Below are 47649 nucleotides of genomic sequence, written 5' to 3' on the forward strand. Positions count from 1 at the left end.
CTCCGATAAAGAGTAAGATTAGCTCATTGCTAAACTCTAGCTTTTGTTACTTGTTTTGTTTCTATAACGAAAGTTATAAAAACGATTATTGTTGACGTTTGTTTGTTCAGTTTTCAAAGAGCAATTTAAAATCACTGTTATAAGCGACTTTTTAAATAATAACAGCACTTTCTATTAAAGTCAATATTTTATTTTCCATAATAAAACTCGCTTCAATTAGGCTGTTTTCATATAATATCACCTATCACCACAATAGTCAACATATACTTATAAAAAATTTATACTCAAATCACTTTCTTCTATTATATAAAAAAAGAACCTGACTTATAAAGTCAGGTTCTCTAATAGCTTATTTCACGATAGAAATAATTTCTTCTTCTTTCAAGTCAACATTGCCTGGTTTGTTAATCTGTACAGATTCACCTTCAGCTAAATTAGTAAAGATGATTGGCGTTGTTGTTGAAGTTGCGTTTTCTTTAATGTAATCCAGGTCCACTTTCAATAGAGGCTGACCTTTTTTAACAACGTCATTTTCCCCTACTAGAGTTTCGAATCCTTCCCCTTTCAATTTCACTGTATCAATACCGAAATGGATAAGGATTTCACGACCTGAATCTGCCATAATGCCGATTGCATGTTTAGTTGGGAACAGGTTTACGATTTTTCCATCAACAGGAGATACAACAGTACCTTCAGATGGAATAATCGCGAAGCCGTCACCCATCATTTTTCCAGCAAAGACTGGATCTGGAACTTCTGTGATTGGAACAAGTTGTCCTTTAATAGGTGAAACCATTGAATCATCACCATCAAAATCACCTTTAAGTGCATTTGGATTCACATCTTCAATTTGCTGCTGTACTTCTTTATCCATAGAAGGCGTTGCAGCTGGACGTGGTCTCTTACCACTCATAATATCTCTCATTTGCCCTTTAATTGTTTCAGAGCGAGGACCAAAGATTGCTTGGATGTTGTTGCCGACTTCTAAGACTCCAGCAGCACCAAGTTTTTTCAAACGATCTTTATCAACATCTTTAATGTCATTAACTGATACACGAAGTCTTGTAATACACGCATCAAGGTGAGCGATGTTTTCTTGTCCACCCATAGCTTCTAATACTTCGTATGGAAGGTCGCTAGTTGCTCCACCCGTTGTTTCCTCTTCTTGTGTTTCATCTTCACGACCAGGAGTTTTCAAGTTAAACTTGCGAATCGCGAAACGGAAACCGAAGTAGTAGATAACAGCAAATACTAAACCAACCGGAATAATAATCCAAGCATTTGTTTGTGGATTGATTAATCCGAATAATACATAGTCAATCAAACCACCAGAGAAAGTCATACCAACCTTAACATTCAATAGTTGCATTGTCATGAATGATAGACCTGCAAATACTGCGTGAATACCGAAAAGAACTGGTGCCACGAATAAGAATGAGAATTCTAACGGCTCAGTAATACCTGTTAAGAAAGAAGTCAACGCAGCTGATGCCATTAAACCACCGACAACCGCTTTTCTTTCTGGACGAGCTTCATGATAAATCGCAAGTGCTGCAGCTGGTAAACCGAACATCATGAATGGGAATTTACCTGTCATGAAAGTACCAGCAGTCAAGTTTTGTACACCGTCTTTAATTTCTGCCATGAAGATACGTTGGTCACCACGTACTACATCACCTGCAGCAGTTGTATATTGTCCAAACTCATACCAGAATGGAGAATAGAAGATATGGTGAAGACCAAATGGAATCAATGAACGTTCAATAATACCAAAGATAAGTGCTGAAACAGTTAAGTTTGCATTAACCATGTTTTGTGAGAAGGCATTAAGACCCGATTGAATTGGAGGCCAGATTAATACCATTAACAAACCAAGAATAACTGCAGATGCCGCTGTAATAATCGGCACAAAACGTTTACCAGCAAAGAATCCTAAATATGATGGCAATTCAATTTCGTAAAATTTATTGTAAAGCATGGAAGCGAGTATACCTACGATAATACCACCGAACACCCCAGTTTGAAGTGTTGGAATACCAAGTACGTTAGCAATGTCGATACCGTTAACAGATTCAGCTGTATAGCCTTTAACAGTACCCATTGTTACGTTCATGATTAAGTAACCAATAATAGCAGCAAGCCCGGCAACACCTTCACCACCAGATAATCCTACTGCAACACCTACTGCAAACAACAGCGGCAGGTTACTGAATACGATATTACCCGCATTTTCCATAACGGATGCTACCATAGATACTCCACTATTATCTAAAAACGGAGCAATATCTAACAACGCTTCATTATGAAGCGCATTACCTAGCGCAAGTAAGATACCAGCAGCTGGTAACAATGCAACCGGAAGCATAAGTGCTTTTCCGACTTTTTGCAAAACACCGAAAATCTGTTTAAACATTTCGTTCCCCCTACTTCCTTTAATTTCCTTAGCCCATAAAACGTTATCATAAAAACAAAAAAGGCATGAATAAAAAAGTAACTGAAAAAGTTATTCAGGGATAGACTTCCCTAAAAAACTATTATCAATCATCTTTTTCACTCATGCCTGATCGAATCAGTAACACGTTTATAAGATAATAACTATTTAACCTTTTTTTGAAGACGCTGCAAATGCATTGTTAAATACACAGCTTCTGCATCAAATACTGGTTTTCTTAATGTTTGTTGCATAACCTTAATGAGCTTCCATGAGAGATTATAGCACAGTGGATATTCGGCTTTCAATAGGGAAGTTATTTTTTCTGGCTCATCTACTTTTTCCCCATGATGAACTCTTTCAATTGTAAATCGGAGATGGCGCACAAGTCTCATATAATCTATGCTATCCTTATCGATTTGCACATCAAGCTGTTCCTCAATTAAATTAACTAAGTGTGTCACCAACTGAGAATGCTGATTAACTTCCGAGAGATTTCTATTCATCATAGCACTGTGTATATGAAGAGCGATGAAACCGATTTCACCTACTGGCAAATTAATCTCTGTCTGTTCACCAATAAGCTTCACCACATCCTCGGCAATTTTGTATTCATAAGGATAAAGCGCCTTCGTTTCTATTAAAAACGGATTATTCAACACCAGTCCATTTGACAATCTTGAAACCGCGAACATGATATGATCTGTTAATGCAACATGAATATGCTCATTAAGCTTTGCATTTGTTTTGCTTTTAATAAGCTCAATTGAGGAGATAATAACGTCTAGCAAATCGTTGTCTACTTGAGGAAGTAGTTTCAGGTAGTTCATCTGTTCCTTCTCATTTCGAAGTACAAACAGCTTCTCAACTACATCTGCATCAATAGTATCACCGTTTTTCCGATTGAAGCCTATTCCTTTTCCAATTAGTACAACTTCTCCATATGAAGGATGCTCACCAATTAGCACATTATTATTAAGCGCTTTTTTCACTAGCAAATTCGGCATGTCTTTTTCCTCACTTCGAAAGACTTCTAGGTAATTCAATGTTATTAAAGTAAAACTTGTAAGTCAACGAAAAAATACAAAAGGCTGCTAAAAATAGCAGCCTTAAAAACTAATATCCTATTGCAGGAATACGAAGTATAGCGCAAAGATTACAAAGAAAATGTACATAATCGGGTTGATTTCTTTTCCACGGCCGCTCAATAGCATCGTGATTGGGTAGAAAATGAATCCAACAGCAATACCTGTTGCAATGCTGTATGTTAATGGCATTGACACAACTACTAAGAAAGAAGGCACTGCGATTTCAAACTTAGTCCAATCAATTTTTCCTAATGAAGATACCATCAAGATTCCGACTACAACAAGTGCTGGTGTAGTGACAGCTGATGTTACGACCTCCAACAATGGGAAGAAGAACAAGGAAAGCAAGAAGAATCCTGCTGTAACAATAGATGCAAATCCTGAACGAGCCCCTGCTGCAACACCGGCAGATGATTCAACAAAAGAAGTTGTTGTTGATGTACCGAAGATAGAACCTACCATAGAAGCAATAGAATCTGCAAACAATGCTTTACCTGCTCTTGGCAATTTATTGTCTTTCATTAATCCTGCTTGGTTTGCTACAGCTACCAATGTACCTGCATTGTCAAAGAAATCTACGAATAAGAATGTCAAAATTACAACAAGCATGCTTTGTGTGTAGAAAGCACCGTCTCCGAAAGCAGAGAACAATTTACCGAAAGTCGGCTCTAAGCTTGGTACTGCAGAGACAACACCTGATGGAGCATCAATAACACCAAAAATCATACCGACAACAGCAGTGATGACCATTCCGTAGAATACACCGCCATGAATTTTTCTAACCATAAGAATGATCGTTACGAAAATCCCGAAGATTGCAAGTAACGTGCTAGGCTGTGACAAATCACCGATATGAACCAATGTTGCAGGATTGTCGATGATAATATCAGCGTTTTGCAAGCCAATAAATGTAATGAATAAACCGATACCCGCTCCAACTGCGAGCTTTAATTCAACTGGTATTGCATTTATTAATTTTTCACGAAGCCCAGTAATCGTTAACAGCAGGAAGAAGAAACTTGAAATAAATACTGCTGCTAATGCGTATTCCCAAGGCTCACCTTGTGTTAAAACAACTGTATAAGCAAAAAATGCATTTAACCCTAAACCTGGTGCAAGTGCGATTGGATAATTAGCAAACAGCCCCATAATAAGTGAACCGATAGCTGCTGCCAATGCTGTTGCTACGAAAACAGCACCATAATCCATACGAAGTGCTGCTGGCAGGTCCGCTACATCACCTAAAGTCAATGTAAATGGATTAACCGCCAAAATATATGCCATTGCTAGGAAAGTAGTGAATCCACCGACAAATTCCTTACGGTAGTTCGTTCCTAGTTCCTCAAATTTGAAAAACTTCTTCATTCTTTTTTCCCCTTTCATGTTCCAATTCAATAAGAACAAAAAAACACTCCATTATCGTAGGAGCGTTGACTAGGGTTTGTGAAATATAGCAGGGATTAGATAAAAAAGAATAAGAGTTCTAATACGCATCCCTTTATATACACTTACCTCGTAGTCAAGCTATTTACGGTAGCTCGGTAGAAACTTTTGGGCCATATCCCCCATAATTATACGAGTATTTCTTTAGTTGCAAACTTAGTTTATCAGCACAGTAGCTTTTCGTCAATACAAAAATACGAACATTAAGTGGATATCTTTTTGTAAACGTTCGCTTGTTTTCTGAAGGTTAATGTTCGTGTTCTCTTATACATTTCGATAATTTTAGCTTAAGATATATATGGTTGTAAAGGAAAAAAACATAAAAATTTTAGCTTAAACAACTAGACGCTTACGTATCTTTATCATTTATATAAACAAAAAAGCCGCTAGATGTCCTTCCACATTTTCGCAGCTTTATTAAACAATATATTTATCGTTTCTTTATTATGCTCAATTAAATCACGATATTCCTCATTTATTGCCTGTCTATCTATATTTATCATAACGGAGTGCATCTCATTCTTTTCATCTACAAGCTGCAATCCATATTCTGTTTTGCCGAAAAAAGATGGCCAAATTAATAACGCATGTTTCTCATCGTCTGTTGCAACCCCTAAATTTCCCGTAAATGACAAGTAATCGGGATATTTTACATTATACAAATAACCGTCCTCTTGTTTTACATACGTGCGATTAGCCATAATCTCTTGCATATCATTAGAAAACTGATTATATTTTGTTCGTGTGAGATACAACCAGGATAAATTATACAAGGCAAACAGTACAATACAGGTGGATATTATAATCATGATTAGCTTCCTTTTTTTATTCATAGTTCAACTATCCTCTTACCACTCCTTTTAATTTCTTCATCATGAGAAACCACAATAACAGTTTTTCCTTCTTTGTTCATACTGGCTAGAATATCCATAACAATCTCAGCATTTCTTTTATCAAGAGATCCAGTTGGTTCATCAGCCAGGATGATATCACATTTTTTTATCATCAATCTTGCTAACGCAATCCTCTGCTGTTCCCCTCCTGAAAGTGTATATATTTTATTGTTTAATTTATGAAGTAACCCAACTTTGCTTAATGCTTGTTTGACGGAAACGCCTGACTGATTTTTCCTTTTTATCAACTTCAAATTTTCACTAACCGTTTTATCTTCAATCAAAGCAAAATTTTGAAATAAAAACCCTACTTTACTACTAAAATAACGGAGTTGGTTTTTGCGTTTGCTGATATCAACACCATCCACCAATACTTGACCCTTTTCTATTTTTTCCAAGGCACCAATCGTATTTAACAAGGTAGTTTTTCCGCATCCGCTAGCTCCAGAAAAGACTACAAACTCGCCTGCTTGTATGTTTAAATTAAAATCAGCAAACAATATCCTCTCTCCATAAGCCTTGTACAAATTTAAAATCTCAATCATAATGTACCTCCCTTCAATATTTCCTGCATACATCTTTTTTCAGTTTTCATTACATATACAGTCATGAAGGCAAGCTCCACTATTATCAACAGTGATCCTCCTAACGCCATATAAAAAGCTGCCGATAGTTCTAAAAAATAATCTAATAATATAGAGCTACCTACTCCTAATAACCCAAAACCAATCGTCGATAAAAACAACTGTTTATATCTGCTAAACAGATTGAACCCGCTTATTTTTTTCAATGTTAGTTCCACAGCATTTACATTATACTCATATCTACAAATGGTCTTGATTAGGATAACTTCTAGAAGCATCAAAATTCCAGATAGGATAACACCAGTCAGAATACCTCTTTTAAATGTTTGCCATTGGAAATTAAAATGGTCAAAGGCATTTGTTTTATGCGCTACTTCATTCTCTAATGAGTTGCTTTTAACATATTCCTGCCACTCATTTTCCTTTACCTGATACATGGCTGTGCCAATTATATAATCATTCCAATACTTTTTTATCACCGTTGGATTCATGTTATTAAAGATAATAATGGGATTCTTTTTAATGCTGCTAGAAATGCGCGAGGACTTCACCATCGAAAGGATATTAATTTCGTCTTGATAAACAAACTCAACATAATCGTATGGATGAGGATAGTAAGATTCCCACACTTCCTTTATTTCTGCATAAATATCACTCTGCACTAGTTGCTTAGGAATTAAAAAATAAACTTTATTTTCTATTTTCTTCTGCCGCAGTTCAGAAATATTTTCTAGTAAATAATCCATTGTGCCACTATCAGCAAATAAGTACTCTCTTTCTGAATCACTCCATACGGATAAATTAACTAAGGATACTGCTCTGTTTTCTGATAAATATTTTTTATAAAAAGCAAATCTCATCTTATCTGTCACATCGGAATCATCAACACTCAGTTCCACATATGAATAATCTTTATACTTCTCAAAAAAACCTTTTTGCTTATAAAAGATGATACCTTCATATATCATGCCAAGACTGCTTGACAATACCAAGGCTGTAATGGAAACGGCAACTACTTTATATAAATAGGCTATTTTCAACACATGCTTTGCATTACTTCTCGACCCCATGTCACGCTTAAACTTACAGAAATAAAGTGTTAAATAGAGAATCGAATTTATCGTTAAGAATATTAACATACTGAAAACAGAGATGAACCAACAATAGCTTACTTGCGAAAATAGGCTTAAAATGGCCATTATAAAACCAAATGTCATGGCGTAAAAACTTGCATCCAATATTATATTTTTTAAAACAATAAACTGGATTCTTTCACCGCATATTATTCTCACAACCACTTCTTTTCTCATTTGCGCAACTTCATAAAGTGTCATTAAAAGAAAAAAGAATAGAACAATTATCCAAACAATTGCGATGTTCAAGCTATCATAGGACTTGTAACCCGCTTGCGGAAACTTCCCTCCATATTTATCTATTAATCTTTGTTTAAAGCCAAGAATATCTTCCTCTGCCCCAATCATGTAATAGACTTCTACTTGTTTGACATCTGGAATTTCAGCTAAATTACGTATTTCTACTTTAACATCACCTAAAAACACACTTTGAAATTCGCCAGAAGCTATCCTTGACCTTTTATCCAATGTTTTTTGTGCCCCAGGAGTCATATAAACTGTAACGCTTTCGGAAAACAGACTGTTTATCTTTCGCTCAATTGCAAATACTTCCACGTTCTGCTCTTTTGCTGTTTCTACTATATCTGACAGCATTTCAGGTTGCGTTTGCTCTTTACCTAAATACATTGTGACATAACTGTACTCTGCTTCGAAGCCGTCCAAATGCCATAAATATGCTTCCCCAATAAACAAAAATACAAGCCCTATCATCAAAGAACTGATAATGTACTTTGTCTTTTTCAATTCCTCCCTCCTTATAAATTGCATTCTTTATTCTATTTATCTCACTAATAATTATTTCGATAATATACAGTGCCTCCACTATGTATCACTTCAATCTTCGAAATTGCCTTTCCCTTCTTACTCGGACCTTTATACCAAGTATTTTTGCCGTTTTTCAAACTAGCATAGTGACTTTTCGAAGAGTGATTTGCCCATGCATAGTCCTCATTAATAGCGGTTGTATTGTAACCATATGTTAAAGCCGCTTTATTATTATCTCCCGAACTATATCGTTCCCAAGCTTTTGTAAACCCGACCGGATTCTTTTTTTCTAATACAGCAGCAGAAGCTGGACTATGTGTTGAAACTAACAAACTTCCTCCTAAAACTAAAACAGACAACCACTTACCAATACTTTTCGTCATAATATTTTACTCCTCTCATTATTATTTGTTATTTCATTTCAATCCTAACAAAAAGTAGTCGTTTACACAATAAAGTTCACAATATTGTAAAAATTCACAATTGTTTTTGATATACATGTTAAAAATATCACTTTAATCGTAGATATAACTGGAGATACATTTTAGGATTCTAATTCCAAATCCATCCATAATTTAGTTGGTATGCTTGTTAGCAACTCTTTTTTCTTTGAATAGACGTTGTATTTGTCGCTATTTTTTATGGCAATCCATTCACCATCCTCACTTTCATTTTTAGATAAAATATCCATTTTTTTCTTTTTCATTTCTATTTCAGCAATTTTATTACCAATTAGAGTAATATCCTTAACCGAACCTACTAAAAAGTAATCATTATGATGGACAGAAAGAGTATTCTCTTCCGTAAAAATGAAACTAGGCATAAGTTGTATAGGTATGCTCTTGAGGTCTGCATTAACATAAAGACTTGTAATATTTTCCATGATTGGATAAGCAGTAATAACTAAATAGTCTTTTTCGTCATCTCTTTTAACCTGAATGCTTCATCATTGACAGAAAGCCAGTTGAATACATCAAAATTACTCGTCTTATCCTTATAGTCAGATTCATAGACAACTAGTCCTAACTTCTCACCAATCTCCGCTTCAACACTAGAAGTAATATACAAATACTCTCTATCATTAAAGAAAAAGGTTCCATCATCATCCTCCATATAATATCCAGTTGGTTTAGGATTATGGAGAGCTATATATAGGTAACTGGAAAAAGCAATAATGAGAATTAGCAATGAACTAACTATAATCTTTTTTTTATTCATTTGATGTACTTCCTTTTTTAAAAAGCACTTACATAGCATAATAGTTTTTTCCTATTAAAAAGAATAACTGTTAACAGGCTACCCCATACATTTCATTATAAAGAAACGCACTTTCAAAATGGGTAGGTAATTAGGTATAACCAAATAGAATTAGTTAGTTCCGATAGCCCCCTTGTCTCCTGTTTTAAAAGAAAAAAATCATGCAGCTTAGGCTTCCCCAGCTTTAGCAATGAAATGTCCACTCCCTATTTACAATCGGGAACGTTTGTAAACATTTCTTTTTTCAAAGAATAGATTTTATAGTTATCCTTTTCCTTTACAGAAACCCATTCGTCATTCGAACTATTGGCATGTGATGTTTAAAGGTCTCTTATCATCGTGAACTTTTAACTTCTGCCTCAATTTCTTCCATGGTAAAATCACTATTTCCGTGTTTTGATTTTATTTCCAAAGATTGTGGTTCGATATAATCATCACTTTCAACAATAAATTTACCCTGGTAATCTCCCACTGCCGCATATAAATCACTTCCTAGTGGGTCATCTTCAGATTTCTCTAAAAAGAGAACAACAGTATTATTTTTTTTTATTACTGGCGCATCATTTAGAGTCACCTCAATTGTTTTTCCTTCCATTTTTTCAGACTCCTTTTTTTCTTCTTCCGTTGTAAATATTTTTTCATCTCCACCTACATCATGTTGGACATATAAACCGCCAGTTTGTACTACTTTTATAGTATCTCCAATTACAAAATCTTCTTCAGTTTTACCAATGATATCAATAATCTTTACTTTTGAAATTGTAAAGGGAATATCATCATAGGTAACATATTCATTAGAAATAACTTGTCCTTCAATATTTAAGTCAGAACGTTGATCCAATTGTTCGACAGATTCAAAACTATCAACCATTGAAGCTTCGGCAGAGCTTACTTGATAGCCATCTTTATTTGTAATATCTATTCTAGTTGATCTAGGTTCTCTTTTTTTGAAACTAAGATTAGATTTTTCGCTTTGCTCTACTTTAATATCTTTATCTTCTCTTATATCAGTTGCTTGATTACTAGAACAAGCTGTAACACCTAGAAGAAAAAAAGAGGAGGTTATTAACAATTTTTTCATATTGATACTCTCCCTTAGTTAGAAAAATAAACAAATCATTTAGTATAAAGTAAAACGTTTTCAATAAAATGTCACGGGTAATATTGTACCATTCGTCATACTACGCTTTTAAATTCCTCTCATACACTTTATAATTTCATTAAAATTATGAATTAAGGAAGGTGATTACATGAAATATGCGAGGTGGCTTCGACAAAAAAGGAAAGAAAAAAAGATGACACAAGCTGAAGTTGCTAAAGCGCTCGGTGTCAGCAGAGAAACAATTTCTAGTTGGGAACGCCAAAGATGTCGTCCTACTCTCGAGTTTACGGAACAAATTTTTCAGCTTTATGAATGTAGTGATGAAGAAATTCTTTCCTTTTTCTCGTAGTTACCCAAGTATCTTTCATGAATGGCTAGTTATAATACATAAAGAAAGCAGTAAAAGTATTATTATAAGTTCCTTGTACCTGCTTCCCTTTTGAATTAACTTTGTTCAAGAAGCTATCTCTATTTCAACAAAAATGCAGAAGAAATTATATTACTGAACCGAAAACTTCTGCTAGTAATCGAGTAATCCCAATAGATGAAAATACCCTAGAACATTTAAGACAATGGAAAGAAATACAAGATAAAACTATGCCGTCAAAATCGTTCTTTCCTACAATGAATTACCTACTAATAAACACGCACCAATGCATATTATAGACATTTAAAATTCGTTAACGTACACCCTATTAAAACTCACGCACTCCGCCACTCTCACGCTTCATTATTAATTATTTCTCTTGAATCACGAGTAAATCAATATAAAATCATTTAGATTGGTTGCAGATGAATATAAAAAGAGCTAGAAGCCCTTTTAAACAAAGGATTTCTAGCTCTTTACTCTTATTCCCACTCAATTGTTGCTGGTGGCTTACTTGTAATATCATAAACGACGCGGTTAACATGATCCACTTCGTTAACGATTCTTGTTGAAATGACTTCAAGCACTTCCCATGGGATACGCGCCCAGTCAGATGTCATACCGTCGATAGATGTAACTGCACGGATACCGATTGTGTAATCGTATGTGCGTGCGTCGCCCATTACACCAACGCTGCGGATGTCAGGCAGCACTGTGAAGTATTGCCAAATATCGCGGTCTAGGCCTGCTTTTTTAATTTCTTCACGCAGGATATAGTCAGATTCACGAACGATTTCCAGCTTATCTTCGCTGATTGCTCCTAATACACGGATACCAAGACCAGGACCTGGGAATGGCTGTCTCCAAACGATTTCATCAGCTATACCAAGCTCTGAACCTAATGCTCTTACTTCATCCTTAAACAATGTGTTCAATGGCTCGATTAATTGGAACTGCATATCTTCTGGCAGACCGCCAACATTGTGGTGGGACTTGATAGTTTGCGCAGTTGCTGTACCACTTTCGATAATATCTGTGTAAAGTGTTCCTTGTGCAAGGAAGTCGATTCCTTCTAGCTTGCTTGCTTCATCATCGAATACGTAAATGAACTCGTTACCGATAATTTTACGTTTTTTCTCTGGATCGCTGACACCTTCTAGTTTAGACATGAAACGTTCTTTAGCATCCACTTTGATTACGTTCATATGGAAGCCTTCTGTGAAAGTCTTCATAACACTTTCTGCTTCACCTTTACGCAATAGACCGTGGTCAACGAAGATACATGTCAATTGATCGCCGATTGCTTTATGGATAAGAACAGCAACTACAGAAGAATCTACTCCGCCGCTAAGTGCGCAAAGAACTTTTTTGTCTCCAACTGTTTGACGGATTTTCTCCATTTCGATTTCAATGAAGTTTTCCATAGACCAGTCACCTTTACATCCACAAACACCGAAAACAAAGTTTTTCAGCAGTTCATTTCCGTATACGGAATGGCGTACTTCTGGATGGAATTGTACTGCATAAAGACCTTTTTCCTCATTGCTCATAGAAGCAATTGGGCAAGAAGGGTTAATTGCGTCAACTGTAAAACCTTCAGGCTGCTCGACAACAAGATCACCGTGGCTCATCCACACAATTTGCTCACTTGGCAAATCAGAGAAAAGCTTTGTGCTGTTTTGAATTTTGATTTCTGCTTTACCGTATTCACGATGCTTTGCTTTTTCAACTTTACCGCCGAAATGCTTTGTCATCAACTGCATGCCGTAGCAAATACCGAAGATAGGCAAACCAAGTTCAAAAATACGTTCGTCACAGCCAAATGCATTCTCATCATAAACACTGTTCGGTCCACCAGAGAAGATAATTCCCGCTGGATTTAATGCTTTAATTTCTTCTGCTGTGATTGTATGTGGGTGAAGCTCACTGTAAACGCCAAATTCTCTAATTCTTCTTGTGATTAATTGATTGTACTGACTGCCGAAATCAAGAACGACAATCATTTGTTGGTCTTGAATGCTTGTTTTCCCCATGTTATTCACCTCATTAATCTATTAAAAAGCTCATTGTTACTATTTTTTCTAATTTTTGCTTATTCATGCTATAAATTGATTGCTACATAAAAAAACATTTAAAAAACTACTTTATAGCTGCAAAAAAAGGATTTCTTCATATAAAAAAGACTAGAATTCGGCCTCAAATAAAAACGAAGGCAGAATTCTAGTCTTTAACTATTACAATGGTTTTTACACACACCATATTAAAATAAGACCCATCTGCCTTCATAGTCGGATCCTTTAGGGTGACCCGGTAGAGACTCTCGAACCATATCATCGAGGATATATGAAGGAAATTTATTAGTTTAGAACATTGTAACAACATGTCGAATTGCTGGTCAAGATGTTGTTGTTTTGATTAAATTTTCACACAATTCATTAAACCGCTCTATCCCTAATGCTATAGCCACCTTTTATATACTTTTCCTCCATTTGGAAATCGCCTTGAGATGGTAACTTAATCATCATTTTTACATTTTCACTAGTACGAATGAGAATATAGACAATTCTGTGAACTCTATTGTGTAAGCGTATAGGATTAATAGTGTAATAAAATTTTTATAAGGAGATGATTAGCAATGTTTAACAAGAAAACTATTCTAGTAAATATTGACCTAGATAAAAATGGCGGGCTTGGTGTCTACCCTGCTGATATTAGAGATTCCTCCAAAACTGTGACTTACAAGAAACTTTAGAGTCAATGAAAACTTTTATTAAGTTCACTTTTATTGTCGGAATAGTCCTATCAATATCCCTATCCTCAACAGCTTGTTCCTTTTTAGAAAATCGCAACATTCCTGATATCTTTGAATTAGAGAAAATGGATTTGTCTGGCAAGGATTATGCGATGATTTTCTCGGCAGATATGTGGAATGAAGAACAGATAAAAACAGACAGAAACGTTTTGTTATTAATTGACAGCCAAGGAAATTGGGACGCTTATCATACTTATAATCTCGATCGTGCCAATATTAATTGGACAAAGGATGGCTTATATTTTTCTGACCATGTGTACGAGTATTTTGTTGATAATGCTGGCTCTATTTCGAAAACGAATAAAACGTCCGATTTGAAAGAAGGAACTGGCCAATATGGTTCCTCTGTTGACGATAATGAAGCTGTTTGGTCATGGTTTGATATTGGATTCGATGAAATGGGTGGATATCAAACCCGCATTACGTATCAAGATAAAGAGAAAAGCACGGAGAAAATTGTGGAGGGTGAATATACTTATATGTTTACAGTAGGACATCAGTTATATGGTGTCTCAGGTCCTTTTGGGTTAACAAACGGTATAAACAAACAAGATAAAATAGGTCTAGTGAAATTTACAGAAGAGGAGTTAACTCCTGAATTAATATCCTCGACTCCTTTACCCGATATAACTGTTAGCCCTGTCCATATCGCTCACCAAGTCGTTTTAAAAGATAATATAGTTCATGTAATAGGTGAAGCTGAATCGATAAAGGAGAAATTTCTAACAAATTTGATGATGTGGAATGTAGATAACGGGCAGTTAGCACTAGAAAGATTAGCTACTTCTACTGATTTAAAATTCAGTTCCTTCTACACACATCAAAACGCTTTAAAAAATGATGAATTATTTTGGTTTAATGACCGTGCCGAATTAAAAAGAACCAATCTAAAAACCTTTAAGACAGACTTAATCCAATCTTACAATGTGGATGTAACAGAAGAATTATATTACTCTGCGCGTTTTTTGAAAAATAATGATATTCATATGGTTGTGAATGATACGACATGGGGGAATTCCTTTGATAAGGATGGCACAAAAATGAGAATTTTAAAAACATCCTTAAATCATCCTCAGGATTACACGGAATTTCCTATAAAGGATGGCAAAAGGTTAAGCAGATTATTTTCCAAGGGGTCTTTAACTCCAACCGACAATAGTTTTGCGGTCAATCCAAAATTAGCTGAATGAAGTCTATAAAAAGGGAAGGGAACACCATCCATTACGATGTGTTCCCTTCCTTTTTTCGTTAGGCTGCTGTCTTTTTAATCAGCCTTTCCCATGATGCTTCTAAGTCACTCCAGTCCATATCCTGACGCTTGCCTTTATACAGTAGTTCTTCGTATTCAGCAGTCAGTACAGCCATATCACTTGAGTCCAACACATGGTCAATGTATTTGGCATATTCTCTTAATGTCATGTTCTCTTGTTTGCCCCAGCCTGAGAGCTTTAGCAACTTGAGTAATGTTAAATAAGCTTTTTCAAAATCAGTGCCGTTTTTCCCTCTTTTAAATTTCCATAGATAGTAATAAGGAAGCCACTTATGTCTTTTCCAGAACAGCAACCAGCTTATCACTAACAGTAAGGCAGCGTAGCCCGCTATCCATTGCCACTTCTCTGCAGCAAATGCTTTCAATGCACTCCACCACTTTGTGAAGGAGAATTGCTCGGACTGTTCTGATGCGGTTGTTTCCTCCTCAGGAGTTTGTTCTGCTTCGCTTTGCTCCTGTTCCTCCTGCTGTGTTTGGTCTGTTTCCTCGGTATCTATGTCGGCTTCGTTTCTGACGTCATTCACATACGTATTTTCGTTTGAAAATCCTTGTGTTGGTTCGAAGGTTACCCAGCCAGTTCCAGGGAAATATGCCTCTACCCAGGAATGGGCATTATTATTTGTTACATCATATTCACTTATATTGTTCTCCTGTTGGATAAGCTCTCCTTCTGTGAACCCTTTTACCCATCTTGCAGGTATATCGAGAGCACGGAGCATAACAACCATAGATGTTGAATAGTTATCGCAATAACCTATTTTTGTTTCAAATAGAAATTGGTCCACATAATCCTCATCATCCGCTGGTACTGCAACATCGCTTTGGCTGTAGACAAAGCCGTTGGCAGAAAAATAATTCTCAATCGCTCTTGCTTTAGCAAAAACATTATCTTCATCCTGTGTAATTTCATTTGCTAAATCAATTACCCTCTGTGGAAGATTTTCTGGTAGCTGCGTATATCTTGCTGCAAACTCTTGATTTCCCCGTAAATATCCTTCCATATCAGCATTTGTCAATGCATCTAAGCTATACTCAGGCTCTTCATACTTAACTGAATAAGAATTAACTGGATAATCGAATGAAATCCGTTCATTGCCAGTTTCGACTATCATCATTGCATCAAATGTTGCTATTGCTTCTTTTGCTCCTAATGGATACAGCAAATAATCGAATGGCTCTACAAATTGAACCTTACTTTCCTTTTCTTCTGTTGTCACACTGTCTCCACTTTCAAATGCGACAAACGGAATATCTCCTGCTCCTTCAATTCTTTGAAAGTCTTGCCCATTCATTTCGATTGCTGCTTCTGATTGGACCCAGCCCTTGCCTGTGTAACTATCCTTCGTCTCTACTTTCCAATAATGAGGAGATTGAACCTCTGTTTGAAACACGACTGTATCGTCAGGCTCAAAATCTCCTCCAAGTCTTGAATCATCAACACCATAACCAACTCGATGTGGCCCGGTGCCTGTTCCTTCCCCTCCGCCTTTGTCACCTATTGTTTGGATGAATGGAACAGGGTCTGGCCATAAAGGGTCTGCTTTCGGTGCAGCAAATGCAATGGCCGCACTGGCAAAAACGAACAATAATAGTGGCGCAATCCACTTTAATGCCAGAAATTTGCTGCCCGTGATATTCTCCTTGTCTCGCATCCGGTAGAATGTCAGCATCCCCATTGCTGTAAACCCTATAATCGTAGTCCTTATAATTGCTGCATATGCATTATAGGGAGTAAATGTATCAAGGACGGTTATATAAACCATCGTCAGTAGGAAGAACGTGAAAATTCTTCTCCGCTTAATTAGCCAGTAGTCTATTAAGTACGACATTAACCACAGCAATATAAAAAAGAGCAGGCTCTTAAACATATTAGTCAAATCAGGCCAATTCGTATCAAATAATATGGCGATATTATCTATCATTTCTGCCATAAAAGGCCCAATCCAGCTAAAGGTTAAAAAGGAAGTTTCATAGTATAAAGATTGTAAAATAAAAATTATATATACTAGTTTGATTAACCCACTCAAAATGGGAGCAAAGCGTAGATAGGCCATAGCAAGTGAGAGAATCAAAAATATGATAAACACGAGGATATTCCCTGTATTTGTTAATTGCTCCATCGGCCGGAGCCATTCCCATATTAGAAAAAAACCTAGAACATACAGCATTAAATTTGATATTGCTGTATGTAATCTAATTGAACTCAACTAGTTGCCACCTCCGAAAATGCCTCTTTGAATCTCCCTTTTGACACTGGGATGACGATTATACCTCTTGATGACGCCCCAGCTTTTAAGCTTCTTTCCTGCTGTGTCATACTCTCATTTGCTTCCTTGACGAGAAATACAACAACTTGCTGACGTTTATTTGCAAGATAGCTTGTCTTTTCAATGAGCTGCTTCGTTAAGTTCGTTGTAGTAATCAATAACGCAGCCTGCTGCTGTAGTGTGGACATTTCATTATCGAGCACGTTCGCCAAAGAAAGCGGGGACTCATCCTCACACTTTGCTAAATGATGAAACAGAAGGCTTCGCTGACCTTCCCCTCCTCTTATAGGAAAAGCTGTCCGCTCCTTTTCTACCGTCAGCAAACCTACTTGGGCACCTTTGCGGATAATTCCTCTTATTAAAGAGGCAGTAAAGGATACAAGTGTCTCAAATCCATTACTCTTCTCACAATCAAGCACTACTAGAATGTCATGGGATTGCTTTTGTTCAAACTCCTTTGTCATGAATGAATCTCTTTTGGCACTTGCCTTCCAATTAATCCAAGAAAACCTGTCACCAGTCTGGTATTCTCGAATCCCAACTGCCATTGTCGTATCCCGTTGAACTCGCTCCTTTGAAACCGTTGCTCCTTGGTCATAATGAGTCGAGAAAGGCTTATAAGAAAGCTCCTCGTAAACTGGATAGACAATAATCCGACTAGGGACAGCAATGGCAGCTTCTTTTTCCATCAATCCGAGTGGATCTCCTGTTTTAACAGATACCTCATTAAACAAATGCTCGCCTCTCGGAAGAGCATCTACTTGATAAGTAAAGACAATCCGCTTTTTGAACCCTGGGAAAATCAATACTTTTCCGGAAGCCTTCTCCTTCAATGCAAAACTGAATTTATCTTCTACTAACAGGTAGAACAGTGGAAACACCGATTTTCTTGTCAGCTCTACCTCGACTGTCATTGATTCCATTGCATTGTATTCATGCTTCGCAATTTTCCTTACTGCCTTCCATTCCTTTAACGGATACATGGCAAGCAGCGCTCCATATATGGCAAAAGGCAGAAAGCTGTAAAATAAAAACCAGCTGACAAATCCTCCTTGAAACATGGCATAAGCAAATGCAGCTCCTGCTAATAAAAACAAGATGAGAAGCTTCCAAATGCTAAGCATTCTTCTTAACAATGTTTTCATCAAGAACCGAGCCTTCTAACCGGGACTTGTACTGTAGCCATAATCTCATCCATAATATCCTCTGCTGTAATTCCATCGAATTTAGCTTCTGATTTCAAGATAATTCTATGAGAAAAGACTGCTTTAACAAGGTATTGGACATCATCAGGAATAACATAATCCCTGCCTTGAACAAATGCATAGCTTTGAACCGCCCTCATTAATGCAATGGAACCGCGGGGGCTGGCACCTAAATACACATGTGGATGTGTTCTAGTTTCAGCTGCAAGGTCCACAATATATTTTTTTATCGTGGCATCAACGTATATCTTTTTCACTTCAGCCTGGAGCATAATAAGCTCTTCTAATGTAACAACACTGTTAAGCTCTTCAATCGGAGCGGATGTTTGCACTCTAGTAAGTACATCCATCTCTTCCTCATGTGTTGGGTAGCCCATTTTCATTTTAAGAAGAAAACGGTCTAATTGAGCTTCTGGAAGAGGGTATGTCCCTTCGTATTCGATTGGATTTTGAGTGGCCATAACAAAGAACGGCTTTTTCAGTTGATGTGTAACACCATCAATAGTCACACTGCTTTCTTCCATAGCCTCTAATAAAGCGGATTGGGTTTTTGGTGAGGTTCTGTTAATTTCATCTGCCAGAATGATATTTCCTAAAATCGGTCCAGGCAGAAACTGAAACTCCATTTCTTTCGGATTGTAAATAGATACACCTGTCACATCAGATGGAAGTAAATCGGGGGTAAATTGAATTCTGCGGAAGTTTGCCCCGACTGATTTTGCTAAGGAACGAACCATCATTGTTTTTCCTACTCCGGGAACATCCTCTAGCAAAACATGTCCTTGTGCTAACAAGGCGATTAAGCTTAGCTCCGCAACATCCCGCTTACCAATCATTACCTTTTCTATATTTTCAATGATGCTGTTTACCTTGCTATTAGTTTCTCTTGTAATCGTCATGCTTCTCCTCCTATAAAAAAGTTCCCTGCAACAGAAATAGCTTATAAAGGACAGAAAGGACAGCCACGACTTCTCAAATGGCCGTCCAATCATTAAATAATTTTATCTATGCCTTAGGATAAGAACTCGTTTGGATTAAGGCCAAGCTCCTGACAAATCTCTGCGACCGTTTGTTTTTCCCTTTGGTCGAAGTGCCCGTCTGCATAACCGATGGAAATACAGTATCTTGCCACAAGTCTAGCAACCTCCGGCTTTGAACGAACCTTTCCTAATGCTCTGAAGGCTTCTGCTCTGCCGACTATTTGATCATATTCTATTCTTCTTACAAAATGATTGAATTGCTGCTGAACCTTGTTTATATCAAATACCCGCAGCTCCTCGCTTTGATGGATAAATTCCATCATCTTCCGTTCTTCAGCAGGATCGAGCCTGCCGTCTGCCATGCTGACAAGGGCACACGACGCAACAACTGCATCTAGAACATCAGGACTTTTAAAGCGCATGAACAGCTCCTTTGCCCGCTGTTTTTGCTGCCTGCCCCACTCTGCGTAGTCTGTATTGGATGGTGACCAATTGTTTCCACAGCTATTGCAAGTGAACTTCAGCTGGTTTTTGCCGATAAATCCTCCCAGCAAACCAATTGGACCAAGTATTAAGCCGCCAATTGCCGCTTTCCCCAAGCCAAAGCCCTTTTCACCTGTTCTCACATTTGTGCTGCTGCATCTAGGACAGACAATATTATCACCACCATAAGCTCCTGCTGGTGGCTGGCTATGACCGTACCCTTGCTGCTGATAGCCTCCAACAGGTGCTTGTCCATAAGCTGGTGCTGGCGGACTGGAGGGAGCGAAAGAGCCTGTCCCGCTAGCTGGAAATGAGCTTGAGTAGGTGTTCGTGTTATCGTAATATGGTTGATTTTGAGCAGGCGGAGCGAAGCTTTGTGGCTGGGCAGTAAAGGAATTTTGTTGTGCTGGCTCATCATCGACCGTAACTCCGAAATTCCTGCACAATGCAGCAAGCCCGCCTTGAAAGCCGCTTCCGATTGCATTAAACTTCCATTCACCGTTATGACGATATAATTCAGCAGCAACGATTGCCGTCTCTACTGTGTACTCCCGGCCAAGATTAAAACGAATTAGCTCTGTTTGATTGCCTTCATTTACAATCCTTACATAGGCATTCGAAATATGTCCAAAATTCTGCCCTTTTTCATAAGCATTATGTATGGTAATCGTGAAGGCAACTCGCTGTATGGAAGGAGGGACTCTGTTCAGGTCTACTCTTATTTGTTCATCATCTTGATGACCGATGCCTGTCCTGTTGTCACCGCTGTATATGACAGAACCGCCCGCTCCATTCGGGTTATTGTAAAAAATAAAATCCTGATCACTAAGAACCTTGCTGTTGCCTCCAAGCAAAAAAGCAGAAGCATCTAAATCATAATCAGCTCCCATTTGATTGATGTCCCAGCCTAACCCAACCGTTACCGTGCTTAAACCAGGATGAGACTTCGTTAAGTCCACCTTCTGGCCTTTGCTAAGCATTACGCCCATTACTATTCCTCCTTATATCTAAGTGCCCATTTTGTTCATAGTATTAATTTTTATTGTACATGAGTTCGCTATTATTTGGAATTTTCAAACCTGTCTATTTACGTGTCAAAATTAAAAAGGTTCCCCTTTTTCCATACCATTCGTTTAAAAAAGCCTATTTTCCTTCTTTAGCTTGCAATATAACAAACAAAAGGGCTCTCTAATAAGAGCCTTAAATAGAGGACGAAATCGGCGGCCTCTTCAAGTATTCTTCCATCTCTTCTGCTGTAATCGGTTTGCTGAAAAAATAGCCTTGCATTTCACTGCAATGTAAATCCTGAAGCTGCTTACACTGTTCCATTGTTTCCACACCTTCAGCGGTTACATGCATCCCAAGCTTGTTTGCCATTGAAATAATTAATGCAACAATCTCTTTATCCTTTTGTAAATCTCTTATAAAGGACTGGTCAATCTTTAACCTGTCTATTGGCATTTTTCTTAATACACTTAAAGAGGAGTAGCCTGTGCCGAAATCATCAATTGCAATTGTCAGTCCATTGCTTTTCAGCAGATTGAGCTTATCAATTGCCTCATCTAGATAAATAGTCAAAACACTTTCTGTAATCTCCAATTGAACATCACTTGGTTCAACTCCTGCCTCCTCTATTGCGTAAAGAGTGCTCTCCACAAAGTCGGCTTGCTGAAATAATAATGGGGACACATTAATGCAAATTGACATTTTAATCCCTTTATCATTCCAGCTTCTCAGCTGCCTGCTCGCTTCATTCATCACCCACTTGCTTAGTGCATTGATCGTTCCCATTTCTTCTGCAATAGGAATAAAGCGTGCAGGTGAAATCAAACCAGTCTCAGGATGCTTCCAGCGCAGTAATGCCTCTACACCTAATACCTTATTAGCCATTACATCAATTTTAGGCTGATAGACTAAGAAGAAATGGTTATCGATATTTTCTATCGCCTTTCTTAGCTCATGCTGAAGGTGGAGCCTTTCAACCATAAATATCCTCATACTTTTTGTGAAAAGCTGTGAATTGTTCCGTCCCTTTTCCTTGGCAAAGTACATCGCGATATCGGCATTTTTTTCAAGCGTCTCCAGTTCTTCCCCATGAAAAGGAAAAATGGCAATGCCAATGCTTAACGTAATATAGAATTCCTGATTTTCAATATACAATGGCTCATTGAATGTTGTTATTAAATTATCGGCAATAATTTCTGCCTCTTTTTCAGATTGAATGTCTGGAATCATAACAGTAAACTCATCTCCACCATACCGTGAAACAAGTCCTCGTTCCGGTATACACCCGACAATTCTTTCTGCAAGTCCCTTTAGCACCTTATCCCCCATATCATGACCAATGCTGTCATTGATTCCTTTAAAATGATCTAAGTCGATAAATAACAATGCTAGCTTATCCATTTCCACACTAGCGTTTGATAATGTCTCCTCAAATGATTGGGAAAGCATCCGGCGATTTGCCAGGTTTGTAAGTGGATCATAGAACGCCAGTCTCTCCAACTTCCTTTGATATTTACGCTTTTCTGTATTATCTAAAATGGAACCCATAATTGCAGGTGCGTCATTATGTATGACACTTGCTTTATGGGACAGAACCACAACGTCAAGCATTGTTCCATCCTTTTTCTTAAGCTGCAGTTCTGCCTTATTATTGTACAGACCTACTTCATTTCCTTCCTGCAAAGGCAAAATCAGTTCAGAAAAATGCATTTGCAGCAGTTCTTTGCTGCTGTAGCCACTTAGGTCAAGAAAGGTGGAATTAACATAAGCAAATCTTCCTTCATGCAGGATATAAATTCCCAGAAGAGATTCTTCAACCAATGTCCTAAATTTAAATTCTGCATTTAAGCGCCTTCTGTTTGATTGTTCATTTCGAATTCTCTCTCTTCTTATTAAAAGATAAAGAATAACACTCGTCACACAGATGAATATCCATCCCTTTAACATTTCATAGGATGCGAAATTGCGCAAATTGCCAGTGAAATAGGTGAGAATATATGATGAGAACAAAACCCAGCATGCAGATATGATCAAATAGATAAGCGGTATCCTCATGTCGGAGTTTTTATATATATTAAATGGTCTTTTCATCAATACTTCTCCTTTTACTGCTTCTTTTTTGCGGATTTTTATTAGTATTTACCAAGACACGAAAAGAAATTTATGAACCGAGGAAAGTGGATATTACATCGTTGTTTCTTTTTTAACAGACTTCCAAGACATATCGTCATATTGTTTTCTATCAGTAAAGAAAGTGGCCTTCTGTCATCTATCTGTCTTTTTGTGTCACTTTTATTTAATCTTCGCTTCATTGTCTTTATTGTACAATTTATATGTAAAGGAGTTGTGTTACATATGCTTTTTGGATCCGTTATTTGCGCTATCCGCAAGTACCATAAATACAGCTATTATTATAGTGGCGAATGTATAACATGCGGAAAAATCCGTAAGGAATATGAAAAAGAAAAAACCGAAAATAAACCTACGGAAGAAACCTATAAAACCGATGGTCACGAAGAATCCATTGATAAATGATGAGCCTTGATAAGGCTCATTTTTTTTGCCAATTATTAGCATGTTGTTTACTTTAAATCGAGTAGGGGTACTTCATAAGCGTAACTGCTATAACCAAAAGGAGGAGATATATGTGTTTCGTCATCAAAAGGAATTACAGTTTGAAGTAAAGGTAGACAAGCCAGATCCAATGCTGGCACGCCAAATTCAAGAGGTTCTTGGTGGACAATTCGGAGAAATGACTGTTATGATGCAATATCTTTTTCAAGGGTTTAATTGTCGTGGGAATGAAAAATATAAGGATATGCTGATGGATATCGGTACTGAGGAAATTGGACATGTTGAAATGCTATGTTCCCTTATAAGCCAGCTGCTAGATGGCGCATCACCAGATGATCAGGCAGAAGCAGCTAAAGATCCAACGATAGCTGCTATTATGGGCGGAGTTAATCCACAGCATTTGCTAGTAAGTGGTTTGGGAGGCCTTCCTACTAACTCTAACGGAGTACCTTGGAATGGTTCTTATATCGTAGCAAGCGGAAATCTTTTGGCAGACATGCGATCAAACCTTCATGCTGAAAGCCAAGGCCGCCTGCAGGTTGCGCGACTTTACCATATGACAAAAGACGAAGGTGTCAGAGCTACATTTAGAAAAATGCTGGCTCGTGACAGATATCACCAATATCAATGGCTTGCAGCGATCGAGGAGCTAGAAGCGAAAAACGGAGTTGTTGTACCAGCAAGCTTCCCGCCAGAAATGGAAATGGAATCACAGCCTGAAGCTTATGAATTCTGGAATCTTTCTGAAGGAACAGAGTCATCTGACGGCTTATGGGCAACTGGATCAGCACAGGATGGTTCTGGGGACTTTGTATATGTGAAGGAGCCTGTTGCAAAAGGACAAGTACCTAAAAATAAGGTGCCAGCAGAATCGCTGCACCATGACTTAAATACAATCGACGCACTCAAATAATAAATGAACAAGCTGGCATATATTAGCCAGCTTGTTCATTTATTTTATATTTTCTCTCTCTAATAGAGCAAGTGCTTGTCTTAAGCTTGCTTTTGTAACAAGATCCTTCGTATTCAAACCAAGATTCACCATTGTTTGAGCTATCTCTGGACGAACGCCGGAGAAAATAGTGGCAACACCAAGAAGTCTTAATGCATCCATTAGCTTGAACAATTCATTTGCAACCATCGTATCAATAATAACTACGCCGGAAATATCGATAATTAAGTGATTAATACCCATATCCCTTGTTTTTATTAATGTTTCTTCCATAAGCAGCTGTGCCCTTTCTGTATCAATATCACCAATCAACGGCAGGATTGCAATATCATTTGTAATAGGCACAACCGGAACAGACAGCTCCAAAAAGGCTCTCCTTGAATTGTTGAGCGTATTCGTATAAGAATCAACATAGGAAAGGCTAAAATTATATAAAGCAAAATCTAATAACGGATCAATAATGTCTTTTACTTCAAAAACCTCATCAATAGAAAAGTCTTTTTCCTTCATTTCCTTCTTTAATACTTCCCATATGGCCCTTCTATAAAAAGCCACATCCTTCAGTGCTTCATCTAACGGCACACCTTGTGCAGAGAGACTCGCGCCAGTGTTGATTCCCCAGTCTGAAAACATCGAAAGAGAACCTTCAAAATCTTGGTTTAACAGGCTTTGTCCAAATAGAGAAATAAAATGAGCACGCAGCCTAAGAAGCTCCTCTTCCACATGACGAATCTCTTGAAGTGTTTTCAGGCTTTCTCCTTCTAATCTGCGTTTATGCACAGTCAATGCAATCTCTCGCTTTTGTTGTAATAATACATTACCTAGATGCTTTATATTTTCCCCCATCAAACCTGCTCCCCCAATAACCGAAATTCAATAGCTTATTATTGATTATTATATCAATTTCAGCAATCATTTTACATTGTTTCAAAAATTTCCATTTTGATAAACTATTGATTAGATCGGACATTTTAACTAGAAACAGGAACTTATATCTATTTCAGTGTAAAGGTACTGAGTTATTTTGCTTCCTTCATGCAGTTTCTAAAGAAAAGCCTTCATCATTAAAGTAAATGACCTCTGTAAGAATTTTGCATCCGACTATTAGCTTACAAGCCTCCCGTGCCTCTTTTTCCGTATTAAACTCAAAAAGTGCTGTCTCGTTTTCCTGAGAGTAGACCGTTATTACCCACATAGAATTGATGCTCCCTCTTATTATTTTTTTAGTAATCTTATAGCTTTATTGCACTGCTCGCCTTTTTTAGCGACTTTAGCTGAAGGCCTGCCTTTAGTTTCTCCAGTTGCTGTTCTTGTCTTAAATATAGCTGTTCTGCCTCTTCTAAGGAAATCACTTTAAAACAGATTTTTTCGCCAGGCTTCTTTTGGGCAAGCAAAGGAAGGTCGACTGTTACCACTTGGGCGAATTTCGGGTAACCTCCTGTCGTTTGCCGATCGGCAAGTAAAACAATTGGGTTTCCATCCTTCGGAACTTGAATGGTGCCATTTGTTACAGGCTCAGAAATAAGCTCCAATGGCTCTTTCATCTGCAGAGGTGCTCCCTGAAGGCGAAAACCCATTCTGTCAGAATTTGGAGTGATCTGAAATTCACCATTAAAAAAATGCTCTTGGCTCTCCTTCGTAAAAAGCTCAAATTCCCCGCCTTTAATAACGCGAATTACCTTTTCCTTCAAATTAATAAACGATTCTGGATTAACATGCCACTTAGTAGCAGAAAAAGAATCAGATAAAGAATTCCTAAGCTGTTCAAGAATTGGAGTGCTCACAAATATGCCACAGTTTATTATATCGCCTGTTTGTAATCTTCGACCTTTATAGCCGCCTATTTCTCCCCGTAAATAGGTGCTTTTACTCTCCATAACTTCGTCCACCGCAAAACCGCCAGCAACAGCCAAATAAGTTCTGCAGCCTGTTTGGGAAGATTGGAAACGAAGCTGACTCCCTTTCTTCACATATACAGGGCGCCATAATGGCACAGTTTTTTCATCAATAGCTACTAGCATATCTCCTCCCGTAACAGCAATAAGCAAGTCATGTTCTGCAATGAAGGAAGCTCCGACTAATGTCATCTCCAAAACCGCTTCTTTTTCCTGATTGCCAACAAGCAGATTTGCAATTCGAAGAGAAATGGAATCCATTGCCCCACTGACAATAACACCATATTTTTGATAGCCATATCTGCCCAAATCTTGAATACTTGTAAGTAGACCTGGGCGCACCACTCGTAAACTCATACTAACGTCTCCTTATACCCGTTATATTCTTCAATCGAAATCGGCATGAATCTGACAATATCACCTGATTGGAGAAGGCTTGGAGGATTTCTATCTGGATAAAAGAGATCGACAGGCGTACGTCCAATAATTTGCCAGCCTCCTGGAGTAGAAATTGGATATACCCCTGTTTGCATGCCGGCAATGCCGACAGATCCTGCTGGTATTGATAGTCTTGGTGATGTGTGACGAGGTGTTGCAATCTGTTCTGACATTCCTCCCAAATAAGGAAAACCAGGTGCAAATCCAATCATAAAAACGAGATATTCCGCTTTTGAATGGATTTCAATTACTTCTGTCGTTGACAGAGAATGGTAATCTGCCACTGCCTGCAAGTCGGGACCTAGCTCCCCGTCATAGCATACTGGGATTTCAACTACCCTTTGTTCATTGGCTAGTGGTGCTTGCAATTTCTCTAGCCTTTTCTCTATGATAGAATGGACGATTTTATATGGTGACAGCTTTTCTTTGCTTCCCTCGCCTTTGTACATTTGGTAAACAGTTAATGGGTGATAAAAGACAGTTACACTTGTAAAAGCGGGAACATACTCAACCAAACCACAAAAAGGATCTTTATCAAGCTGTTCCGAAAACGCTTTTACCTTTAAGTGCACCTCTGGACTAATGTCCGTACCGAATTGGACAATTATCGCTGAATCTCCAAGCGGCTTTATGTTTATGTGTCTTAAACTACCAATGATATTTTGTCCCATCTAATCCCCCTACCATCTAAACTTCGTATTTCAGAATATCAGTTGCATCTATTATACTTGTCATAATTTTTCAGAAAAACTTATACCTAAAAGAAAATGACATGAGCATTAAACACTCATGCCACCCTATTAATCATTACACATAAAGTTAGAATAGCTTAATGTGTCTGGCCGCCTACTTCCTTTATGTCTTTTTCATTGGCAATCGCTGTTTCAACAGCTGTTTGCAGGCCTTTAACAATTGTTTCAAGCGCCATGCTCGGCTGATTAGGATGTAATGCTGCCTGACTTGGGAGAAATGGGATATGAATAAATCCTCCCCTAATCTTGTTTCCTGCTTGCGCGAGCAAGTGCATCAAACCATAGAAAATATGGTTACATACAAAGGTGCCGGCAGTTTGAGAAACAGAAGCAGGCACGCCATTTTCCCGCATTGCTTTAACAATCGCCTTAATAGGCAGGGTTGACCAGTAAGCTGCCGGACCACCCTCAACAACAGCTGTGTCAATTGGCTGCTGGCCTATATTATCAGCAATCCTTGCGTCATTGACATTAATGGCAATTCGCTCAATTGTGACATCTGGACGGCCGCCCGCTTGACCAACACAAATGATAAGAGCTGGTTCGAGGTCCTTTACGTATTCTTTTAATCTTGTAATTGAGTCATTAAACACTGTTGGAAGTTCCTTTGATACGATTACATATTCCCCAACATGTACCCCGTTGAGCTTCTTCACCGATTCCAATGCCGGATTCGTTTCTTCTCCTCCAAACGGATCAAAGCCTGTCAGTAAAATCTTCTGCACAGCATACTACCTCCCCATTTTAGCTAGTATTAAATTAAAAGTGATACACTAGAAAATACATTAACAGCATATTAACAATAAATACAGGAATAGCAATTGGGACTTGCGCCTTTATTACTGCGTTTTTGTCCTTTAAATTCAAGAGCATTGTTGGAACGATGTTAAAGTTGGCTGCCATTGGTGTCATTAACGTTCCACAATAACCAGCAAACATGCCGAGTGCTGCCATAATTGCAGGGTTCCCTCCATGCAGTTGAACAATAAGAGGCAGACCAATTCCTCCTGTTATAACAGCAAACGCAGCAAATGCATTACCCATAATCATTGTGAACAACAGCATCCCAATGCAATAGGCTGCTACTGCTACAAAGGCATAATTTGTTGGCAATAGATCTCCTACAATACCTGATACTACATCTCCAACTCCAGCCTTAGAGAAAATGCCTCCAAGTGCCGCAAGCATCTGTGGCAGGATAACAGCCCAGCCAACGGCTTGTAATAGACGGCTGCCTTCATTTACAGGAACGACTGCCTTTGCTCTCGTAATACGCTGTGCTGCTACAAAAGCAATAATCGTAGCAAGACCAAGAGCAATCAATGTAACATTCTCAGGATTTACAAGCTGGACAGAACCAAATTTAATTTTCCCAAGTGTAAGTGTGCCAACAATCGTTAACAATGGAATCAGGATAGCAGGAATGAAAATTTTATTTTTCAGCCTCTCCGCATGTCCTTCCCTTTCAACAGGATCTGGCTCCTCTTCCTTGGACTTTGTTACCTTTCCAATAGAAGCAACTATTACCATAATCAAAACAAGATAGCCAACGTAAAGAGGCGGAATCTGCTTGCCAAACAAGAAGGTTATCGCAAATATCCCCCAGAAAATAGCAGAGCCAACACGAGTTGGATGAGTTTTATCAACTGCTACACGAATAGCAACAAAGGCTACTATAATGCCTAATAAGTAATAAAGCGTATCAAGTGTTATTAAATGCATTACAGAACCCCCTCTTCTTTATCATTCTTTTTTGGTAAGCTGCTTGAATTTCCGCTTCCACCAGCTTCTCTAGCAATCCGTTTATCTAGACGGTTAAAACGGAACCAGCTGACAATTAAAGCAGTTATTGCAGTAGGAATTCCCCAAAGCGCCATATCCCAGACACCTACATGAATGCCAACTGAATCAAAGAAGCCCTTCATAAGCAAGATCGCACCTGTCGCGATAAAGATATCCTCACCGAAAAACCAACCTGTATTTTCAGCAGCAGCAGAATGTGCCTTAATATCATTTTTTGTTTTCTCCGGCAGCTCCCCGTAACGTGCCGCAGCTGCTCCTTCAGCCATTGGGGCAACAAGAGGACGAACTGTTTGTGCATGTCCTCCAATGTTAAGACCAATTGCTGCAGAACCTTCCCTGATGAATAAATATGTCAACAGCACACGTCCTGTTGTTGCATTTTTCGCTTTTTTGATTAAAGATTCTGCCCGCTCCTTTAATCCGTAGCGCTCTAAAATTCCGATTACCGGCAATGTAAGAATTATTGGTAAGGACATATAACGGTTATCAATAAAAAACTGTCCAAATAACGTTATGATTTCATTAAAAGAATATCCAGCCACAAGGCCAGTTGTGATGCCTGCTACCGTAACAACAAGCAAAGTATTAAAGCGAAATGCAAAGCCAAGTGCTACAACAAGAATTCCGATTAGCTTTATCATCTATATTAACTCCCTTCTATGTATCTACTGTTTTAGTAAAATTAAATTCCTCATCTCCAACAGTTCCGTTATTCGGAATGCTAGTTCTGAATTATTAGATTCATCTGTTATATTATACTAATAAGAATAAAAATACAATATAATTTATTATTTCAAACTAACGTTATCTACTAAATGGTCATTTACTCGTGTTAAATGGAATAATTTTAATTTTATAAAATTTATATGATATGCATAAATACAGTTTTATGCTACGATATTTGAAACAACAGTTCCTTTATTCGGAATACTAAGGAGGGGATTTTTTGTATAAAATTGATTTGAACTGTGACTTAGGAGAAAGTTTTGGAGCATATTCGCTAGGAATGGATGAAGATATTCTGCGCTTCGTTACATCTGCAAACATTGCCTGCGGCTTTCATGCAGGTGACCCATCTGTAATGCAGAAAACCGTTAAGCTGGCACTTAAAAATAATGTTCAGATTGGGGCACATCCAGGTCTACCTGATTTAGCAGGATTCGGGCGTAGAAATATGAACATTACGCCACAGGAAGCACATGATATGGTCATTTATCAAATTGGTGCATTAGCTGGCTTTGTCAAAGCAGAGGGCACCAGAATGCAGCACGTCAAACCACATGGTGCCTTGTACAATATGGCAGCTAAGGACAGCAAACTTGCAATCGCAATTGCAGAAGCTGTCTACAAAGTAGATTCTGAGTTGATTTTATTTGGGCTTGCAGGCAGCGAGTTAGTTCGTGCTGGAGCAAAAATCGGCTTACAAACAGCAAATGAGGTTTTTTCTGATCGTACTTATCAAGCTGACGGCACATTAACACCAAGAACAGAGCCAGATGCTCTTATACATGACAAAAAACAAGCAGTTGGACAAGTCGTTCGCATGATAAAGGAAGGAAAGGTTCTTTCAAGACAGCAAGTAGACGTACCTGTCAAAGCTGACACTGTCTGCATACACGGCGATGGGGCGGCAGCACTTGCTTTCGCACAGCAAATTAAGGAAACTCTTGAATTGTCAGGAATTGAGATTGCAGCTTTCCGCTCTTAAGACATACAAAAAGGACATGGATTATTACTCCATGTCCTTTCCTTTATTTTATGAATCCTAATTTTTGCGATACCTCCAGCGCTGCCGCCTTAACTTTTTCAGCAAGTGATTCAAGCTTGTCCTCTCGATAATTAACATCAAGGCCAGCTATGCTGATACCGGCAACAATTTCCCCTTTAAAGTTAAAGACCGGAGCAGCAAGCGCCGCCGTATAATCCTCCAGCTCTGAATAGCTGACAGAATAACCATTCTCTCGAGATTCTACTATTGCTTGACGCAGCTTTCCTTTATCAACAATTGTCCCAGACGCTATCTGCTTCAATTCTGTTTCATCAATATACCGTTCCCGCTCCATGTAAGGCAGAAATGCAAGAATGACCCGCGAACAGGCTCCCGCATAAAGAGGTGTCCTTCTCCCTATTGCCGTATACAGCCTTACAGGCTGTTTCGTATCGAGCTTTTCAATATAGATAGCCTCACTTCCATCCCGAACTATCAAATTAACAGCCTCGCCAACCTCCTGATGAAGCCGATGCATTACAGGCAAGGCCACCTGCCTAATATCAAGTCGCTCTGCCACCAAATGACCAAACTGTAAAAACAAAAGACCAAGCGAATACTTGCTGTCTTCCTCATTCTTAGCCAGCAGCCCCATTTCCTCAAGTGACAATACCATTCGGTGCACAGATGTCTTTGGAATCCCTGAATACTGCACTATTTCATTAAAACTCAGCTTTGAATGATGAAGAAAAAGATTAAGAATATCCATCGACTTCACAACCGTTTTGTTTTTGCTTTGCAAGCACACCCCTCCTTCTTTACTTTCCATTTTTCCGTTTTGATACATGCCATTATTATACCTTATTGGCAGAGATGGGAGAATGGCAATTGCGGAAAACTCTCAATAGAAGGTGTACGCATTGCAGCAACAGAAAAAAGCTTCTCATAAAGAATTATGAGAAGCTCTAACAACTAAATTAAATGATTATTGAAAAGTTGGCTTTGTTAAAATTTTCAAACCCGCGTCCAAATTCCAACACTTTTAATTTCCTTATACTCAGGCTGCCAAACTGCATCCACCACAGCTTGTGGTACATCCGTAATGTCTGCTCTCGCAATTCCTTCCTCCTGTGCAGCCTTTGCAACTTGAACGGCAACATAGATGGATACATCATGTAATTTCTCAATTGGCGGCAGTAATGACGAACCTGGCTCTGAAGTTTCACACATCTCAGCAACAGCGTTTGCTGCAGCTGCAAACATTCCTTTTGAGATTACTTGGGCTTTAGCAACAATCGCTCCGAGACCAAGACCTGGGAATACAAATGCGTTATTGGACTGTCCTATTTCATAGGAAACTCCGTTATATTCGACATTGTCAAACGGACTTCCTGTTGCAATTAGTGCCTTGCCCTCTGTCCAGTTAATCAGGTTCTCTGGTACTGCCTCTGCAAGATGAGTTGGGTTTGACATAGGCATGATAATTGGATGCTCCACATGCTTGGCCATTTCCTTTATTATTTCCTCTGTGAAGGCGCCCGCTTGCCCTGAAGTACCGATAAGGATGGTTGGCTTTACTCTTTTTACTACTTCCAATAATGGAATAATACCGTCCCCGTTCCTTTCCCAGTCCTTCACTTCCTCTCCTTTTCTTACATAAGGCATTTGAAATTTCAAGACATCAGGTGTTTCATCTGTCAGTAACCCTCGATAGTCAACTGCCCAGAAACGTTCATAAGCCTCGGCTTCAGACAATCCATCTAGAACCATAGCATCTACCATTTGATCAGCGTTGCCAATCCCTGCTGCTCCAGGTCCAAAAACAACAATACGCTGATCCTGCAAAGATGTTCCTGTTGTTTTTAACGAAGACATAATAGCCGCAAGCGTGACGGCACCTGTGCCTTGGATATCATCGTTAAAAGTAAGGATTTTATCCCCGTATTTTTCTAAAATATTTCGAGCATTCACATTGCCAAGATCCTCCCAATGAATAAGCACATCTGGGAAAAATTTTCTGGCTGTCTGAATAAATAACTCAATAAATTTATCATAACGCTCACCACGAACACGGGCGAATTTGTTGCCAATATAGATAGGATCATCAATTAATGACTGATTGTTTGTACCGACATCCAACACGATTGGCAAAACACGGCTCGGATCAATGCCAGCTGCTGCTGTATAAACAGCAAGTTTACCGATTGCAATATTTATACCGCCTACCCCTTGATCTCCAATCCCAAGAATACTTTCAGAGTCAGTGACAACAATTAAGTCAATGTCGTTTTTGGCTGCCCCTAGATTTGCGAAGCCTTTTTCAACGCCTTCAAGGTGATCAATGGAAAGATATAACCCACCTGGGCGATGATAGCTGTGAGAGTATGTCTGAATCGCTTCTCCTACAGTAGGTGTGTAGATGATCGGAAGCATTTCTGCCAAGTGGTCTTTCAAAAGTCTGTAAAAAAGGACGACATTGCGGTTATATAAATCATAAAGCAAACCGTTTTTGAAAAGATTTGTAGTCCTCATAGAATATTGCTCATAGGCTCTGTTTGCCTGTTCATCAAGTGTAAGTACATGGGGCGGCAACAAACCGTCGAGTCCAAGCTCTTCCCTTTCCTCTCTAGTAAATGCTGTTCCCTTATTTATAAAAGGATTAGATAGTACTTCTTTTCCTTTTAATGTTGTAATGATTACATTATCAGGCACGCTCATTTTCGGAAATCCTTCTTTCTGAAGTAAATTTAGTTACGAATATTGTCTATATTTATCATCATAAATGTACTTTTTTATGCTGCGCTTACAATGGCCCTTTTAGCCTTTTTCTTTTCAGACCTTTTATATACATAACTGACAATAATCGGACAAACTATTGCTGAGACCACACACGCTGCCGCAACTTGTGCAGTTGCAGCCGGAGCTATTGCAGAAAGAGTTGGATCTGCTGCCGCAACAACTGCCGGTGTTGCTACAGCGTTGCCTGCAGTCGAACCAGTCGCTAAACCAACGATAGGATTTTCCTTAAATAATTTCAAAAGCAAGAAAGCGCCAATTCCTGTAAATGAAGCTATTAATCCAAGTAGTAAACCAGGACCTCCCGCTTCGATAATCGTGTTCAAATTCATTCCTGCACCTAATGGGAAGGAGAAGAATGGGATTAATAATAGCTTACTGCTTCCAAGAAACTTTCTCATATCAGGATCGATATTCCCTAAAATCATCCCAATTAATATTGGAATTAATACCCCTACAAGTGCTTGAAATGGAATAGAAGCAAGACCAGAAGCACCTAATGCTACTAACGTGAAAAATGGACCATCTTTTAATGAGAACAATGCGTATGCCCCTACATCTGTTTCGTCACCATAAGATGAAGCAAGGGATGCATAAAGGCCCCCATTAGCATTTAATAATGCTGCAAGAATGGCGAGTGGTGATATTCCTAATATTCCAGCAGGACCAAAAATCATAGCAATTAAAATACCTAACCCTGCACCTACTATAAATTTCCCAGATAATAATATTGCACCTTTTTTAATAGCCTTTGGTGCTAGTTTGAAGTTAATTTGTGAGCCAATTAAAAACATAAAACAAGCTAAAATAGTGGATGAGGCCTCTTTACTGAATAATGCTGTTGTAAAATGCCCGATCTCTAAAAATTGCGGAAAAAATGTGTTTGTTAATACCCCTAAAAAAAGTGGAACTACCATCATCCCACCTGGAATTTTATCGAGCGTTTTCTTAATTGGAATTTGCATATTTACTCCCCCTTGTCATCATTTAATATGTGAAAATCCAAATTCCCTTGCACGCCACAGAAAGCGATTGCAATGATTGCCCCTTTGTTACGTGTCCATCATATTCCCCCATAAACCGTTTTCATAGTTTAAGAAAGTTTAATAATTCTTTTTGTAAATAAAAAAAGTAAGCAGCTTGCATAACTGCTTACAAAAAATTTTTTATTAAGTGCTCTTTAAATTGATTATATTCATGCTGATAAACAGGTCTGCCGACCGCTCCATAGATAACCTTAACATCAAGAATTCCTATGTCCTTAAGAAAATTAAGATACTTTCTGGCAGAAACTCTTGAGATGCCAACAATATTAACAATGTCATCAGTCGAAAAAGGCTCTTCCTTTAATTTCTGAACAGCATCCCATACTTGCTTTAACGTATCCTTCGCTAATCCCTTTGGCAGCTCCTCTGCGATGACATGTTCATCTCTGTGCAAAAGCAAGCTATCCAGCTCCTGCTGACTTACCGAATCTTGTTTATCAATCAACCGAGCTTGTTCATAATAGGTCGTAAGTGCCGTGTTAAACCTGTCAAATTCAAAAGGCTTGATTAAATAATCGACAATCCCATATCTTAACGCCTTCTTAATGCGTTCAAGATCGGATGCAGCAGAGATAATAATAACATCAATTTCAAGCTCATTTTTCCGAAGATGTGCTAACAGCTCTATTCCAAGTTTTCCCGGCATAAAAATATCCAAAAGGATAAGCTGTATTTCTTCCGTATCAAGTAATTGTATAGCTTCATCAACTGAGGTGGCTGTTGCAGCCAACCGGAATCCTTCAATTTTGGTAAGATATCGTTTATTTATTTGTGCTACCATCGGGTCATCTTCTACAATCATTACATTAATCAATTTTCTTCCTCCTCCTCTTGGTAAGATACATAAGCAGCAAAACTCGTTCCCTTTCCAGGCTTGGATGAAATAATTAGTTCCCCTTCCAGTCTTTCAATTGCCTGCGCCAAAAGGTATAATCCAAATCCGCGATTATTTCCTTTAGTTGAAAAGCCTTTATCTAGTATTTTGTTTTGGAGTGAATGTGTCATGCCCATCCCTGTGTCTTTAACCTCGATTGTTAAAATATCCTCTGCATAATCCAGTTTAAGATGGACCTTTTTGTTTATACTGTTCGCAATTGCCTCTATTGCATTATCCAATAGATTTCCAATAATCGTTATCAGCTCATGAGTGATTTCCGAGTTGGCAGGCTTAGGGAGCATATTAGCACAATCAAATGAAAAGGAAACTCCTGATTCTCTCGCAAAGCTTAGCTTACCAATCAGAAATCCAGCAAGCACAGGATCTTGGACCTTCTTTGTCACAAAGCTCATTTCCGTTTCCCTATGATTTACCGTTTCATTTACATAATCAGCAAGCGTGTCGTATTGTTCAGTCCGGACTAGACCAAGAATAACATGCAGCTTATTCATAAATTCATGGGCCTGAGCGCGAAGAGCATCTGCGTAATTACGCACACCTGTAAGCTGTTCAGCTAAATGCTGAACCTCTGTTTTATCTCGGAAGGTAGCAATGGCCCCAACCGCCTGATTTCCCACCACGACGGGCACCCGGTTTACTAGTATCGTAACTCCCTGCAGGTTCTGCTCTTGATCGACCTCTGTTTCACCCGATTTGATAATGCGCGTTAGCCTCGTTTCCGGTAAATAATCCTCAATATTCATTCCCAATGGCTCTTCTTCAAGACCAGCCCTTTTAAAAAGCTTACTCGCTGCCTTGTTAACAAGGGTGATTTTTCCTTCCTGGTCAATCGCGATAATTCCCTCGCGCACAGACTGAAGCATAGAACTGCGCTCTTCAAGCAGCTTTGCAATAACAGACGGCTCGAGTCCTAACAGCGTTTTTTTGATATACCTTGCCAAAACAACGGCACCGATTATTCCAATGAGAAGTCCAATTAACGTCCCAAGCACAATTCCCATCCGGCCTTTATCAACAGCTTCTGTAACACTTTTTAAAGAAATCCCAACAGCAACTGCCCCAATTTGTTTGTCCTCAGAATCTTTAATTGGGGTAAATGCCCTCATAGATTTACCGAGAGTTCCCTTTGAAATGGAAACATACTCCTTCCCCTTAAGAACAGGTCCTTCATCTCCCCCCAGAAAGTGCTTCCCTACCTTGTTGGACTCAGGATGTGACAGCCGAATACCGGACATATCCATAACAACAACAAAGTTCACATTCGTTTTGTCATTTATTTGATTAGCAAAAGTCTGAACATCCGCCTGATTCTCTTTTCCTTCAAGAGACCTTATCACTAATGGTGAAACGGCCATTGTCCTTGCGACATTCAGCGCTTTTTCCTTCTGTGTCTCTTCTACACTGGAAGTAATACTTTTACTTATAAGCAAGTCGGTTATCCCAAGTGACAACGCAACCACAATGCATACAAAAATAATAATGATAGCTTGTAAACTAAGTTTGCCCTTTTTCATAAATTCCTCCAGGTATGATTATCATTAGGTATGTAAAAATAAGAGAATACCATTAAGCCTCAAAATCAGCTTTAAGCAGGTCTCTCCTTATATTATTGAATGAACCAACTGCTATTATTAAAAGTAACTTTTATAGTGATTTGATTAAAAAGCGCTTTCAATAAAACAGAATAAATTTATCCCATTTTATTATAGTACTTGAACCAAGCAAGCTGATTTATGTAATTAAAAAAAGTATTATTCTGGGGTAAATTGGAATTTCAACACAAAAAACCCCACTTTCTTCAAAAAGAAAGTGGGGTTGGTGTGAGAAGATTTTCTCATATAGGGTGAAAAATAGTAGTAGCTATTTTTCAGATGTTTGGCTTATTTAGCCTTACATCATGCCGCCCATTCCACCCATGCCGCCCATATCAGGCATTGCAGGTGCAGCTGGTTCTGGCTTGTCAGCAACTACTGCTTCTGTTGTTAAGAACATAGCAGCAACGCTTCCTGCGTTTTGAAGTGCAGAACGAGTAACTTTAGTTGGGTCAACGATTCCTGTTTCGATCATGTTTACCCATTGACCGTTAGCAGCGTTGAAGCCTGTTCCAACTGCTTCGTGTTTAAGGCGCTCAACGATAACTGATCCTTCAAGACCTGCGTTGTGAGCGATTTGGCGAACTGGCTCCTCGATTGCGCGAAGAACGATGTTGATACCAGTAGCTTCGTCGCCTTCTGCTTCGATAGACGCAACTTTATTGTATACGTTTAGAAGTGCAGTACCACCACCAGCTACAATACCTTCTTCCACTGCAGCACGAGTTGAGTTCAATGCATCTTCAATGCGCAATTTACGCTCTTTCAATTCTGTTTCAGTTGCAGCGCCGACTTTAACGACAGCAACTCCGCCTGCAAGCTTAGCAAGACGCTCTTGTAATTTCTCACGGTCGAACTCAGAAGTAGTTTCTTCTAATTGAGCGCGGATTTGGTTGATGCGTGATGCGATGCTTGCTGAATCTCCTGCACCCTCTACAATTGTTGTGTTTTCTTTTGTAACAACAACTTTTGCAGCACGGCCTAATGATTCGATTGTTGCAGATTTAAGGTCTAAGCCAAGATCTTCTGTAATAACTTCTCCGCCAGTCAATACAGCGATATCTTCTAGCATTGCTTTACGGCGATCACCGAAGCCTGGTGCTTTAACAGCAACAGCTGTGAAAGTTCCGCGAAGTTTGTTCACTACTAATGTAGCGTTTGCTTCACCTTCTACATCTTCTGCTACGATCAATAATGGTTTGCCTTGTTGAACAACTTGCTCAAGCACTGGCAGGATTTCTTGAATGTTAGAAATCTTTTTATCAGTGATTAAGATGTACGGGTTGTCAAGAACAGCTTCCATTTTGTCTGAATCAGTTACCATGTAAGGAGATACATATCCGCGGTCGAATTGCATACCTTCTACAACATCTAATTCAGTTGTGAATCCTTTAGATTCTTCAATTGTGATAACACCGTCGTTACCAACACGTTCCATTGCTTCTGCAATCAATTGACCAACTTCTTCATCAGCAGAAGAGATAGCAGCTACTTGTGCAATAGAAGCTTTGCCTTCGATTGGTTTAGAGATAGCCTTCAACTCTTCGATAGCTGTTGCAATCGCTTTGTCCATCCCTTTGCGGATACCCATTGGGTTTGCACCAGCAGTTACGTTTTTAAGTCCTTCACGGATCATCGCTTGTGCCAATACTGTAGCAGTTGTTGTTCCGTCCCCTGCAACATCATTTGTTTTGCTTGCAACTTCAGCTACAAGTTTTGCACCCATGTTTTCAAAAGCATCTTCTAATTCGATTTCTTTTGCGATTGTAACACCATCGTTTGTGATTAGCGGTGAACCATATTTCTTTTCAAGCACAACATTGCGTCCTTTAGGTCCAAGTGTTACTTTAACTGCGTCAGCAAGTGCATCTACACCACGAAGCATAGAGCGGCGAGCTTCTTCACTAAATTTAATATCTTTAGCCATTTAAAAAAACCTCCTCAAGTATTTTAAATTACGTATATATTAATTTTTCTATTATTGTACGATTGCAAGAATGTCGCTTTCGCGAAGGATTAAATATTCTTTCCCTTCATATTTAACTTCAGTTCCAGAATATTTTGAGAAGATAATTACATCATCAACAGAAACATCGAGTGCAGCACGCTCTCCATTGTCAAGAACACGGCCGTTTCCAACTGCTACTACTTTACCTTCTTGTGGTTTTTCCTTAGCAGAATCAGGCAACACGATGCCACTTGCAGTTTTTTCTTCTGTTTCAACAAGCTCAATAACAATTCGATCTCCTAATGGCTTTAACAAGTGAAACAACCTCCTCAAGTTTTATGTAAATTCATCACTATTAGCACTCATCACTCTTGAGTGCTAACACAATTATTATATTAATTAATCTTTTTATAATTTGCAAGAGACAACACTTAGATTTTACAAAAAATTTAAACCTCGTAGTTTTCACGCCTTTAAGAAGTATACACTCTTTCTTCGACTTTATTCATAAATTCTCCTCTTTTTAATGTGTTCTATTTGAGTAAGCAAGCACTTATTAGTAGAATAAATAGTGTATGTATTACTTATTCTAATCATTATCTGCATAAAGCGATTTGCCATTATGTTTAATGGGAAGAATACATAAGCTCTTATCTTTATATGCTTATTCTATATAGTAGAATAATCGAAAAGGAGTAAGATATCTTGAAAAAAGAATATTGGATTATTGTAATATCGTATATTGCTATGCAATTATCGACATTAATTGGCGTTCCCATTGTTATGTTTATCGGGAAGCTGCTCGGGTATGATACTGTAAACCTCGGAATGGCCTCCGTAGTCATTTGGCTGATTTTCAGCTTTGTTGTGACATTGCTAGTTATCCTTATCCTGCTTCGCCATGAGATGAAAAATCCCATTCGCCACAATGCCTCGAGCATTCCCGCAAGCATTGGATGGGCAGTGGCAGGTGTATTTCTTTCCTTGATTGCTCAAAGTATTGCCGGTTCCATTGAAATGGCTTTAGGTATCGAGCAAGAATCAGAAAATACGCAGCAGCTTATGGGCTTTGTTGAGTACAGTCCGCTTGTGATACTTGTGATTGCCGTTGCCGGTCCGATCTTGGAAGAGATAATCTTTCGAAAGATTATTTTCGGGGTACTCTATAATCGATTAGGCTTCTTTCTATCTGCGCTGATTAGTTCCCTTGTCTTTGCGGCCGCACATATGGAATTTGTGCATATTCTGCTTTATGCCAGTATGGGCTTCACCTTCGCCTTCCTTTATGTTAGGACAAAAAGAATTTGGGTTCCGATAACTGCTCATGTAGCAATGAACTCACTAGTCGTTTTCATCCAGTATAATCTGGATGCTATTGAGGAATGGCAAAGGAATATGGAGAACATTTCACAATTTATTGGAGGATTTTTATGAGGAAGTCAGCATTACTCTCTGGAATACTATATTTAATACTCGGTGCTTTATTTACCTATTTTGCTGTTCAATCAGTCCGTGACCATGGAGGCTGGGGATTCTTTTCCTATATTCTTGTCATACTGGCAACATTTGATATAGGAACTGGAATTCGTCTTATTTCCTTCCATTATTTCATTAAAAGGGCTGCTCGCAAAAAGCAGGAGAGATAAACCTTGTATAAATATAAAAAAAAGCAATTATAAATGTAGCATTTATAATTGCTTTTTTTAGGCTCATTCCTCTTCTGATACCTCTGGTGTTGGATAATGCTTAAGGAAGTAAACAAGAGATTGAAGCTCAACCGCTAAATCAATATGATGAATGCGCACACTTGGAGGAACTGACAATCGGGCTGGTGTAAAGTTCAAAATACCTTTGATGGAGCTATCAACAAGCCGATCAGTAATCGTTTGTGCAACTGCAGCTGGTACAGTTAAGATAGCAACCTGGATATCATGCTCAAGGATAACCTTTTCCAGGTCGTCCATATGATGAATATCTACATCTCCAATAGGCTGTCCAACCTTGTCTTCTGCAATATCAAATGCCACTTCAATTTTCGTATTGTTGTTTTTCAAGAAATTATAATTTAAAAAGGCAACCCCTAAATTTCCTACACCAATCAGGGCAACCTTCGTCAGTTCGTCTTGATCTAGTGTTTTTCGGAAAAAGGAAAGCAGATAATTCACATTATATCCATACCCTTTTTTCCCTAATGCTCCAAAATATGAGAAGTCTCTTCTGATGGTAGCTGAATCTACCTTCACTGCTTCACTCAGTTCTGCAGACGAAACTCTTTGTTTCCCTGATGAATGCAAATTTTTTAAGAAGCGATAATATAAAGGCAACCGCTTTGCAGTTGCTTGCGGTATCTTCATTATTTCATTGCTCATTGTGATCCCCTACCTTAATATTACATCTTATCTATCCTGCTGTTTATTATTCCTTTTGTATGAACCATTAACTCCGCCTGATTTCTCAAGCAAATAGGTTTCGCCAATGATCATTCCTTTATCAATTGCTTTGCACATATCGTAAACTGTTAAAGCCGTGACGGATGCTGCAGTTAATGCTTCCATTTCCACCCCAGTACTTCCAACCGTTTTTGCCGACACCTCTATAACTAGACGGTAGTCATCCTGTTCTTCTTCCCAATGGAAGGAAATATCGACTCCCTTTAAGGAAATAGGATGACACATCGGAATTAAGTCAGATGTTTTCTTTGCTGCCATAATGCCTGCTACTTGGGCTACAGCCAAAACATCTCCTTTTTTTATCGTATTATTGTTAATGCTCTCATATATATGTTTATTTACAATAATGCTTGAGTGGGCTACTGCATTACGAGCTGTTTCGCTTTTTTCACTTATATCAACCATTTTTGCTCTACCCTCATCATTAAAGTGTGTAAAACTCTTCATTTTTAACACCTCTAAGCAAATAATACACTATTTTCCTGATAAAGTGTATCATTAAAGAATTTTCGTAGCCTGCGATTGCCTTTATTGCGGTTTCCCTTACATTTAAGTTACACTTGATATACATACATTCTGAGGTGAATTTCGTAATGATACTTTTACAAGTGAATCAGCTTTCCAAATACTTTGGAGCTGAAATAATCTTATCCAATATAAAATTAGAAGTGCAAACAAGAGACAGAATTGCGTTAGTAGGTAGAAATGGTGCTGGAAAATCTACTTTATTAAAAATGATTGCTGGCCAGCTTTCCTATGATTCCGGGGAGATCATCAAGCCAAAAAATGTTGAAATTGGCTATTTAGCTCAAAATACCGGTCTTGAATCAAACTTGTCCATTTGGGACGAGATGCTCACCGTTTTTAAAAGCCTTCAGCAGCAAGAAGCGGAACTTAGAAAGCTCGAGCAGCAGATGGCAGACCCAGCCGTAAGCAGCCAGCCTGATCGGTTCGAAAAGATTTTAAAGGAATATGATGTACTCCAATATAACTTTAAGGAAAATGGGGGATATCAATATGAAGCAGATATTCGCTCTGTTCTTCACGGCTTAAATTTCGCATCCTTTGATTACAGCACAAAAATCTCCACATTGAGCGGAGGCCAAAAAACAAGGCTTGCTCTTGCAAAGCTATTACTCACAACACCTGAAATCTTAATTCTGGATGAGCCAACAAACCATTTGGATATAGAAACACTTTCATGGCTTGAGCAATATTTACAAGGATATGATGGTGCAGTCCTTATCGTATCCCATGACCGCTATTTCTTAGATAAAGTTGTAACCCAAATATATGAGCTTTCTCGGACCAATATTCAGAAGTTCATTGGAAATTACAGCTCTTATTTAGAGCAAAAAGCGGAGAACTATGAACGGGACATGAAGGTTTACGAAAAACAGCAGGAAGAGATTGCAAAGCTTGAGACATTCATTCAAAAAAACCTGGCAAGAGCCTCCACTACGAAAAGAGCACAAAGCAGAAGAAAAACTCTTGACCGTATGGATCGGCTGGATCGGCCAGATGGAGACGAAAAGTCCGCTTCGTTTGGATTTCAAATCGAGAAGCAAACAGGTAATGATGTGTTAAAGATCCAAGACCTTGCTATTGGTTATGAGGACAATACTGTTTCCCGAAACATCACCTTCCAGTTGAACAGAGGGGATAGTGTTGCATTGGTAGGACCTAATGGTGTCGGCAAATCAACATTATTAAAGACGATTATCTCAAAAATTGATAAGCATGCTGGAACTACTGCTTGGGGAACAAATGTAATGGTGGGCTATTATGATCAAGAACAAGCAGAACTTCATTCTAATAAAAGGGTATTGAATGAGTTATGGGACGAGTTCCCCCTAAGACCTGAAAAAGAAATCAGGACAGTATTAGGCAATTTTCTTTTCTCAGGTGATGATGTATTGAAGATCGTTAATTCATTAAGCGGTGGAGAAAAAGCTCGGCTTGCTCTTGCAAAGCTTATGATGGAAAAGCCAAATGTTCTTATTTTGGATGAGCCGACAAACCATCTTGATTTGGACAGCAAGGAAGTGTTAGAAAATGCTCTGATTGATTATCCTGGCACATTATTATTTGTCTCTCATGACCGTTACTTTATTAATCGGATTGCAACAAAAGTGGTAGAGCTACAACCAGAGGGTTCTACTGAATTTCTTGGAGACTATGACTATTATGTAGAAAAGAAATTAGAGCAAGAAGAGCTGCTTGCACTGGAAACGAATGCTTTAAGTTCAGCAATAGCTGTTGAAGCATCAGAAAAAACATCCTATCAGCAGGATAAAGAAGCTAAAAAGGCAGAACGACAACGTATTCGCCGCATTGAAGAAATTGAGAAAACAATTGAAGGCTTAGAGCAACACGTAGCAGAGCATGAGGAGAAACTATGTGAGCCTGACGTTTTCCAAGACCATGAAAAGGTTTTTGAACTGAATAAAGAACTAGAGGAATTCAAAAGTGAAATAGACAGACTTATGGATGAGTGGACTGAATTGTCAGATAAGTAAAAAGTACTGGGCGGGAATCTGCCCAGTACTTTTTTTCCACATTTTTATCCACATAAAAATAGCTATTATATTAGCTTTCCACAGGATTATTCACACTATCCACAATTTATTCTGTTTTTACTCACATTATCCACAGGTATGTGGACACACAGATTCAAAACGAAAAATAAATCCCTGTTTATAAACAGGGATTTATACCTAGTTGTGGATAGTAATATCTAAACCAGGGTTTCCATTCAAATCTAAAAGTGCTCTTTGACCTTTTTTATAGAAAACTGTACCTGCAGCACCAATCATTGCAGCATTATCTGTGCATAAAGATAGCGGTGGAATGGTTAATTTAACATCTTTAATTCTTGAGAATTTCTCTTCTAAAGCAGCTCTTAATCCCTTGTTAGCAGCAACTCCACCGGCAAGGACAACTTGCTTAACCTTATATTCCTTAACTGCTTGAATTGTTTTCGTCGTCAAAACATCAATTACACTTTCTTGAAAGCTTGCCGCCAAATCTTCTGGCTTGATGACTTCTCCTCTTTGTTCAGCATTATGAACAGTGTTGATAACTGCCGACTTTAACCCGCTGAAGCTGAAATCATAGCTGCCTTCCAGCCATGCTCGTGGCAGCTTTATAGACGCTTCTCCTTCAGCCGCCAGCCTGTCTATATGCGGTCCCCCTGGATAAGGAAGCCTTAAAGTTCTTGCCACTTTGTCATAGGCTTCTCCTGCTGCATCGTCTCTTGTTTCACCAATTACTTCAAAATGGCCGTGTTCCTTCATATATACAAGTTCTGTATGACCACCAGATACGACTAATGCCAATAGTGGAAATTCTAGATTATCCACAAGCTGGTTTGCATAAATATGTCCTGCTATATGATGGACCCCAACTAGAGGAATACCGTGTGCAAAGCTGACTGCCTTTGCCGCATTAACTCCAACAAGCAAAGCACCAACAAGTCCAGGACCTTCTGTGACGGCTATAGCATCTAGATCTGTATAGGTTACTTCAGCAGTTTTTAATGCTTCTTCCATAACCAATGTTATTTGTTCAACATGATGCCTCGAGGCAATCTCAGGGACCACACCGCCAAATCTTTTATGGCTCTCAATTTGAGAAGCTACAACATTCGATAGTATTTCAGTTCCATTTTTAATGATAGATACAGCCGTCTCATCACAGCTTGTTTCCATTCCCATTATTAAAATATCTTTTTTCATTATATATTCACCCACATTACTAAAGCATCTTCTTGATTATCGGTATAATAATTCTTTCTGATTGCCCCATTTTGGAAACCAAGCTTCTTATACAGGTTTTGGGCAACTGTGTTTGACACTCTTACTTCCAATGTCATTGACTTAGCTCCAAGTCTTTTTGATTGTTCCATCATTGTTCCGAGTAGCTGTTCACCAAGCTTTTGGCCTCTGAATTCAGGCAAAATGGCAATGTTCGTAATATGAACCTCGTCAATGACAATCCATGCCCCAATATAACCAACCAATTGCTCTCCATTTTCAATGACTATATACTTAGCAAATTTATTTTGAGTCAACTCATTATAAAAGGCATCCTTGCTCCATGGGGTACTAAAGGAAAGCGTCTCAATTATATGGACATTGTCAATATCTCCAATGGTCATTTCTCGAAAAAGATAATCTGCCATAATAATCTACTCTTCCTTTAACTCTTTATTATTTGCCTTAAGCCAGTTTGCTTCTGCCTCTACTAGACGAATATAATTCGGAGTGAATGGATGAACTTCCTCTGCCTCCATAGCTTGGCCTAACCTCGCCAAAACAGACGGCCTTGGATTAAAGTCTGCATAATCTGCAAACACAGCAATTTCCTTTAATTCTGTTTCAAATAATTCCTTATGAATGGACAGGTCATTACCAGTAAATAATACCTTTTCCTGCTCCGAACTTAACCTGCTCACCCAATCCTTTGCTAGGATAAGCTGATCCTTCTCCAATTGCTCCACATTGCCATTAGTAAACTTGAATAAGCCTGTATATATTTGCCCTCTTCTTGCATCAAACAGTGGACTTACACTGCCTGGGAAATACCGGCCAGCACTTGCTGCCAGAACCTGCAAACTAGACACCCCAACAAGCGGAATGTTCAACGTCCAAGCAAGTGTTTTTGCTATTGTAACTCCAATCCGGACACCTGTATAAGAACCAGGACCTTTCGCTACCACGATTTTCGTCAAATCAGTTGGGCTTACATCACATTCCTTCATTAGCATTTCAATTGCCGGCATTGCTCGGACAGAATGATTTTTTTTCAGGTTGGTAATATATTCCCCAATAACTTTATCCTGATCAATAATTGCGATGCCCAATACAAGATTGGATGTATCAATGGCTAGTATTTTCATTTCATTAACTCCTTACATAAGTGCACATATCTTGACCCAAAGGGGTTAAGCACAATTTCTCTTTCTGTCTCATTTTTATAGTGAAGACTGATGTTCAAATATTCTTCTGGCAGCTGTTCCCCTATTAAGTGAGCCCATTCTACAACTGTAACACCATTACCTTCAAAATATTCATCAAACCCAAGATCTTCAAAGGCATCCTCCACTCGGTAAACATCCATATGGTAAAGAGGAAGTCTTCCTACATACTCCTTAATAATCGTGAATGTCGGACTGTTAACTGTCCTTGTAATCCCAAGCCCTTTTGCTAATCCTTTTGTAAAGGTAGTTTTCCCTGCACCTAGGTCTCCTTCAAGTGTCAGCACATCTCCTTTATCTAAGAGCTCAGCAAGCCTTGTAGCAAAAGCCATTGTCTCATCTGCATTAGTTGTTTTCCATATAAATTTATCCATAAAACTCACCTAGTTTGTCTAAGATTATTTTTCCTATCTTCATTATATAGATAGTGAGGAAACATTCCTAATAAATGTAACATTGTTTCCTTTATTTCTAAAAAAAAATCCTTAGGTTTGACCCTAAGGATTTTCTGGTTTGATTGCGGGGACAGGATTTGAACCTGCGACCTTCGGGTTATGAGCCCGACGAGCTACCAGACTGCTCCACCCCGCGACGGTAATATAAAATATGCCTGGCGACGTCCTACTCTCACAGGGGGAGAGCCCCCAACTACCATCGGCGCTGAGAAGCTTAACTTCCGTGTTCGGTATGGGAACGGGTGTGACCTTCTCGCTATCGCCACCAGACTATTATGT

At 38.6% G+C, this 47649-nt stretch carries 44 protein-coding genes, 1 tRNA gene, 1 rRNA gene and 2 riboswitches; of the genes, 8 read left to right on the forward strand and 38 right to left on the reverse strand.

Annotated features, from left to right (window positions below; all coding sequences use genetic code 11):
- Window positions 1-349: 349 nt before the first annotated feature.
- The 10 genes from ptsG to EM808_RS26725 form a co-directional block, all read right to left on the reverse strand.
- Complete coding sequence (gene ptsG, locus EM808_RS26680; protein ID WP_127742597.1) at window positions 350-2413, reverse strand: glucose-specific PTS transporter subunit IIBC; 2064 nt, start codon at window positions 2411-2413, stop codon at window positions 350-352.
- A 182-nt stretch (window positions 2414-2595) separates the two neighbouring features.
- Window positions 2596-3438, reverse strand: a complete 843-nt coding sequence (glcT, locus tag EM808_RS26685; RefSeq protein WP_127742599.1) for a glucose PTS transporter transcription antiterminator GlcT — start codon at window positions 3436-3438, stop codon at window positions 2596-2598.
- A 117-nt stretch (window positions 3439-3555) separates the two neighbouring features.
- A complete protein-coding gene (locus tag EM808_RS26690; RefSeq protein ID WP_127742601.1) occupies window positions 3556-4884 on the reverse strand; it encodes an NCS2 family permease in 1329 nt (442 codons plus the stop codon).
- 131 nt (window positions 4885-5015) lie between these two features.
- Window positions 5016-5118, reverse strand: a riboswitch (purine riboswitch).
- Between the two features lie 230 nt (window positions 5119-5348).
- Window positions 5349-5795: a hypothetical protein gene (locus tag EM808_RS26695; protein WP_127742602.1), complete on the reverse strand. Its 447-nt coding sequence runs from the start codon at window positions 5793-5795 to the stop codon at window positions 5349-5351.
- The gene (locus EM808_RS26700) at window positions 5792-6400 is read right to left on the reverse strand and encodes an ATP-binding cassette domain-containing protein (RefSeq protein WP_127742604.1); all 609 of its coding nucleotides are present in this window, start codon (window positions 6398-6400) and stop codon (window positions 5792-5794) included. Before EM808_RS26700 ends, EM808_RS26695 begins: the two co-directional genes overlap by 4 nt.
- Window positions 6397-8316 carry a DUF1430 domain-containing protein gene (locus EM808_RS26705; protein ID WP_164849804.1) on the reverse strand — a complete coding sequence of 640 codons (1920 nt, stop codon included), beginning with the start codon at window positions 8314-8316 and terminating at the stop codon, window positions 6397-6399. Before EM808_RS26705 ends, EM808_RS26700 begins: the two co-directional genes overlap by 4 nt.
- A 44-nt stretch (window positions 8317-8360) precedes the next feature.
- On the reverse strand, window positions 8361-8720 hold the full coding sequence (locus EM808_RS26710) for a mediterrocin family bacteriocin (RefSeq protein WP_127742608.1): 360 nt from the start codon (window positions 8718-8720) through the stop codon (window positions 8361-8363).
- Between the two features lie 161 nt (window positions 8721-8881).
- The gene (locus EM808_RS26715; protein ID WP_127742610.1) at window positions 8882-9220 is read right to left on the reverse strand and encodes a hypothetical protein; all 339 of its coding nucleotides are present in this window, start codon (window positions 9218-9220) and stop codon (window positions 8882-8884) included.
- A 20-nt stretch (window positions 9221-9240) separates the two neighbouring features.
- On the reverse strand, window positions 9241-9555 hold the full coding sequence (locus tag EM808_RS26720) for a hypothetical protein (protein ID WP_127742612.1): 315 nt from the start codon (window positions 9553-9555) through the stop codon (window positions 9241-9243).
- A 373-nt stretch (window positions 9556-9928) separates the two neighbouring features.
- The gene (locus EM808_RS26725) at window positions 9929-10675 is read right to left on the reverse strand and encodes a hypothetical protein (protein WP_127742614.1); all 747 of its coding nucleotides are present in this window, start codon (window positions 10673-10675) and stop codon (window positions 9929-9931) included.
- A gap of 169 nt (window positions 10676-10844) precedes the next feature.
- On the opposite strand from EM808_RS26725, the gene EM808_RS26730 reads away from it, so the two are divergent.
- Window positions 10845-11045: a helix-turn-helix transcriptional regulator gene (locus EM808_RS26730; protein WP_127742616.1), complete on the forward strand. Its 201-nt coding sequence runs from the start codon at window positions 10845-10847 to the stop codon at window positions 11043-11045.
- Between the two features lie 500 nt (window positions 11046-11545).
- On the opposite strand, the gene guaA is transcribed toward EM808_RS26730, so the two are convergent.
- Complete coding sequence (gene guaA / locus EM808_RS26735; RefSeq protein WP_127742618.1) at window positions 11546-13096, reverse strand: glutamine-hydrolyzing GMP synthase; 1551 nt, start codon at window positions 13094-13096, stop codon at window positions 11546-11548.
- A 232-nt stretch (window positions 13097-13328) separates the two neighbouring features.
- A riboswitch (purine riboswitch) is annotated at window positions 13329-13430 on the reverse strand.
- 390 nt (window positions 13431-13820) lie between these two features.
- Between guaA and EM808_RS26740 the strand changes: the two genes are divergently transcribed.
- A complete protein-coding gene (locus EM808_RS26740; protein ID WP_127742620.1) occupies window positions 13821-15065 on the forward strand; it encodes a hypothetical protein in 1245 nt (414 codons plus the stop codon).
- Between the two features lie 58 nt (window positions 15066-15123).
- Here EM808_RS26740 and EM808_RS26745 read toward each other — a convergent pair whose 3' ends face one another.
- The 5 genes from EM808_RS26745 to EM808_RS26765 all read right to left on the reverse strand — a co-directional run bounded on the left by EM808_RS26745 (window position 15124) and on the right by EM808_RS26765 (window position 23176).
- The gene (locus tag EM808_RS26745; protein WP_127742622.1) at window positions 15124-17352 is read right to left on the reverse strand and encodes a transglutaminase domain-containing protein; all 2229 of its coding nucleotides are present in this window, start codon (window positions 17350-17352) and stop codon (window positions 15124-15126) included.
- A complete protein-coding gene (locus tag EM808_RS26750) occupies window positions 17349-18557 on the reverse strand; it encodes a DUF58 domain-containing protein (RefSeq protein WP_127742680.1) in 1209 nt (402 codons plus the stop codon). Before EM808_RS26750 ends, EM808_RS26745 begins: the two co-directional genes overlap by 4 nt.
- Entirely contained in the window at window positions 18557-19516 is a 960-nt protein-coding gene (locus tag EM808_RS26755; RefSeq protein ID WP_127742624.1) for an AAA family ATPase, read from the reverse strand. The genes EM808_RS26750 and EM808_RS26755 overlap by 1 nt, the downstream gene beginning before the upstream one ends.
- A 113-nt stretch (window positions 19517-19629) precedes the next feature.
- Window positions 19630-21069 (reverse strand): TerD family protein, encoded by a 1440-nt coding sequence (locus EM808_RS26760; protein ID WP_127742626.1) that lies wholly within the window; start codon window positions 21067-21069, stop codon window positions 19630-19632.
- A gap of 211 nt (window positions 21070-21280) precedes the next feature.
- Window positions 21281-23176, reverse strand: a complete 1896-nt coding sequence (locus EM808_RS26765) for a putative bifunctional diguanylate cyclase/phosphodiesterase (protein ID WP_127742628.1) — start codon at window positions 23174-23176, stop codon at window positions 21281-21283.
- 264 nt (window positions 23177-23440) lie between these two features.
- On the opposite strand from EM808_RS26765, the gene EM808_RS26770 reads away from it, so the two are divergent.
- Window positions 23441-23620 (forward strand): hypothetical protein, encoded by a 180-nt coding sequence (locus EM808_RS26770; protein ID WP_127742630.1) that lies wholly within the window; start codon window positions 23441-23443, stop codon window positions 23618-23620.
- A 112-nt stretch (window positions 23621-23732) separates the two neighbouring features.
- Window positions 23733-24572 carry a manganese catalase gene (locus tag EM808_RS26775; protein ID WP_127742632.1) on the forward strand — a complete coding sequence of 280 codons (840 nt, stop codon included), beginning with the start codon at window positions 23733-23735 and terminating at the stop codon, window positions 24570-24572.
- Between the two features lie 39 nt (window positions 24573-24611).
- Here EM808_RS26775 and EM808_RS26780 read toward each other — a convergent pair whose 3' ends face one another.
- The 7 genes from EM808_RS26780 to EM808_RS26805 all read right to left on the reverse strand — a co-directional run bounded on the left by EM808_RS26780 (window position 24612) and on the right by EM808_RS26805 (window position 30140).
- The gene (locus tag EM808_RS26780) at window positions 24612-25457 is read right to left on the reverse strand and encodes an STAS domain-containing protein (protein ID WP_127742634.1); all 846 of its coding nucleotides are present in this window, start codon (window positions 25455-25457) and stop codon (window positions 24612-24614) included.
- 187 nt (window positions 25458-25644) lie between these two features.
- Window positions 25645-25806 carry a hypothetical protein gene (locus tag EM808_RS28845; RefSeq protein WP_164849805.1) on the reverse strand — a complete coding sequence of 54 codons (162 nt, stop codon included), beginning with the start codon at window positions 25804-25806 and terminating at the stop codon, window positions 25645-25647.
- 37 nt (window positions 25807-25843) lie between these two features.
- Window positions 25844-26863 carry a 5-oxoprolinase subunit C family protein gene (locus tag EM808_RS26785; RefSeq protein WP_127742636.1) on the reverse strand — a complete coding sequence of 340 codons (1020 nt, stop codon included), beginning with the start codon at window positions 26861-26863 and terminating at the stop codon, window positions 25844-25846.
- Window positions 26860-27615 (reverse strand): 5-oxoprolinase subunit PxpB, encoded by a 756-nt coding sequence (gene pxpB / locus EM808_RS26790; protein ID WP_127742638.1) that lies wholly within the window; start codon window positions 27613-27615, stop codon window positions 26860-26862. The genes EM808_RS26785 and pxpB overlap by 4 nt, the downstream gene beginning before the upstream one ends.
- Window positions 27616-27773: 158 nt before the next feature.
- Complete coding sequence (pcp, locus tag EM808_RS26795) at window positions 27774-28421, reverse strand: pyroglutamyl-peptidase I (RefSeq protein ID WP_127742640.1); 648 nt, start codon at window positions 28419-28421, stop codon at window positions 27774-27776.
- Between the two features lie 34 nt (window positions 28422-28455).
- Window positions 28456-29418 carry a DUF979 domain-containing protein gene (locus EM808_RS26800; RefSeq protein WP_127742642.1) on the reverse strand — a complete coding sequence of 321 codons (963 nt, stop codon included), beginning with the start codon at window positions 29416-29418 and terminating at the stop codon, window positions 28456-28458.
- Window positions 29418-30140, reverse strand: a complete 723-nt coding sequence (locus EM808_RS26805; protein ID WP_127742644.1) for a DUF969 domain-containing protein — start codon at window positions 30138-30140, stop codon at window positions 29418-29420. The genes EM808_RS26800 and EM808_RS26805 overlap by 1 nt, the downstream gene beginning before the upstream one ends.
- Before the next feature lie 305 nt (window positions 30141-30445).
- Here EM808_RS26805 and EM808_RS26810 point away from each other — a divergent pair, with 305 nt between their 5' ends.
- Window positions 30446-31207, forward strand: a complete 762-nt coding sequence (locus EM808_RS26810; protein WP_127742646.1) for a LamB/YcsF family protein — start codon at window positions 30446-30448, stop codon at window positions 31205-31207.
- Window positions 31208-31250: 43 nt separating this feature from the next.
- Here EM808_RS26810 and EM808_RS26815 read toward each other — a convergent pair whose 3' ends face one another.
- The 7 genes from EM808_RS26815 to groES form a co-directional block, all read right to left on the reverse strand.
- On the reverse strand, window positions 31251-32009 hold the full coding sequence (locus EM808_RS26815; protein WP_127742648.1) for an IclR family transcriptional regulator: 759 nt from the start codon (window positions 32007-32009) through the stop codon (window positions 31251-31253).
- 212 nt (window positions 32010-32221) lie between these two features.
- Entirely contained in the window at window positions 32222-33925 is a 1704-nt protein-coding gene (locus tag EM808_RS26820; RefSeq protein WP_127742650.1) for an NAD-dependent malic enzyme, read from the reverse strand.
- 74 nt (window positions 33926-33999) lie between these two features.
- Complete coding sequence (locus tag EM808_RS26825; RefSeq protein ID WP_127742652.1) at window positions 34000-34968, reverse strand: 2-keto-3-deoxygluconate permease; 969 nt, start codon at window positions 34966-34968, stop codon at window positions 34000-34002.
- A gap of 187 nt (window positions 34969-35155) precedes the next feature.
- Window positions 35156-35863: a response regulator gene (locus tag EM808_RS26830; RefSeq protein ID WP_127742654.1), complete on the reverse strand. Its 708-nt coding sequence runs from the start codon at window positions 35861-35863 to the stop codon at window positions 35156-35158.
- Window positions 35860-37461 carry a DcuS/MalK family sensor histidine kinase gene (dcuS, locus tag EM808_RS26835; RefSeq protein ID WP_127742656.1) on the reverse strand — a complete coding sequence of 534 codons (1602 nt, stop codon included), beginning with the start codon at window positions 37459-37461 and terminating at the stop codon, window positions 35860-35862. The genes EM808_RS26830 and dcuS overlap by 4 nt, the downstream gene beginning before the upstream one ends.
- A 376-nt stretch (window positions 37462-37837) precedes the next feature.
- Complete coding sequence (groL, locus tag EM808_RS26840) at window positions 37838-39466, reverse strand: chaperonin GroEL (RefSeq protein ID WP_127742658.1); 1629 nt, start codon at window positions 39464-39466, stop codon at window positions 37838-37840.
- Between the two features lie 51 nt (window positions 39467-39517).
- Window positions 39518-39802, reverse strand: coding sequence for a co-chaperone GroES (gene groES / locus EM808_RS26845; RefSeq protein WP_127742660.1), 285 nt, complete (start codon window positions 39800-39802; stop codon window positions 39518-39520).
- Window positions 39803-40192: 390 nt separating this feature from the next.
- Between groES and EM808_RS26850 the strand changes: the two genes are divergently transcribed.
- Window positions 40193-40921 carry a CPBP family intramembrane glutamic endopeptidase gene (locus tag EM808_RS26850; protein ID WP_127742662.1) on the forward strand — a complete coding sequence of 243 codons (729 nt, stop codon included), beginning with the start codon at window positions 40193-40195 and terminating at the stop codon, window positions 40919-40921.
- Window positions 40918-41133 (forward strand): YdiK family protein, encoded by a 216-nt coding sequence (locus EM808_RS26855; protein ID WP_127742664.1) that lies wholly within the window; start codon window positions 40918-40920, stop codon window positions 41131-41133. The genes EM808_RS26850 and EM808_RS26855 overlap by 4 nt, the downstream gene beginning before the upstream one ends.
- 63 nt (window positions 41134-41196) lie before the next feature.
- On the opposite strand, the gene EM808_RS26860 is transcribed toward EM808_RS26855, so the two are convergent.
- Both EM808_RS26860 and moaC read right to left on the reverse strand, forming a co-directional pair.
- Window positions 41197-41856, reverse strand: a complete 660-nt coding sequence (locus tag EM808_RS26860; protein WP_127742666.1) for a redox-sensing transcriptional repressor Rex — start codon at window positions 41854-41856, stop codon at window positions 41197-41199.
- A gap of 27 nt (window positions 41857-41883) precedes the next feature.
- Window positions 41884-42384, reverse strand: a complete 501-nt coding sequence (gene moaC / locus EM808_RS26865; RefSeq protein ID WP_127742668.1) for a cyclic pyranopterin monophosphate synthase MoaC — start codon at window positions 42382-42384, stop codon at window positions 41884-41886.
- 146 nt (window positions 42385-42530) lie between these two features.
- Here moaC and EM808_RS26870 point away from each other — a divergent pair, with 146 nt between their 5' ends.
- Window positions 42531-44456, forward strand: a complete 1926-nt coding sequence (locus EM808_RS26870; protein ID WP_127742670.1) for an ABC-F family ATP-binding cassette domain-containing protein — start codon at window positions 42531-42533, stop codon at window positions 44454-44456.
- Between the two features lie 198 nt (window positions 44457-44654).
- Here the strand turns inward: EM808_RS26870 and tsaD are convergent, their stop codons facing one another.
- The 6 genes from tsaD to rrf all read right to left on the reverse strand — a co-directional run bounded on the left by tsaD (window position 44655) and on the right by rrf (window position 47640).
- Window positions 44655-45674: a tRNA (adenosine(37)-N6)-threonylcarbamoyltransferase complex transferase subunit TsaD gene (tsaD, locus tag EM808_RS26875; RefSeq protein WP_127742672.1), complete on the reverse strand. Its 1020-nt coding sequence runs from the start codon at window positions 45672-45674 to the stop codon at window positions 44655-44657.
- A complete protein-coding gene (gene rimI / locus EM808_RS26880; RefSeq protein ID WP_127742674.1) occupies window positions 45674-46120 on the reverse strand; it encodes a ribosomal protein S18-alanine N-acetyltransferase in 447 nt (148 codons plus the stop codon). The genes tsaD and rimI overlap by 1 nt, the downstream gene beginning before the upstream one ends.
- Window positions 46121-46126: 6 nt before the next feature.
- Complete coding sequence (gene tsaB / locus EM808_RS26885) at window positions 46127-46837, reverse strand: tRNA (adenosine(37)-N6)-threonylcarbamoyltransferase complex dimerization subunit type 1 TsaB (RefSeq protein ID WP_127742676.1); 711 nt, start codon at window positions 46835-46837, stop codon at window positions 46127-46129.
- Window positions 46834-47289 carry a tRNA (adenosine(37)-N6)-threonylcarbamoyltransferase complex ATPase subunit type 1 TsaE gene (tsaE, locus tag EM808_RS26890; protein ID WP_127742678.1) on the reverse strand — a complete coding sequence of 152 codons (456 nt, stop codon included), beginning with the start codon at window positions 47287-47289 and terminating at the stop codon, window positions 46834-46836. The genes tsaB and tsaE overlap by 4 nt, the downstream gene beginning before the upstream one ends.
- Before the next feature lie 143 nt (window positions 47290-47432).
- Window positions 47433-47506 (reverse strand) — tRNA-Met (locus EM808_RS26895).
- 17 nt (window positions 47507-47523) lie between these two features.
- Window positions 47524-47640: ribosomal RNA gene (gene rrf, locus EM808_RS26900) — 5S ribosomal RNA — on the reverse strand.
- Window positions 47641-47649 lie beyond the last annotated feature (9 nt).

The sequence above is a fragment of the Niallia taxi genome, from assembly GCF_004005475.1.
Classification (GTDB): domain Bacteria; phylum Bacillota; class Bacilli; order Bacillales; family Cytobacillaceae; genus Niallia; species Niallia taxi.

What these genes read in the sequence shown, in the direction of transcription:
- tsaB (WP_127742676.1), bottom strand. Translation starts at nt 46,837, where the DNA reads ATGAAAATACTAGCCATTGATACATCCAATCTTGTATTGGGCATCGCA.
- EM808_RS26770 (WP_127742630.1), top strand. Translation starts at nt 23,441, where the DNA reads ATGCTTTTTGGATCCGTTATTTGCGCTATCCGCAAGTACCATAAATAC.
- tsaE (WP_127742678.1), bottom strand. Translation starts at nt 47,289, where the DNA reads ATGGATAAATTTATATGGAAAACAACTAATGCAGATGAGACAATGGCT.
- dcuS (WP_127742656.1), bottom strand. Translation starts at nt 37,461, where the DNA reads ATGAAAAAGGGCAAACTTAGTTTACAAGCTATCATTATTATTTTTGTA.
- EM808_RS26820 (WP_127742650.1), bottom strand. Translation starts at nt 33,925, where the DNA reads ATGAGCGTGCCTGATAATGTAATCATTACAACATTAAAAGGAAAAGAA.
- EM808_RS26785 (WP_127742636.1), bottom strand. Translation starts at nt 26,863, where the DNA reads ATGAGTTTACGAGTGGTGCGCCCAGGTCTACTTACAAGTATTCAAGAT.
- EM808_RS26800 (WP_127742642.1), bottom strand. Translation starts at nt 29,418, where the DNA reads ATGCATTTAATAACACTTGATACGCTTTATTACTTATTAGGCATTATA.
- EM808_RS26760 (WP_127742626.1), bottom strand. Translation starts at nt 21,069, where the DNA reads ATGGGCGTAATGCTTAGCAAAGGCCAGAAGGTGGACTTAACGAAGTCT.
- EM808_RS26755 (WP_127742624.1), bottom strand. Translation starts at nt 19,516, where the DNA reads ATGACGATTACAAGAGAAACTAATAGCAAGGTAAACAGCATCATTGAA.
- EM808_RS26690 (WP_127742601.1), bottom strand. Translation starts at nt 4,884, where the DNA reads ATGAAGAAGTTTTTCAAATTTGAGGAACTAGGAACGAACTACCGTAAG.
- EM808_RS26695 (WP_127742602.1), bottom strand. Translation starts at nt 5,795, where the DNA reads ATGAATAAAAAAAGGAAGCTAATCATGATTATAATATCCACCTGTATT.
- EM808_RS26805 (WP_127742644.1), bottom strand. Translation starts at nt 30,140, where the DNA reads ATGATAAAGCTAATCGGAATTCTTGTTGTAGCACTTGGCTTTGCATTT.
- guaA (WP_127742618.1), bottom strand. Translation starts at nt 13,096, where the DNA reads ATGGGGAAAACAAGCATTCAAGACCAACAAATGATTGTCGTTCTTGAT.
- EM808_RS26750 (WP_127742680.1), bottom strand. Translation starts at nt 18,557, where the DNA reads ATGAAAACATTGTTAAGAAGAATGCTTAGCATTTGGAAGCTTCTCATC.
- rimI (WP_127742674.1), bottom strand. Translation starts at nt 46,120, where the DNA reads ATGGCAGATTATCTTTTTCGAGAAATGACCATTGGAGATATTGACAAT.
- EM808_RS26730 (WP_127742616.1), top strand. Translation starts at nt 10,845, where the DNA reads ATGAAATATGCGAGGTGGCTTCGACAAAAAAGGAAAGAAAAAAAGATG.
- EM808_RS26710 (WP_127742608.1), bottom strand. Translation starts at nt 8,720, where the DNA reads ATGACGAAAAGTATTGGTAAGTGGTTGTCTGTTTTAGTTTTAGGAGGA.
- ptsG (WP_127742597.1), bottom strand. Translation starts at nt 2,413, where the DNA reads ATGTTTAAACAGATTTTCGGTGTTTTGCAAAAAGTCGGAAAAGCACTT.
- EM808_RS26740 (WP_127742620.1), top strand. Translation starts at nt 13,821, where the DNA reads ATGAAAACTTTTATTAAGTTCACTTTTATTGTCGGAATAGTCCTATCA.
- EM808_RS26765 (WP_127742628.1), bottom strand. Translation starts at nt 23,176, where the DNA reads ATGAAAAGACCATTTAATATATATAAAAACTCCGACATGAGGATACCG.
- EM808_RS28845 (WP_164849805.1), bottom strand. Translation starts at nt 25,806, where the DNA reads ATGTGGGTAATAACGGTCTACTCTCAGGAAAACGAGACAGCACTTTTT.
- EM808_RS26780 (WP_127742634.1), bottom strand. Translation starts at nt 25,457, where the DNA reads ATGGGGGAAAATATAAAGCATCTAGGTAATGTATTATTACAACAAAAG.
- groL (WP_127742658.1), bottom strand. Translation starts at nt 39,466, where the DNA reads ATGGCTAAAGATATTAAATTTAGTGAAGAAGCTCGCCGCTCTATGCTT.
- pxpB (WP_127742638.1), bottom strand. Translation starts at nt 27,615, where the DNA reads ATGGGACAAAATATCATTGGTAGTTTAAGACACATAAACATAAAGCCG.
- EM808_RS26870 (WP_127742670.1), top strand. Translation starts at nt 42,531, where the DNA reads ATGATACTTTTACAAGTGAATCAGCTTTCCAAATACTTTGGAGCTGAA.
- EM808_RS26700 (WP_127742604.1), bottom strand. Translation starts at nt 6,400, where the DNA reads ATGATTGAGATTTTAAATTTGTACAAGGCTTATGGAGAGAGGATATTG.
- EM808_RS26855 (WP_127742664.1), top strand. Translation starts at nt 40,918, where the DNA reads ATGAGGAAGTCAGCATTACTCTCTGGAATACTATATTTAATACTCGGT.
- EM808_RS26825 (WP_127742652.1), bottom strand. Translation starts at nt 34,968, where the DNA reads ATGCAAATTCCAATTAAGAAAACGCTCGATAAAATTCCAGGTGGGATG.
- tsaD (WP_127742672.1), bottom strand. Translation starts at nt 45,674, where the DNA reads ATGAAAAAAGATATTTTAATAATGGGAATGGAAACAAGCTGTGATGAG.
- EM808_RS26860 (WP_127742666.1), bottom strand. Translation starts at nt 41,856, where the DNA reads ATGAGCAATGAAATAATGAAGATACCGCAAGCAACTGCAAAGCGGTTG.
- moaC (WP_127742668.1), bottom strand. Translation starts at nt 42,384, where the DNA reads ATGAAGAGTTTTACACACTTTAATGATGAGGGTAGAGCAAAAATGGTT.
- EM808_RS26715 (WP_127742610.1), bottom strand. Translation starts at nt 9,220, where the DNA reads ATGGAAAATATTACAAGTCTTTATGTTAATGCAGACCTCAAGAGCATA.
- glcT (WP_127742599.1), bottom strand. Translation starts at nt 3,438, where the DNA reads ATGCCGAATTTGCTAGTGAAAAAAGCGCTTAATAATAATGTGCTAATT.
- EM808_RS26720 (WP_127742612.1), bottom strand. Translation starts at nt 9,555, where the DNA reads ATGAATAAAAAAAAGATTATAGTTAGTTCATTGCTAATTCTCATTATT.
- EM808_RS26725 (WP_127742614.1), bottom strand. Translation starts at nt 10,675, where the DNA reads ATGAAAAAATTGTTAATAACCTCCTCTTTTTTTCTTCTAGGTGTTACA.